The organism is Streptomyces sp. NPDC096040 (assembly GCF_040303265.1).
Classification (GTDB): Bacteria; Actinomycetota; Actinomycetes; order Streptomycetales; family Streptomycetaceae; genus Streptomyces.
On record NZ_JBEOTA010000007.1, the window covers coordinates 113,519 to 171,189 of the forward strand.

Annotated in this window: 48 protein-coding genes, 1 tRNA gene and 1 pseudogene; 18 read left to right on the forward strand and 32 right to left on the reverse strand. The window is 71.6% G+C overall.

The window, feature by feature from the left end; all coding sequences use genetic code 11:
* Positions 1-77: 77 nt before the first annotated feature.
* From ABTY98_RS11100 to ABTY98_RS11145, 10 genes and pseudogenes are all read left to right on the forward strand, one after another.
* A complete protein-coding gene (locus ABTY98_RS11100; protein ID WP_352220588.1) occupies positions 78-1,181 on the forward strand; it encodes a mechanosensitive ion channel family protein in 1,104 nt (367 codons plus the stop codon).
* Positions 1,182-1,549: 368 nt separating this feature from the next.
* The gene (locus tag ABTY98_RS11105) at positions 1,550-2,764 is read left to right on the forward strand and encodes an ROK family transcriptional regulator (protein WP_352220589.1); all 1,215 of its coding nucleotides are present in this window, start codon (positions 1,550-1,552) and stop codon (positions 2,762-2,764) included.
* Between the two features lie 84 nt (positions 2,765-2,848).
* Positions 2,849-4,179, forward strand: a pseudogene (locus ABTY98_RS11110) (ABC transporter substrate-binding protein).
* 6 nt (positions 4,180-4,185) lie between these two features.
* Entirely contained in the window at positions 4,186-5,127 is a 942-nt protein-coding gene (locus tag ABTY98_RS11115; protein ID WP_352220590.1) for a carbohydrate ABC transporter permease, read from the forward strand.
* Positions 5,128-5,129: 2 nt separating this feature from the next.
* Positions 5,130-6,026 (forward strand): carbohydrate ABC transporter permease, encoded by an 897-nt coding sequence (locus ABTY98_RS11120; protein ID WP_352220591.1) that lies wholly within the window; start codon positions 5,130-5,132, stop codon positions 6,024-6,026.
* A gap of 7 nt (positions 6,027-6,033) precedes the next feature.
* Positions 6,034-7,302, forward strand: coding sequence for a 6-phospho-beta-glucosidase (locus tag ABTY98_RS11125; protein ID WP_352220592.1), 1,269 nt, complete (start codon positions 6,034-6,036; stop codon positions 7,300-7,302).
* A complete protein-coding gene (locus tag ABTY98_RS11130) occupies positions 7,293-8,264 on the forward strand; it encodes an N-acetylglucosamine kinase (protein ID WP_352220593.1) in 972 nt (323 codons plus the stop codon). Before ABTY98_RS11125 ends, ABTY98_RS11130 begins: the two co-directional genes overlap by 10 nt.
* A gap of 236 nt (positions 8,265-8,500) precedes the next feature.
* Entirely contained in the window at positions 8,501-9,922 is a 1,422-nt protein-coding gene (locus ABTY98_RS11135) for a GlnX family signal transduction membrane protein (RefSeq protein ID WP_502994195.1), read from the forward strand.
* A gap of 14 nt (positions 9,923-9,936) precedes the next feature.
* Entirely contained in the window at positions 9,937-10,974 is a 1,038-nt protein-coding gene (locus ABTY98_RS11140; RefSeq protein ID WP_352220594.1) for a glutamate ABC transporter substrate-binding protein, read from the forward strand.
* Between the two features lie 46 nt (positions 10,975-11,020).
* Positions 11,021-12,349, forward strand: coding sequence for a hypothetical protein (locus ABTY98_RS11145; protein ID WP_352220595.1), 1,329 nt, complete (start codon positions 11,021-11,023; stop codon positions 12,347-12,349).
* Between the two features lie 7 nt (positions 12,350-12,356).
* Here the strand turns inward: ABTY98_RS11145 and ABTY98_RS42275 are convergent, their stop codons facing one another.
* Positions 12,357-12,716 (reverse strand): hypothetical protein, encoded by a 360-nt coding sequence (locus ABTY98_RS42275; RefSeq protein ID WP_502994196.1) that lies wholly within the window; start codon positions 12,714-12,716, stop codon positions 12,357-12,359.
* 10 nt (positions 12,717-12,726) lie between these two features.
* Here ABTY98_RS42275 and ABTY98_RS11150 point away from each other — a divergent pair, with 10 nt between their 5' ends.
* The 4 genes from ABTY98_RS11150 (at position 12,727) to ABTY98_RS11165 (ending at position 19,519) form a co-directional block, all read left to right on the forward strand.
* Positions 12,727-14,874, forward strand: coding sequence for a serine/threonine-protein kinase (locus ABTY98_RS11150; RefSeq protein ID WP_502994197.1), 2,148 nt, complete (start codon positions 12,727-12,729; stop codon positions 14,872-14,874).
* 3 nt (positions 14,875-14,877) lie between these two features.
* On the forward strand, positions 14,878-16,218 hold the full coding sequence (locus ABTY98_RS11155; protein ID WP_352220597.1) for a PP2C family protein-serine/threonine phosphatase: 1,341 nt from the start codon (positions 14,878-14,880) through the stop codon (positions 16,216-16,218).
* A 135-nt stretch (positions 16,219-16,353) separates the two neighbouring features.
* Positions 16,354-17,694: a vWA domain-containing protein gene (locus ABTY98_RS11160; RefSeq protein WP_352220598.1), complete on the forward strand. Its 1,341-nt coding sequence runs from the start codon at positions 16,354-16,356 to the stop codon at positions 17,692-17,694.
* Between the two features lie 64 nt (positions 17,695-17,758).
* Complete coding sequence (locus ABTY98_RS11165) at positions 17,759-19,519, forward strand: FHA domain-containing protein (RefSeq protein WP_352220599.1); 1,761 nt, start codon at positions 17,759-17,761, stop codon at positions 19,517-19,519.
* 23 nt (positions 19,520-19,542) lie between these two features.
* Here ABTY98_RS11165 and ABTY98_RS11170 read toward each other — a convergent pair whose 3' ends face one another.
* Positions 19,543-20,544, reverse strand: a complete 1,002-nt coding sequence (locus ABTY98_RS11170; RefSeq protein WP_352220600.1) for a methyltransferase domain-containing protein — start codon at positions 20,542-20,544, stop codon at positions 19,543-19,545.
* Positions 20,545-20,623: 79 nt separating this feature from the next.
* On the opposite strand from ABTY98_RS11170, the gene ABTY98_RS11175 reads away from it, so the two are divergent.
* Positions 20,624-21,028, forward strand: coding sequence for a globin (locus ABTY98_RS11175; RefSeq protein WP_352220601.1), 405 nt, complete (start codon positions 20,624-20,626; stop codon positions 21,026-21,028).
* A 15-nt stretch (positions 21,029-21,043) separates the two neighbouring features.
* On the opposite strand, the gene ABTY98_RS11180 is transcribed toward ABTY98_RS11175, so the two are convergent.
* The 4 genes from ABTY98_RS11180 to ABTY98_RS11195 form a co-directional block, all read right to left on the reverse strand.
* Positions 21,044-21,712: a DUF8010 domain-containing protein gene (locus ABTY98_RS11180; protein WP_352220602.1), complete on the reverse strand. Its 669-nt coding sequence runs from the start codon at positions 21,710-21,712 to the stop codon at positions 21,044-21,046.
* Positions 21,709-22,122: an acyl-CoA thioesterase gene (locus ABTY98_RS11185; protein WP_352220603.1), complete on the reverse strand. Its 414-nt coding sequence runs from the start codon at positions 22,120-22,122 to the stop codon at positions 21,709-21,711. The genes ABTY98_RS11180 and ABTY98_RS11185 overlap by 4 nt, the downstream gene beginning before the upstream one ends.
* A gap of 6 nt (positions 22,123-22,128) precedes the next feature.
* Positions 22,129-23,793: an energy-dependent translational throttle protein EttA gene (gene ettA, locus ABTY98_RS11190; RefSeq protein ID WP_352220604.1), complete on the reverse strand. Its 1,665-nt coding sequence runs from the start codon at positions 23,791-23,793 to the stop codon at positions 22,129-22,131.
* A 579-nt stretch (positions 23,794-24,372) separates the two neighbouring features.
* On the reverse strand, positions 24,373-25,065 hold the full coding sequence (locus tag ABTY98_RS11195) for a GntR family transcriptional regulator (RefSeq protein WP_352220605.1): 693 nt from the start codon (positions 25,063-25,065) through the stop codon (positions 24,373-24,375).
* Positions 25,066-25,304: 239 nt separating this feature from the next.
* On the opposite strand from ABTY98_RS11195, the gene ABTY98_RS11200 reads away from it, so the two are divergent.
* Both ABTY98_RS11200 and ABTY98_RS11205 read left to right on the forward strand, forming a co-directional pair.
* Positions 25,305-25,619, forward strand: a complete 315-nt coding sequence (locus ABTY98_RS11200; protein WP_352220606.1) for a hypothetical protein — start codon at positions 25,305-25,307, stop codon at positions 25,617-25,619.
* A 300-nt stretch (positions 25,620-25,919) separates the two neighbouring features.
* On the forward strand, positions 25,920-26,138 hold the full coding sequence (locus ABTY98_RS11205; protein ID WP_352220607.1) for a hypothetical protein: 219 nt from the start codon (positions 25,920-25,922) through the stop codon (positions 26,136-26,138).
* A 212-nt stretch (positions 26,139-26,350) separates the two neighbouring features.
* On the opposite strand, the gene ABTY98_RS11210 is transcribed toward ABTY98_RS11205, so the two are convergent.
* The 4 genes from ABTY98_RS11210 to ABTY98_RS11225 form a co-directional block, all read right to left on the reverse strand.
* Positions 26,351-27,733: a Cys-Gln thioester bond-forming surface protein gene (locus tag ABTY98_RS11210; protein WP_352220608.1), complete on the reverse strand. Its 1,383-nt coding sequence runs from the start codon at positions 27,731-27,733 to the stop codon at positions 26,351-26,353.
* A gap of 371 nt (positions 27,734-28,104) precedes the next feature.
* Positions 28,105-28,575: a single-stranded DNA-binding protein gene (locus ABTY98_RS11215; RefSeq protein ID WP_352220609.1), complete on the reverse strand. Its 471-nt coding sequence runs from the start codon at positions 28,573-28,575 to the stop codon at positions 28,105-28,107.
* Between the two features lie 950 nt (positions 28,576-29,525).
* Complete coding sequence (locus ABTY98_RS11220) at positions 29,526-31,778, reverse strand: GTPase (RefSeq protein ID WP_352220610.1); 2,253 nt, start codon at positions 31,776-31,778, stop codon at positions 29,526-29,528.
* Between the two features lie 3 nt (positions 31,779-31,781).
* A complete protein-coding gene (locus ABTY98_RS11225; protein ID WP_352220611.1) occupies positions 31,782-33,389 on the reverse strand; it encodes a dynamin family protein in 1,608 nt (535 codons plus the stop codon).
* 320 nt (positions 33,390-33,709) lie between these two features.
* Here ABTY98_RS11225 and ABTY98_RS11230 point away from each other — a divergent pair.
* Positions 33,710-33,782: transfer RNA gene (locus ABTY98_RS11230), tRNA-Arg, on the forward strand.
* Between the two features lie 206 nt (positions 33,783-33,988).
* Here the strand turns inward: ABTY98_RS11230 and ABTY98_RS11235 are convergent.
* The 22 genes from ABTY98_RS11235 to ABTY98_RS11340 form a co-directional block, all read right to left on the reverse strand.
* Positions 33,989-34,678: a GAF and ANTAR domain-containing protein gene (locus tag ABTY98_RS11235; protein ID WP_352220612.1), complete on the reverse strand. Its 690-nt coding sequence runs from the start codon at positions 34,676-34,678 to the stop codon at positions 33,989-33,991.
* Positions 34,679-34,852: 174 nt separating this feature from the next.
* On the reverse strand, positions 34,853-35,161 hold the full coding sequence (locus ABTY98_RS11240) for an acyl carrier protein (protein ID WP_352220613.1): 309 nt from the start codon (positions 35,159-35,161) through the stop codon (positions 34,853-34,855).
* A 4-nt stretch (positions 35,162-35,165) separates the two neighbouring features.
* Positions 35,166-35,741 (reverse strand): nuclear transport factor 2 family protein, encoded by a 576-nt coding sequence (locus ABTY98_RS11245; RefSeq protein WP_352220614.1) that lies wholly within the window; start codon positions 35,739-35,741, stop codon positions 35,166-35,168.
* A 35-nt stretch (positions 35,742-35,776) separates the two neighbouring features.
* Entirely contained in the window at positions 35,777-36,022 is a 246-nt protein-coding gene (locus ABTY98_RS11250; protein WP_352220615.1) for an acyl-CoA carboxylase subunit epsilon, read from the reverse strand.
* Positions 36,019-37,530 (reverse strand): acyl-CoA carboxylase subunit beta, encoded by a 1,512-nt coding sequence (locus tag ABTY98_RS11255; RefSeq protein ID WP_352220778.1) that lies wholly within the window; start codon positions 37,528-37,530, stop codon positions 36,019-36,021. Before ABTY98_RS11255 ends, ABTY98_RS11250 begins: the two co-directional genes overlap by 4 nt.
* 103 nt (positions 37,531-37,633) lie before the next feature.
* Complete coding sequence (locus ABTY98_RS11260) at positions 37,634-38,479, reverse strand: 4'-phosphopantetheinyl transferase family protein (protein ID WP_352220616.1); 846 nt, start codon at positions 38,477-38,479, stop codon at positions 37,634-37,636.
* 8 nt (positions 38,480-38,487) lie between these two features.
* Complete coding sequence (locus ABTY98_RS11265) at positions 38,488-38,943, reverse strand: acyl carrier protein (protein ID WP_352220617.1); 456 nt, start codon at positions 38,941-38,943, stop codon at positions 38,488-38,490.
* Positions 38,944-38,945: 2 nt separating this feature from the next.
* The gene (locus ABTY98_RS11270) at positions 38,946-40,502 is read right to left on the reverse strand and encodes an MFS transporter (RefSeq protein WP_352220618.1); all 1,557 of its coding nucleotides are present in this window, start codon (positions 40,500-40,502) and stop codon (positions 38,946-38,948) included.
* A gap of 4 nt (positions 40,503-40,506) precedes the next feature.
* Complete coding sequence (locus ABTY98_RS11275) at positions 40,507-42,786, reverse strand: SDR family oxidoreductase (RefSeq protein WP_352220619.1); 2,280 nt, start codon at positions 42,784-42,786, stop codon at positions 40,507-40,509.
* A 3-nt stretch (positions 42,787-42,789) separates the two neighbouring features.
* The gene (locus ABTY98_RS11280; protein WP_352220620.1) at positions 42,790-43,728 is read right to left on the reverse strand and encodes an aromatase/cyclase; all 939 of its coding nucleotides are present in this window, start codon (positions 43,726-43,728) and stop codon (positions 42,790-42,792) included.
* 33 nt (positions 43,729-43,761) lie between these two features.
* Positions 43,762-44,547: a 3-oxoacyl-ACP reductase FabG gene (gene fabG / locus ABTY98_RS11285; protein WP_352220621.1), complete on the reverse strand. Its 786-nt coding sequence runs from the start codon at positions 44,545-44,547 to the stop codon at positions 43,762-43,764.
* A gap of 108 nt (positions 44,548-44,655) precedes the next feature.
* Positions 44,656-44,931: an acyl carrier protein gene (locus ABTY98_RS11290; RefSeq protein WP_352220622.1), complete on the reverse strand. Its 276-nt coding sequence runs from the start codon at positions 44,929-44,931 to the stop codon at positions 44,656-44,658.
* Between the two features lie 237 nt (positions 44,932-45,168).
* Positions 45,169-46,377 (reverse strand): ketosynthase chain-length factor, encoded by a 1,209-nt coding sequence (locus tag ABTY98_RS11295; protein WP_352220623.1) that lies wholly within the window; start codon positions 46,375-46,377, stop codon positions 45,169-45,171.
* Positions 46,374-47,648 (reverse strand): beta-ketoacyl-[acyl-carrier-protein] synthase family protein, encoded by a 1,275-nt coding sequence (locus tag ABTY98_RS11300; protein WP_352220624.1) that lies wholly within the window; start codon positions 47,646-47,648, stop codon positions 46,374-46,376. Before ABTY98_RS11300 ends, ABTY98_RS11295 begins: the two co-directional genes overlap by 4 nt.
* Positions 47,645-47,974 carry a TcmI family type II polyketide cyclase gene (locus ABTY98_RS11305; protein ID WP_217549284.1) on the reverse strand — a complete coding sequence of 110 codons (330 nt, stop codon included), beginning with the start codon at positions 47,972-47,974 and terminating at the stop codon, positions 47,645-47,647. Before ABTY98_RS11305 ends, ABTY98_RS11300 begins: the two co-directional genes overlap by 4 nt.
* 137 nt (positions 47,975-48,111) lie before the next feature.
* Positions 48,112-49,578, reverse strand: coding sequence for an FAD-dependent monooxygenase (locus ABTY98_RS11310; RefSeq protein ID WP_352220625.1), 1,467 nt, complete (start codon positions 49,576-49,578; stop codon positions 48,112-48,114).
* Between the two features lie 59 nt (positions 49,579-49,637).
* Positions 49,638-50,579, reverse strand: a complete 942-nt coding sequence (locus ABTY98_RS11315) for a hypothetical protein (protein ID WP_352220626.1) — start codon at positions 50,577-50,579, stop codon at positions 49,638-49,640.
* 28 nt (positions 50,580-50,607) lie between these two features.
* Complete coding sequence (locus tag ABTY98_RS11320) at positions 50,608-52,377, reverse strand: acetyl/propionyl/methylcrotonyl-CoA carboxylase subunit alpha (RefSeq protein WP_352220627.1); 1,770 nt, start codon at positions 52,375-52,377, stop codon at positions 50,608-50,610.
* Between the two features lies 1 nt (position 52,378).
* Complete coding sequence (locus ABTY98_RS11325; RefSeq protein WP_352220628.1) at positions 52,379-52,954, reverse strand: flavin reductase family protein; 576 nt, start codon at positions 52,952-52,954, stop codon at positions 52,379-52,381.
* A 45-nt stretch (positions 52,955-52,999) separates the two neighbouring features.
* On the reverse strand, positions 53,000-54,715 hold the full coding sequence (locus ABTY98_RS11330) for an NAD(P)/FAD-dependent oxidoreductase (RefSeq protein ID WP_352220629.1): 1,716 nt from the start codon (positions 54,713-54,715) through the stop codon (positions 53,000-53,002).
* Positions 54,716-54,881: 166 nt separating this feature from the next.
* On the reverse strand, positions 54,882-55,802 hold the full coding sequence (locus ABTY98_RS11335; RefSeq protein ID WP_352220630.1) for a MarR family winged helix-turn-helix transcriptional regulator: 921 nt from the start codon (positions 55,800-55,802) through the stop codon (positions 54,882-54,884).
* Positions 55,803-55,936: 134 nt separating this feature from the next.
* Entirely contained in the window at positions 55,937-57,409 is a 1,473-nt protein-coding gene (locus ABTY98_RS11340; protein ID WP_352220631.1) for an MFS transporter, read from the reverse strand.
* Positions 57,410-57,671: the final 262 nt, after the last annotated feature.

The window sequence follows — 57,671 nt, forward strand, 5'->3', positions numbered from 1 at the left end:
CTGCCCGTCCGGTGACCTTTCCGTGACCTTGAACGCCGTGTCGGAGGGCAGTACCGCACCGCCTGGAGGTACCCGCCGTGTCCTTGCCCGCCGTCCTGCCTGCCGCTGGTTCGTCGCCGTCACCGACCCCCTCCGGATCGTCGACCCCGGCGGTGCCCACGCTCCAGGACGCCCAGCAGAGCGCGACGAACGCGGCCAGCTGGGTCGAGCAGAACTGGTCGACATGGCTGGCGATAGGTCTGAAGGTGCTGCTGATCCTGGTGATCGCGGTCGTCCTCAGAAGGGTCGTGCTGCGGGCGATAACCAAGCTCATCGACCGGATGAACCGGACCGTCGAGTCGGCGGAGGGCACGACCCTCGGCGGGCTGCTGGTCAACGCCGAGCGGCGGCGGCAGCGTTCGCAGGCGATCGGCTCCGTGCTGCGGTCGGTGGCGAGCTTCGTGATCCTGGGCACGGCCGCGCTGACGGTGCTGTCCGCCTTCCAGATCAACCTGGCGCCGCTGCTGGCCTCGGCCGGTGTCGCCGGTGTGGCGATCGGTTTCGGCGCCCGCAACCTGGTCACGGACTTCCTGTCCGGCGTGTTCATGATCCTGGAGGACCAGTACGGCGTCGGTGACACGATCGACGCGGGGGTCGCCTCCGGCGAGGTGATCGAGGTCGGGCTGCGGGTGACCAAGCTGCGCGGGGACAGCGGCGAGATCTGGTACGTGCGCAACGGCGAGGTCAAGCGGATCGGCAACCTCTCGCAGGGCTGGGCCACGGCCGGTGTCGACGTCACCGTCCGGCCCAGCGAGGACCTGGACCGGGTCCGGGCCACCCTCGACGAGGTCGCCGAGAAGATGGCCAAGGAGGAGCCTTGGAACGAGCTGCTGTGGGGCCCGATCCAGATCCTCGGCCTGGACTCCGTCCTCATCGACTCGATGGTGGTCCGCCTCTCCGCCAAGACCATGCCGGGCAAGGCGCTGACCGTGGAGCGCGAGCTGCGCTGGCGGATCAAGCGGGCCTTCGACGAGGCGAACATCCGGATCGTCGGCGGTGTCCCGACCGCGCTCTCGGAGGACGATCTCCCGGACCCGACGGCGACCGTGGCCGCCCCGGCGGTGTTCTCCAACGCGGACTCCCCGCAGGTGGCGGCCACGACCCCGATCGCTCCGCAGCGGCCGGCGGCGGCAGGGAAGTAGCGGGGGCAACCTCGGCACGGCCAAGGTGCAGCGCGCGGCCAGGCTGACCGCCGACGCCTCCCCCGGAGCCGGTGAAAGGTCAAGTAGTACCTGCGGTCGCCTCATCTCAGGGCCCGTCCGGTCTTCCGGGCGGGCCCTTCGGGTGTCCGGGCCCAGATAACGAGTGCGTTGCCGCGCAGGCGGGCTATTGACGCTCTCCTTCCGGCGGCCTACGTTTTCCAGCCAACAGGAAACTTTCCTAACAGTGATCAACGGACGAGCGTTCGGGACAAGCGACCCGGACGAGTGATCCGGGTGACTCACCCGGGTGGACCGATCGCCCAGGTCACTGGGAAACTGAGCGGCTGGAGAGGCAGGTGTCGAACCGCATGGCAGGAACCGCCGGTACGCCGGGCACCCCGCGCGTGCTGCGCGCCATGAACGACCGCGCCGCACTGGACCTGCTGCTGGAGCACGGCCCGCTGTCGCGCACGCGGATCGGCAAGCTCACCGGCCTCTCCAAGCCGACCGCCTCCCAGCTGCTGGCCCGCCTGGAGGCGGCCGGGCTGGTGCTCGCGACCGGGACGAGCGAGGGCAGGCCGGGTCCCAACGCCCAGCTGTACTCGGTGAATCCGGCCGCCGCCCACGCCGCCGGGCTCGACGTCAACCCGGCCCGGATCCGGGCCGCCGTCGCCGACGTCACCGGCCGCACCGTCGGCGAGTACGAACTCCCCACCCCGGGACGGCGGTCGGCCCAGTCCGTCGTACGGCAGGTCACCGACGCCCTCGACGGTGCCGTGAAGGCGGCCGGACTGGCCCGCGACGACGTCCGCCGGCTGGTCATCGGCACACCCGGCGCCTTCGACCCCAACACCGGCCGGCTGCGCTACGCCTCGCACCTGCCCGGCTGGCACTCCCCCGCGCTGCTCGACGACCTCGCCGCCGCGCTGCCGATGCCCGTCGAGTACGAGAACGACGTCAACCTCGTCGCCATCGCCGAACAGCGGCTCGGCGCGGCCCGCGGCCACGGCGACTTCGTCCTGCTGTGGAACGAGGAGGGCCTGGGCGCCGCCCTGGTCCTCGGCGGACGGCTGCACCGCGGCTGGACCGGCGGCGCCGGCGAGGTCGGCTTCCTGCCGGTGCCGGGCACCCCGCTGGTCCGCCAGGTCACCAAGGCCAACAGCGGCGGTTACCAGGAACTCGCCGGTTCGCAGTCGCTGCCCAGGCTCGCCGGCGAGCTGGGCATCGAGGACCTGCCGACCGGGTCGTCGCACGCCGAGGCCGCCGCCGCGCTCGTCGCCCGCGCCGCCGATCACGGCAGCGGGCCGCACCGCGAACTCCTGCAGACCTACGCGACCCGGCTCGCCACCGGTCTCGCCTCCCTCGTCTCCGTTCTCGACCCCGAACTCGTCGTCCTCAGCGGCACCGTCCTGACCTCCGGCGGCGAGGTGCTGCGCGCCCTGGTCCAGGCCGAGCTGGAGGAGCTGGCGGCCGCCCGGCCGCGGCTCGTCGTCGGCGACGTCCAGGAACACCCCGTGCTGCGCGGCGCGCTGGAGAGCGCGCTCGCGACCACCCGCGACGAGATCTTCGACACCTCGCGCTGACCCGCGTAACACCCAGACCCGCACCGGCCCCTCACCCCCCGCACCGGCCCCTTTCCTCACCGCCCGCCCCTGGGAGACCCTGCCATGGCCATACCCTCCGCTGCCCGAAAGACGGCTTTTGCCCTGACCGCCCTCACCAGTTCGCTCGCCCTTCTCACCGCCTGTACCGGCCAGTCCTCCTCCGGCGCCACCGACGACGCCTCCGCGAACACCACCATCAACTTCTGGCACGCCTGGAGCGCACCGAGCGAGGTCAAGGCCGTCAACGCGCTGATCGCCGGCTTCGAGAAGGCGCACCCCAACATCCACGTCAACGTCGTCGGCAACATGACCGACGACAAGATGAACCAGGCGCTGCGCACCGGCGGCGACAAGGCCCCGGACGTCATTTCGTCCTTCACCACCAACAGCGTGGGCAAGTTCTGCGACTCGGGTGCGCTGGTCGACCTCAACCCCTTCTTCAAGAAGTCGGACATCGACCCGGAGACGACGTTCCCGAAGGCGATGAACGAGTACACCCAGTTCGACGGCAACCGCTGCTGGGGGACGCCTACGGGCTCTACTACAACAAGACGGCGTTCAAGAAGGCCGGTATCACCAGCCCGCCGAAGACCTGGACCGAATTCACGGCCGATGCCAGGAAGCTGACGATCGCTCAGGGCGACAGCTTCAAGCAGCTCGGTTTCATGCCGGATTACCACGGCTGGGAGACCACGACCGAGCACTACCTCGGGCAGTTCTCGCCGACGTACTTCGACAGCCAGGGAAAGTCGAACGTCGCCAAGGACCCGGCTTTCGCCGACGCCTTCACGGTCCAGAAGCACCTCGTCGACGAGCTCGGCGGCTACAAGAAGCTGGAGACGTTCCGCGCCACGCTCGGCGACGAATGGGGCCCCAAGCACCCCTTCCAGACGGGCCAGGTGGCCATGCAGCTCGACGGTGAGTGGCGCCTGGGCATGGCCCTGGACGCCAAGCCGAACTTCGACATAGGTGTCGCCCCGATGCCGGTCCCCGACGCCCAGGCCGCCCAGTACGGCAAGGGCTACATCACCGGCACCATCGCCGGTATCGCCGCCACCAGCAAGAAGCAGAACGCGGCCTGGGAGTTCGTGAAGTACATCAGCACCGACACGGACGCGGTGGTGGACTTCTCCAACGCCATCCACAACGTGCCGTCCACCCTGGCCGCCCTGAAGTCGCCGAAACTGAAGTACGACCCGCGGTTCAAGACGTTCCTGGACATCGCCGCGAACCCGGACTCCACGACGGCACCCGCCTCCGTCAACGGCGGTGTCTACCTGACGACGATCCAGCAGCTCGGCTACGACTACGAGAGCGGCAAGGTCACCGACCTGAAGGCGGGCCTGAAGCAGGCCGCCGCGCAGATCGACACGGACATCGCGCAGGCGAAGTAACCGACGATGAGCACCCTCACACTGGCGTCGAAGCGCCGCCGGTCGGCGCTTCGGACTCTCGCCTTCATGTCGCCCTGGCTGATCGGCTTCGCGGTCTTCTTCGCGTATCCGCTGATCTCGACGGTCTATTTCTCGTTCATGCACTACGACGGTTTCAAACCGGCGACGTGGAACGGGACGAAGAACTGGACGTACGTCTTCGAGCACTATCCGTACTTCTGGCCCGCGATGCGCAACACCCTGTGGCTCGTGATCGTGATGGTCTCGCTCCGGGTCGTCTTCGGCCTCGGCATCGGCATGCTCATCACGAAGATCAAGACGGGTACGGGTGTCTTCCGCACCCTCTTCTATCTGCCCTACCTGGCCCCTCCGGTCGCGGCCACCATGGCCTTCGCCTTTCTCCTCAACCCCGGTACGGGCCCGGTCAACTCGATCCTGGAGAAGATCGGCATCCCGGCCCCGGGCTGGTTCAACGACCCCACCTGGTCCAAGCCGGCCCTGACCCTGCTGGCGCTGTGGGGCATCGGCGACCTGATGGTCATCTTCATGGCCGCGCTGCTCGACGTACCGGCGGAGCAGTACGAGGCGGCGGAGCTGGACGGCGCGTCGGCATGGCAGCGCTTCCGGTACGTCACGCTCCCGAACATCTCGCCGATCGTGATGTTCGCGGTCGTCACGGGTGTCATCCAGACGATGCAGTACTACACACAGCCACTCATCGCCGGGAAGGTCGCCTCGGGTGTCATCCAGGGCGCGGGCACTCAGTTCGAGCCCGGTTATCCGGAGAAGTCGACGCTCACCCTGCCCCAGCTCGTCTACAACCTCGGTTTCCAGCGCTTCGACTACGGCTCCGCGTGTGTCGTCGCCCTCGTCCTCTTCGTCCTGTCCATGGTGTTCACCTCGTTTCTGATGCGGCGCCGGGGCGGTCTCATCCAGGCAGGTGACTGAACATGGCCCAGGTACTGGACCGGCCGGTGGACGTGACCGGGCAGCCGATGACGGCGGCCGAACGCACCGCGCGTCGCAAGGCGTTGCTGAACTGGGTGGCCGTCCACTCCCTCGGCGTCGCCGCCGCCCTCTTCTTCACCCTCCCCTTCGTGTTCGTCTTCCTGACTTCGCTGATGAGCGACAGCCAGGCGCTCAGCCGGGACCTGATCCCGCACACCTGGGAGTGGGGCAACTACCGGAAGGTCTTCGACACCCCCGGCTTTCTGACCTGGTGGCGGAACACGCTGTTCTACGCCGGTCTGGGCACCGTCCTGACCGTCGTCTCCTCCCTGCCGGTGGCGTACGCGCTCGCGAAGTTCCGCTTCCGGGGCCGGAATCTCTCACTCATGCTGGTGATCTCGATGATGATGCTGCCACCGCAGGTGATCATCATCCCGATGTACCTGTTCTGGGCGAAGCAGCTCGGTCTTTCCGGCACCCTGTGGCCGCTGATCGTCCCGATGGCGTTCGGCGACGCGTTCTCCATCTTCCTGCTGCGCCAGTTCCTGACGACGATCCCGAATGAGTACCTGGACGCGGCGAAGGTGGACGGCTGCGGCGACCTGCGGACCCTGCTGCGGGTGGTGGTCCCCATGGCGAAACCGGGCATCGCCGCCGTCGCCCTCTTCCAGTTCTTCTACGCCTGGAACGACTACTTCGGCCCCCAGATCTACGCCTCGGAGAACCCGGGCGCCTGGACGCTGTCCTACGGCCTGGAGTCGTTCAAGGGCATGCACCACACCGACTGGAACCTCACCATGGCCGCGACCGTACTGGTCATGGCCCCCGTGATCCTCGTGTTCTTCTTCGCCCAGAAGGCGTTCGTCGAGGGCGTCACGCTCACCGGAGTGAAGGGTTAACCCTGGTATGAAACTCACCGTGGTCGGCGGCGGCTCGACCTACACCCCCGAACTCATCGACGGCTTCGCACGGCTCAGGGACACCCTGCCCATCGAGGAACTGGTCCTGGTGGACCCGGCCGCCGAGCGCCTGGAACTGGTGGGCGGACTGGCCCGCCGTATCTTCGCCAAGCAGGGCCACGACGGCCGTATCGTCACCACCTCCGACCTGGACGCGGGTGTCGAGGGCGCCGACGCGGTGCTGCTCCAGCTGCGCGTCGGCGGCCAGGCGGCCCGGCAGCAGGACGAGACCTGGCCGCTGGAGTGCGGCTGCATCGGCCAGGAGACGACCGGCGCCGGCGGGCTCGCCAAGGCCCTGCGGACCGTCCCCGTCGTCCTGGACATCGCCGAACGCGTCCGGCGGGCCAACCCGAACGCCTGGATCATCGACTTCACCAACCCGGTGGGGATCGTGACCCGCGCCCTGCTCCAGGCCGGGCACCGGGCGGTCGGACTGTGCAACGTGGCGATCGGCTTCCAGCGGAAGTTCGCGAAACTGCTCGGTGTCACGCCGTCCGAGATCCATCTCGACCACCTCGGCCTCAACCACCTCACCTGGGAGACGGCGGTCCGCCTCGGCGGTCCCGAGGGCGACAACGTCCTGCCCAAGCTGCTCGCGGAGCACGGCGACACGATCGCCGCGGACCTGAAGCTGCCGACGGCACTCCTGGACCGCCTGGGCGGCGTGATCCCCTCCTACTACCTGCGCTACTTCTACGCGCACGACGAGGTGGTACGGGAGCTGCGCACCAAGCCGTCCCGTGCCTCCGAAGTGGCCGCGATGGAGAAGCAGTTGCTGGAGATGTACGGCGACCCGGCCCTGGACGAGAAGCCCGAGCTGCTCGCCAAGCGGGGCGGCGCGTACTACTCGGAGGCCGCGGTGGACCTGGCGGCGGCGCTGCTCGGCGGCGCCGGCAACCCCTACCAGGTGGTGAACACGTACAACGGCGGCACGCTCCCCTTCCTCCCCGACGACGCGGTGATCGAGGTACAGGCGGCGGTCGGCGCGGGCGGGCCCGTCCCGCTGCCCGTCCCGGACGTCGACCCGCTCTTCGCCGGCCTGGTCGCGAACGTGACGGCGTACGAGGAACTGGCCCTGGAGGCGGCGCTGCGCGGCGGCCGCGACCGCGTCTTCCGGGCCCTCCTCTCGCACCCCCTCATCGGCCAGTACGAGTACGCCGAAGCCCTCACCGACCAGCTGATCGCGCACAACCGGGAGCACCTCGCGTGGGCCTGACCGCAAGTGTCCTCGCCATCGACGCGGGCAACAGCAAGACCGATGTCGCGGTGGTGGCGGCGGGCGGCGAGGTCCTCGCCACGGCCCGCGGCGGCGGCTTCCGGCCGCCGGTGGTGGGCGTGGAGCAGGCCGTGGACGAGGTGGCGGCGGCGGTCGCCGAGGCGTACGCCGCCGCCGGTGTCACCGCGGTCGCCCATGTCTCCGCCTGCCTCGCCAACGCCGATCTGCCGGTGGAGGAGAAGCAGTTGGCCGCCGCGCTGGCCGCTCGCGACTGGGGCGGTTCGGTGACCGTCCGCAACGACACCTTCGCGATCCTGCGGGCGGGCGTGGCCGAGCCCCGGGGCGTCGCCGTGGTGTGCGGGGCGGGCATCAACTGCGTCGGCATGCGCCCCGACGGCCGCACCGCCCGCTTCCCCGCGATCGGGCGCATCTCCGGTGACTGGGGCGGCGGTTGGGGCCTGGCAGAGGAGGCCCTCTGGTACGCGGCTCGGGCGGAGGACGGCCGCGGCGAGCCGACGGCCCTGGTCCGCACCCTCCCGGCCCATTTCGGGCTGCCGTCCATGTACGCGCTGATCGAGGCGCTGCACCTGGAGCACGTCGAGCACGGCCGCCGGCACGAGCTGACACCGGTCCTGTTCGCCACGGCGGCCGACGGCGACCCCGTCGCCCGGTCGGTGGTGGACCGGCTGGCACAGGAGGTCGCGACGATGGCCACGGTCGCCCTGACCCGCCTCGACCTGCTGGACGAGGAGACGCCGGTGCTGCTCGGGGGCGGCGTGCTGACGGGCGGTCACCCACAACTGGACGACGGCGTACGGGAGCTGCTGGCGGCGCGTGCGCCGAAGGCGGTACCGAGAGTGGTGACGGCGCGACCGGTGCTGGGGGCTGCGCTGCTGGGGCTGGACGCGGTGGGGCTGGGGGCCGAGGTGCAGGGGAGGGTGCGGGCGTACTTCGAAGGGTGACCCGGGGTGGGGGCTGCGGGCGGGTGGGGTCGCTCACCGGCCGACCGGGTGCCGCTGCGCCCACCCGCGCCCCGAACACCACCGATTCACCCCCTCCGGAACCGAACCGATTCCCCCGGCGTATTCATGGGCAGGGGTTCCGCTGCGATCGGATCAAGATCCAGTGAAGGCCGGTGCCCAATGTCAGTCCGGGCGGCGATACTGGGCGGCGACCGGATGACCATGGGGGAGGTCAAGTGACACACCCGCCGACGAAGAGCGCGGCACCGCCAGGCGCAGGCTCCGCCCTGCCGACCCGGCCCGCCGTGCCCGCCCAGTACCGTCCGCCCTCCCCCACCGCGACGCGCCGCACCGCATTCGCGGAAGCCGTCGACCGGTTGCGGGCGGCGACGACGACGGAACCGGGCCGGCTGCGCCTCATCGGCGCCGTCCTGGCCGTCCTGATCGTCGCCTTCGGCGCCGTCACCGCCTGGCAGATGACCGACCGCGCGGCCGCCGCCGACGACGTGCTGCACCGCAGCCAGCCGCTCAGCTCGGGCGCGGCCGACATCTACCGTTCGCTCGCGGACGCCAACACCGCGGCCTCCAGCGGGTTCCTGGCGGGCGGCCAGGAGACGGCCGCCTCCCGGCAGCGGTACGAGACGGACATCCGGACCGCCGCCGCCAAGCTCGTCACCGCCGCCGCCAACTCCGAGCCCGGCTCCCCCTCCGAGGCGGCCGTGACGAAGCTGAACAAGCTGCTCCCGGAGTACAAGGGGCTCGTCGAGCGGGCCAGGGTCTACAACCGGCAGGGCTACCCGGTCGGCGGCGCCTATCTGCGGTACGCGAACGAGAAGATGCAGCAGGAGATGCTCCCGGCGGCGGAGGATCTCTACACGAAGGAGAACGCGCGGCTGTCGTCCGACTACGCGGACGCGACCCCGTACCCGTGGGCGGCCATAGTCCTCGGCCTCCTCGCCCTCGCCGCGCTCGCCTGGGCCCAGCTGCGCCACTACCGCCGTACGAACCGTGTGCTCAACCACGGCCTGGTCGCCGCCTCCGCGGCCACCGTCGTCACGCTGCTGTGGCTGGTCGTCGGCCACACCTTCGCCCGCGCCGGCCTGGACGACTCCTACGACCACGGCGTCCGCTCGCTGAACGTGCTGCACGACGCCCGGATCGCCTCCCTGAAGGCCCGGGGGAACGAGAACCTCAGCCTGGTCGCGCGGGGCGCGGAGACGGTCACGGTCGACGGTGAGACGTACGACGCGTACTACTACGATTTCGACAAGGACATGACCGCCCTCGGCAGGGGCCTCACCCAGGCCGCGGCGCTCGCCGACGACTCGGCGGGCAGCAAGCCCGTGCAGGCGGCCGAGGGGAACATGAAGGTGTGGAAGGAGCGGCACACCGACGCCCGCACCGACGACGAGAACGGCGACTACCAGGCGGCGCTGGACAAGGTGATAGGCGCCAAGGGCGCGACCGCCGAGTGTTTCGACAGCGTCGACACGAACCTGAAGAACGCTCTGGCCCACGAGGAGGCCGAGTTCCAGTCGCGGGCCACCGACGGGCGGGACGCGATGTCCGGGCTGCCGATCGGTGCGGCCATGCTGGGTGTGGCGGCGGCGTCGGGCGCGCTGTTCGGCATCGGGCGCAGGCTTTCGGAGTACCGGTGAGAGGGGGCGTGGCGATGTTCGTGCAGAGGATGACGGCCTCCCTGCGCGGCTGGGGCGGAGTGGGCGCGATGGCGGTCGGCTGCGCTCTGGCGCTGGCGTTCGTCCTGCTGCTGCCCCTCACCCAGTCCGCCGGGCGGAGCGGCCCGGGCGCGGGGCTGGGCGGTCCGGGGCTGGCGACCGGCAGCCCGGCGAAGGCCGACGGCTGTGTCGACTCCCAGGCGCAGAACGAGACCTGGTCGCCGTCGGGCGCGGACGGTACGACGATCGACGCCATCAAGGCCCGTACGGGCGCCAAGCGGAAGCTGATCGTCGGGGTCGACCAGAACAGTTACCGCTGGGGCTACCGCAATCCGAACAACTCGGGTGCGGAGCTGGAGGGTTTCGACATCGACCTGGTGCACCGGATCGCCCAGGACATCCTCGGCGACCCGAACGCGGTGCAGTTCAAGGCGATTCCGACCAGCCAGCGGATACCGGCGATCCAGGACGGCAGGGTCGACATGGTGGTCCGCACGATGACCATCAACTGCGACCGGCTGAAGGACGTGGCGTTCTCCGCGCCGTACTTCAAGACCGGCCAGCAGGTGCTGGCGCCCAAGTCGTCGCCGGTCACCGGGTACAACGCGACGCTGGCGAACAAAAGGGTCTGCACGGCGGCCAGTTCGACGGCCTACGCCAAGGTGGACGCCGACCGGAATTCCGGGAAGCTGCCCTCGTCGCTCGGGATCACCGTCGTCCCCAACCAACTGGACTGTCTGGTAAGGCTCCAGCTCGGTGAGGTCGACGCCGTGGTGACCGACGGCGCGCTGGCGGCGAGCCAGGCCGCCCAGGACCCGACGATCGAACTCAAGGGCGCGGCCTTCACCACCGAGTACTACGGCGTGGCGATGAAGAAGGATGCGACCGATCTGGTACGCCGGGTCAATCAGATCCTGGTGGACTACCGGGCCGACGGCTGGCAGGCGTCGTACGACAAGTGGCTGTCGGCGACACTGGGAGCGGACTCGACGGCGTCGAAACCATCCGCGCCGCAGTACCTGCGCACAAGCTGACCCGCATCCGCAGGGCCGGTCCCGACAAGCAAGCGAGAGGTGATCGATGGGCGTCACGGACCCCGCCGGGCCGGTGATGGACCGGGACGAGGTGGACCGTGCGCTGGCGCGGCTCGGCGCGGAGCACGAGGCGATCGAGACCTCGCTGCTCGCCCTTCAGGACCACGCGGGCCGCCGGCTCCTCGAAGGCGCCGAGCTGACCGGGACCACCCGGGAGCGGTGGACGACCGCCGAGGCGTCGATCACCCTGCTGTGGGCGTACTTCGACGCGTACACGGACATACTGCGCAGCGCCCGGGAGATCAGGGCGCGGCGCCGCTGGTCCAGCCGTGAGGACCTGGTGGAGCTGACCGAGCTGCTGCGCGGCGAGTCGGTGACGGTGGCGGGCAGCGCCACGGCGACGGCGAACGCGCCGACGTCGCTGTCGGCGGCCGGCCGGCTCAGCGAGCGTTTTTCGCTGGTGACCCTGGTCGACCGGATGAACGAGCTGTACGCGACCTCGCTGGACATGGTCGTCACCGCCGACGCGGTGTGGTCGGCGCTGCCCGCGCGGATCGATTTACTCGCCGCCGAGCTGCAGCGCACCCGCAAGCTGGCACACTCCGTCGGGGTGCGCCCGGGCGAGCACCCGGCGGGCGACGACCTGGAGCGGATCACCCGCACCCTGACCAGGCTCCGCGAGGACGTCGTGTCGGACCCGCTGGGCTTCTGGGTTCCGGCGCAGGGCAGTTCGGCGCCGGGCGGCGGCCGGCCGGACACCACGGTGTACGACCGGGAGGCGCGGGCGCTGGAGGAGGTGCGGCGGGAGATCGACGCCGTGCTGACGGTACGGCAGGACGCGGAGGCCCGGCTGATCAAGCTGCGGGACGTGCTGTCCCGCGCGGACCGCACGCTCGCCGAGGCGCGTACCGCGCGCGGCGAGGTGCTGGCGAAGATCGCGGCGACCGAGGTGCCGGTGGTCAGCGGCCCGCCGACCGCGCTCCAGGAGCAGCTGGCGACGGCCGCCGAGTACCGCAGGACGGCGCAGTGGCACCGGCTGTCGCCGCTCCTGGAGTCCCTGGAGCAGAAGGCGGAGGACGAACTGCTGCGCGCCCGTGAGTCGTTGACGGCGGTCACCGCGCCGCTGGCGGTGCGCGCGGAGCTGCGCGGCCGACTGGACGCGTACCGGGCGAAGGTGACCCGGCACGGGCTGGCGGAGGACCCGTTCCTGATCGAGCGGTACGACGCGGCCCGGCGGATGCTGTGGAGCGCGCCCTGCGATCTGCGGGTCGCGGAGCAGGCGGTGCTGCGCTATCAGCAGGCGGCGGCCGAGGCGCTGGGCACGCCGCGGGTGCCGCAGCAGAGCGGTCCCGAGGACCGTAGGGGGGAGCAGTAGCCATGAGTCAGGCGGGACAGTCGTGCCAGCGGCCGGGCTGCGAGGGGGCGTACGAGGACGTCGGCGGCGGAGAGCTGTACTGCGACACCTGCGGTCTGGCCCCGGTCGTCTCGGGGAGCGGGATGGTCGGCTCGCCGCCCACCGGGATCACGGCCGGCGGCCGGGACTCGGCGAGCAGCGGGAGTTCAGGCTCCAGCAGCCGCAGCGCGCGTACCTCGTCGCAGTCGTCGAAGTCACGGCGCTCGGTCTCCGGGCGGCTCTCGCGGTCCCTGTCGGGCAAGTCGACGGGCCGTTCGGTGTCGGTGCGCAGCTCCGGTTCGTCGACGAGCGCATCGGGGCGCAGCAGGCTGGGCGCGGGGCTGGTCACGGTCCCGCAGGTGCCCAAGCCGGACCCGCGCGCGATGGTCCTCGAGAACCCCGAGGTGCCCGAGCGGAAGCGGTTCTGCTCGCGTTCGGACTGCGGGGCGCCGGTCGGCCGGGGCCGCGGTGACCGGCCGGGCCGCACCGAGGGGTTCTGCACCAAGTGCGGCAACCCGTACTCGTTCGTGCCGAAGCTGAAGGCCGCTGACGTCGTGCACGGCCAGTACGAGGTCGTGGGCTGTATCGCACACGGCGGGCTCGGCTGGATCTACCTCGCCGTGGACCGGGCCGTGTCCGACCGCTGGGTGGTGCTCAAGGGCCTGCTCGACACCGGCGACCAGGACGCGATGGCCGCCGCGATCTCCGAGCGGCGGTTCCTCGCGGAGATCGAGCACGCCAACATCGTCCGGATCTACAACTTCGTCGAGCATCTCGACCAGCGCACCGGCTCGCTCGACGGCTACATCGTCATGGAGTACGTCGGCGGCAAGTCCCTGAAGGAGATCGCCAACGACCGGCGTACCCCGGAGGGCCGCCGCGACCCGCTGCCGGTGGAGCAGGCCTGCGCCTACGGCATCGAGGCGCTCGAAGCCCTCGCCCATCTGCACAGCCGCAACCTGCTGTACTGCGACTTCAAGGTCGACAACGCCATCCAGACCGAGGACCAGCTCAAGCTGATCGACATGGGCGCGGTCCGCCGCATGGACGACGACGAGTCGGCGATCTACGGCACGGTCGGCTACCAGGCCCCGGAGGTCGCCGAGGCCGGCCCGTCGGTCGCGTCCGACCTGTACACCGTCGGCCGTACGCTCGCCGTTCTCACCTTCGACTTCCAGGGCTACACGACCGTCTTCGTGGACTCGCTGCCCGACCCCGACAACATCGAGGTGTTCCGGCAGTACGAGTCCTTCTACCGGCTGCTGGTCCGGGCCACCGACCCCGACCCGGCCCGCCGGTTCGCCTCCGCGCAGGAGATGGCCGAGCAGCTGACCGGCGTGCTGCGCGAGGTCGTGTCGGTGCAGACCGGCAAGGCCCGGCCCGCCCTGTCGACGCTGTTCGGGCCCGAGGTCAAGGTCACGGACGCCGAGCTGTTCCCGAAGCTGGACGGCGAAGTGTCCCGGCTGGGAGCACGGGCGGTGGCCTCCAGAACCCTCGCCCTGGAGCCACCGGGAGCGGCCGAAGCCCCGGCCAACGGGGGCGCCCCGGCCTCCCCCGCCCTGGTCAGGCCCGTCCCCACCCCGGCCGCCGCCCTCGCCCTGCCGGTCCCGCTGGTCGACCCGAACGACCCGAACGCCGGTTTCCTGGCAGGCCTCACGACCACGGGAGCGGGCGAGGTCAGCCTGATCGGCGCGCTGGCCGCGGCGCCGACACAGTCGGTCGAGACCCGGCTGCGCCAGATCCGCGCACGGCTGGAGAACGGCGACTTCGAGGCCGCGCTGTCGACCCTCGGCCGGTTGGAGGACGAACAGCCCGACGACTGGCGGGTGGTCTGGTACCGCGGCGTGACAGCCTTGGTCACCGGGGACTTCGAGGGCGCCGCGCTGTCCTTCGACGCGATCTACGACGCCTTCCCGGGCGAGACCGCGCCCAAGCTGGCGCTCGGCCTGTGCGCGGAGGTGCTCGGCCAGCTGGACAACGCGGCCGAGTACTACCGGCTGGTGTGGGCGACCGACCCGAGCTTCGTGAGCTCCGCCTTCGGTCTGGCCCGGGTGCAGCTGGCGGCCGGAGACCGGCGCGCTGCCGTGCGTACCCTGGAATCGGTGCCGGAGGCGTCGATCCACTACACGGCGGCCCGGGTGGCGGCCGTACGGGCGCGGCTGCGGCACCGGACCGCGACGCCCGACGACACTCCGTTCCTGGAGGATCTGACGGCCGCCGCGGGGCAGATCGAGGCGCTGGACGCGTACGGTCTGGATCCGGCACGGCGCGAGCAGTTGTCGGCGGAAGTCCTCGGCTGCGCGCTGGACTGGATACTCTCCGGAGGCCAGGGCGTACAGCCCGCCGTCAGCGGCCGGGTGCTGCTCGGCAGCGGTCTGGACGAGCGGGGCCTCCGCTTCGGCCTGGAGCGCTCGTACCGCACGCTGGCCAGACTGGCGACCGGCGGTGAGGAGAGGATCGACCTGGTGGAACGGGCCAACCGTTACCGCCCCCGGACGTGGGTGTAGTTGATGTCGCAGATGCCCCAGCAGGCCGCACCGGCGAAGTGCCCGAGCTGCGCGGAACCGCTCGAATCGGGTGACCTGTTCTGCGGTGCGTGCGGGTACGACCTGTCGGCCGTGCCCGCCGCGCCGCAGGACCACCCGACCCTCACCATGGGCGCCTCCGGCGTGGACTGGCCACCGCCCGAGCCGGACAACTCGGGCCCGTCCGCGGCCCCGCATCTGCCGACGGACCTGCCCGGCACGGACTCGGGCGGCAAGCCGCTGCCGGGGACGCCGGCGCACGGTTCGCCGGTGCCGCCGGCCCCCGGGGTGCGTTTCGACCGGCCGCCGGAGCCCGACGAGGACTACGCGCTGCAGGCGCCGGACCCGCGGGTGGCCGCCTCCGCCACGGAGACCGCGGAGACCGCGGAGACCGCCGACACCGCCGAGCTGCCGAAGGTGTGCGTGGCCTGCCGGGCGGGCCGGGTCGACGACGACGGCTACTGCGAGAACTGCGGGCACGCCCAGCCGCGCGAACGCGATCACATGGAGCAGGAGTCCGGCCCGGTGGCCGCCGTCAGCGACCGCGGGCTGCGCCACCACCGCAACGAGGACGCGTTCACCGTCGGCCGCACCGCGCTGCCCGACGGCACCCCGGCGGTGCTCGCGGTCGTCTGCGACGGCGTCTCCTCGGCGACCCGTCCCGACGAGGCCTCGCTGGCCGCCTCCCGGGCCGCGACCGAGGCGCTGCTGGCCGCGCTGCCGCAGGGCACGCATCCGCAGGCGGCGATGCACGAGGCGATCGTCGTCGCCTCCCAGGCCGTCAACGCCCTCGCCGAGGAGCCCCCCTCCGCCCGCGAGCACACCCCGCACCAGAACGCCCCGGCGTGCACGATCGTCGGCTCGATCGTCACCGCGGGCCTGCTGGTCGTCGGGTGGGTCGGCGACAGCCGCGCCTACTGGGTGCCGGTGGACCGCGACGCACCGGCGGCCCGGCTCACCGAGGACGACTCCTGGGCGGCGCAGATGGTGGCCGCGGGACTGATGAGCGAGGCCGAGGCGTACGCCGACGAGCGCGCCCACGCGATCACCGGCTGGCTCGGCGCGGACGCCTACGAACTGGAGCCGCACACCGCTTCCTTCAAGCCGGACCGGCCTGGTGTGGTGGTGGTGTGCACGGACGGCCTGTGGAACTACGCGGAGTCGGCCGAGGAGATGTCCGAGGTCGTCCCCGCCGACGCGGCCGTACGGCCGCTGCACGCGGCCCGGGTCCTGGTCGGCCACGCCCTGGACGGCGGGGGCCACGACAACGTAACAGTGGCGCTGCTCCCGTTCCCGGCGCCGCCGCAGGGGGCAGGATCCGCCTGAGGCCGCGCAAAACGGCCGTAAACGGGGAACCAGGAGCGGGGTACGGGGCAGCAGAAGCACCCGCGGACCGGAGGGGACCGGTCCGCACACCGTAAGCACCCACCACGCGTGGGGTGGAGGGGGACCAGAGCAGTCATGGCCAATTTCTCGAAGTCGAACGCGCCGCAGTTCTCGGTGGACGTGTACCAGAACGAGTACCTGCCGGACGGGGGCCGCGAGGTCAACGCGATCGCCACGGTGACGTCGACCGGCGGCGGCACCGTCGGCAGCGCGGTCGGCACGTCGTACGCGCCCGGGCAGGGGCCGGCCGCCGGGGTGGCGGTCATGGTCGACTGCTCGGGCTCGATGGACTACCCGCCGACCAAGATGCGCAACGCGCGGGACGCCACCGCGGCCGCGATCGACACCCTGCGCGACGGCACGCACTTCGCGGTGATCGGCGGCACGCACGTCGCCAAGGAGGTCTACCCGGGCGGCGGCCGGCTCGCGGTGGCCGACCGCACCACCCGGGAGCAGGCCAAGCAGGCACTGCGCAGGCTGAGCGCGGGCGGCGGTACGGCGATCGGGACCTGGCTGCGCCTCGCCGACCGGCTGCTGTCCTCGGCGGACGTCGCGATCCGGCACGGCATCCTGCTCACCGACGGCCGTAACGAGCACGAGTCGCCGGAGGACCTCAAAGCCGCCCTGGACTCCTGCGCCGGACGGTTCACCTGTGACGCCCGCGGTGTGGGCACCGACTGGGAAGTGAAAGAAGTCACAGGGATCGCCTCCGCACTCCTCGGCACCGCCGACATCGTCGCCGACCCCACGGGCCTGGCCGCCGACTTCACACAGATGATGGAGACGGCGATGGGCAAGGAGGTCGCGGACGTAGCGCTGCGACTGTGGACCCCGGTCGGCACGACGATCAAGTTCGTCAAGCAAGTGGCGCCCACAGTCGAGGAGTTGACCGGCCGCCGCACCGAGGCGGGGCCGCGCGCCGGGGACTACCCGACCGGCTCCTGGGGCGACGAGTCCCGCGACTACCACATCTGCGTGGAGGTCCCGACGGCCGGCCTCGGCCAGGAAATGCTCGCCGCCCGGGTGTCGTTGGTCGTCCCGCAGCCCGACGGCAGCGTCCAGAACCTGGGCGCCCAGGGGCTGATCAGGGCGGTGTGGACGGACGACATGGTCGCCTCGACGTCCATCAACCCCCAAGTCGCCCACTACACCGGCCAGGCCGAACTGGCACAAGCCATCCAACAAGGGCTCGACCTTCGCAAAGCGGGCGATATGGATGGAGCAACGGCCAAACTGGGCCGAGCCGTTCAGCTCGCCAGTGCCTCCGGGAACGCGGATACTGCGAAACTGCTTGCGAAGGTGGTGGACGTGGTCGACGCCCAGACAGGTACTGTGCGATTGAAAGCGAGGGTTGCGGAGGCCGACGAGATGACTCTCGAGACAAGGTCCACAAAGACTGTTCGTGTAAAGAAGTGACCTAGCAGCACACGCGACACCCAGACAGGCTCAGGACGAACCTGACAGAGAGGGAACCACCGACATGCCGACCTGCCCGAACGGACACCAGTCGGGTTCCGACGACTGGTGCGAGGTGTGCGGTCACCGCATGGCCGGTGCCGTGCCCCCGCCGCCTCCGCCCCCGCCGACCGCCGGCGGCTACGGTTTCCCGCCGCCCGCGCCCGGCGCCCCGGCCGGCGGCCCCGCCGGTAACCGGCACCTGTCCGCCGTGCCGAACGCGCCCGAGCCGGAGCTGTGCCCGCAGTGCCGCACGCCCCGGGAGGGCGGTGCGCCGTTCTGTGAGGAGTGCCGCTGGAACTTCCTGACCAACACGGCCACCTCGTACACCCCGGCCGCCCCGCGCCCGCCCGCGGGCGGCGGCCCGGCCGCGCCGACCTTCCGGCCGCCCACCCCGCCGTCGTACGGCGGGAACACCGACTCGTACGAGTACCAGGGCTCGCGACCGTCCCAGATGAACCGTCCGGCCGAGCCGATCCCCTCCTTCGGCAGCGAGCCCTCGGGGCCGACCCCGTTCGCGAACGAGCGCGGCGGCGGCCCGTCGGGTCCGCCGGCACCTCCGGCCTTCGGCAACGACCGGGGCCGTTCCGGCCCGCCCGCATTCGGTGGCGACCGCGGCCAGTCCGGACCCCCGGCGTTCGGAGGCGACCGCGATCCCTCCGGTCCGCCCGCTCCTCCGGCGTTCGGCGGCGACCGCGGCGGCCAGTCCGGCCCGCCCGGACCTCCGGCCTTCGGCAACGACCGGAGCTCTTCCGGCCCGCCCGCATTCGGTGGCGACCGCGGCCAGTCCGGACCCCCGGCGTTCGGAGGCGACCGCGGCCAGTCCGGACCCCCGGCGTTCGGCAACGACCGCGACCCGTCCGGACCGCCCGCTCCCTCGGCCTTCGGTGGTGACCGTGGCCAGTCGGGGCCGCCGCCCTTCGGTGGCGAACGTGGTCCTTCGGCTCCGCCTCCGTCGTTCGGTGGTGCTCCGGGCCAGAACGCCGGCGGCCCCTCCGCCTTCGGCAGCGCCCCCGGCGCCGGGCAGGCCTCCGGGCCCTTCGCCCGCGACCCTTCCGGTGGCCCGGCCGCCGGTCCCTTCGGCGGCGGGGATCCGTCCCGGCCGCCGGTCCCGCCGCCCGGCACTCCCGGCGCGGCCACCGGCGGCGCTCCCGGTGCCTTCCAGCAGTCGGCCCCGCCCGCGCCGCCCGGCTTCCCGCAGGAGACCGGCAGGCCTCCGGCCGGCGGCCCGTCCTTCGGCGGCGCCGACGACGACTGGGTGATCTCCCCGCCGTCGCCCGGCGCGTCCGGCGCCCCGGGTGCCCGCCCCGGCGGCGGCTACGGCTACCCGCAGCCCGGCTCCCCGGCCGGTCCCGGCTTCCCGCAGGCCCCTCAGGGCCCGGCGACCTGGACGGCGACGATCGGCCCGGACCGTGAGTACTTCATGGCGATGATGCAGCGCTCGGGCCCGGAGGCGGCCGGCCTCAACCTGCCCGCGTACTCCCCGGAGCAGCAGCGCACGCTCGCCGGCAACCAGGTCACCATCGGCCGCCGCCGGCACTCCACCGGCGACACCCCCGACATCGACCTGTCGGTGCCGCCGGAGGACCCGGGCGTCTCGCACCAGCACGCGGTACTGGTTCAGCAGCCGGACGGCAGCTGGGCGATCGTCGACCAGAACTCGACGAACGGCACGACGGTGAACGGCGGCGAGGAACCGATCCAGCCGTTCGTCCCGGTGCCGTTGCAGGACGGGGACCGGGTCCACGTGGGCGCCTGGACGACGATCACCGTCCGGCGAGGCTGAGCCTGTAGCACCCCGTACGGGGGTCAGACCGGGAGAGGCCAAACGCACGGCCCCTCCCGGTCGTCCAGCCACACCCACTCCCCGTCCTTCTCCACCGTGACCCCGTACCGCTCCCGCCCGGGCATCCCCTCCCGCTCCCACACCTCGTAGGCCTCCCGAGGGCTGAGCACCCCCCGGGTCAGCTCCGCCAGGAACTGGAACAGCTCGTTCTCAAGAGCCCGGAACGGCACCCCGCCGACATCCCCCGCCCCCGCCCTCTCCACCCCGCGCAAGGGCACGAAGAACGCGGCGGACGGCAGAAACCGGCCCTCGGCGCACCCTCCACCGCGCACGGTCAGCGCCAGCAACCCCGTGGCCACCGGCGTGAGAATCCGCGCCCCCGCCACGCACTGCGCGACCCACCCCCGTGGCACGCTCGGCAGCGCACACGTCGCGATGATCCGGTCGAACGGCGCACGCTCGGGCACCCCCCGCGCCCCATCCCCCGTGACAACGGCCGGCCGGCAACCGGCCGCGGCCAGATGCCGCCGCGCCGACTCGGTGATCTCCGGATCCACATCCACCGTGGTCACAAGATCGTCGTCGCCGAGCCGATGGGCCAGCAGCGCCGCGTTGTACCCGGTCCCCGCCCCGATCTCCAGCACCCGGTCACCGTCGGCCACCCGCAGCGCGACGAGCATCCGCGCCATCAGCGAGGGCTGGCTGCTGGAGGACAGCAGCTCACCGTCGCGCAGCCGGGTGGCCAGCGGAACGTCCTCGTAGGCACCCCGCACCCAGCGTTCCCGGGCCTCGGGATCGGGGCTCTGGCCCCACCGGCGCTCATAGCCGCGCGCCCCGGCGACGTAGTAGTACGGCACGAACAGATGCCGGGGCACCGCCTGGAACGCCTCCCGCCACAGCGGCTCGCCCGCCCAGACCCCCTCGGCGTCGATCTCGCGAACCAGCTCGCCCCGCGCCACGGCGGCAAGCCCCTCGATGTCCGGGATCTCCGGGATCTCCGGGATCTCCGGGTCATGGGCGCCCATGCGTCCACCCTAGAGCCCCGCCCCCGCGGCGGGTCCTAAGCCTCGAGTCCTCGGTCACCGCGTCTGAGACCATGTAGGGGTGAGAGAGATTCGGCGCGGCACGCTTCAGGAGAAGACCTTCTACGAGCAGGTCGGTGGGGAGGAGACCTTCCGCCGGCTGGTCCACCGTTTCTACGAGGGCGTCGCCGGGGACCCGCTCCTCAAGCCGATGTACCCGGAGGAGGACCTGGGTCCGGCCGAGGAGCGGCTCACCCTGTTCCTCATCCAGTACTGGGGCGGCCCCACGACGTACAGCGACAACCGCGGCCATCCACGGCTGCGGATGCGGCACGCCCCGTTCACCGTGGACCGGGCGGCGCACGACGCCTGGCTGCGGCACATGCGGGTGGCCGTGGACGAGTTGGGCCTCTCCGAGGAGCACCAGGAGACCCTCTGGAACTACCTCACCTACGCGGCCGCCTCGATGGTGAACACCCCGGAGTGACCGCGGGACGTCGGCTCAGCGGACGCTGACGTCCAGCGCCCCGAGCCCCGCGCGCCGTACGGCGATCGAGCCGAACGGCGTGCGCAGTCGCAGCCATGCTCCCGCGGAGAGCAGCACGGCCTCTTCGGCCGGGCGCAGGAAGCGCAGCGACTGGGCCGCGTGCACGGCGCGTACCGGAAGCCCGGTATCGCCGACCGTCCGGGACCAGATGTCCCGCCCGATCCGGTCGAGTTCGGCCCGGGTACGGCTCTGCGGCGCCAACTCCGCCGTACGGGACCGGAATTCACCCACCGCGGCCGCCACCGTGGCCTGTAGCGCCTGGGGCGCGGGCAGCCCCGGCTCGGGCTGCCAGCCACCGCGCGGCGGCAGCACACCCGCCCACGGCGGCCCTGTGACCGCCCCCGGCACCCCGGCCGTGGCGGCCTGCTCGTCCACCGACTCCAGCAACTCCCCTGCCGAGACGGTCACATCGAGCGTGACGTCGAGACCCCGCTCGTACGGCTTGGCCAGCCGCACCGTGCGGATCGCCAGCACCTCGAAGGACGGGGGCCGACCGAAGACGGCGAGCGCGGTGCCTGCCGCCTGGAGGCGTACGGCGGCTGAGCGGTCGTAGTGGAGCAGCCGGGAGAGGAAGGCCGCGAGGTCCGCAGCCTCCCCGTCGTCTGCCAGGTGGAGCACCGTCATGCGGCGACGGCCTCCTCCTTGGCGTCGTCCCGGTACTCCTCCAGGAAGTCCCGCTCCTCGGCGGTGATCCGGCGCGGCCGGCCCGTCTCGAAGTCGAACGGCACGACCACGGTGGAGGCACGTACGTAGATCAGGTCGTCGTCCTTCACCTCGTAGGTGATGGTGAAGGACGCGGCCCTGATCTCGGTGATCCACAGCTCGATGTCGACCGGGTGGTGCCGGTGGACGAGCTGCCGCTTGTAGTCGATCTCGTGGCGGGCCACCACCGACCCCTGCTTGAAATCCTTTTCCGGGCGGAACAGGAAGTCGATGCGGGCTTCCTCCAGGTAGCGGATGAAGACTGCGTTGTTGACATGGCCGTACGCGTCCATGTCGGACCAGCGCAGGGGGCAGCGGTAGTGGTGACGCAAGTCCGATCAGCCCCGGGTCAGCTTCTTGTAGGTGGCACGGTGCGGACGGCCGGCGTCCGGGCCGAGCCGCTCGATCTTGTTCTTCTCGTACGACTCGAAGTTGCCCTCGAACCAGAACCACTTGGACTCGCCCTCGTAGGCGAGGATGTGGGTGGCGACCCGGTCTAGGAACCAGCGGTCGTGGGAGACGACCACGGCGCAGCCCGGGAACTCGAGGAGCGCGTTCTCCAGGCTGGAGAGGGTCTCCACGTCCAGGTCGTTGGTCGGCTCGTCGAGGAGCAGCAGGTTGCCGCCCTGCTTGAGGGTGAGCGCGAGGTTGAGGCGGTTGCGCTCACCGCCGGAGAGGACGCCGGTCGGCTTCTGCTGGTCCGGGCCCTTGAAGCCGAACGCCGACACGTACGCCCGGCTCGGCATCTCGACCTGGCCGACGTTGATGTAGTCGAGCCCGTCGGACACGACCTCCCACAGCGTCTTCTTCGGGTCGAGGTTGGAGCGGCCCTGGTCGACGTAGGAGATCTTGACGGTCTCGCCGACCTTGATGTCACCGGAGTCCGGCGTCTCCAGCCCCTGGATCATCTTGAAGAGCGTGGTCTTGCCGGCGCCGTTGGGGCCGATGACCCCGACGATCCCGTTGCGCGGCAGCGTGAAGGAGAGCCCGTCGACGAGGACCTTCTCCCCGAATGCCTTGTTGAGCTTGTCGACCTCGACGACGACGCTGCCCAGACGCGGGCCCGGCGGGATCTGGATCTCCTCGAAGTCCAGCTTCCTCATCTTGTCGGCCTCGGCGGCCATCTCCTCGTACCGCGCGAGACGGGCCTTGGACTTGGCCTGCCGTCCCTTGGCGTTGGAGCGGACCCACTCCAGCTCTTCCTTGAGGCGCTTCTGCCGCTTGGCGTCCTTCTGGCCCTCGACCTTGAGGCGGGTGGCCTTGGTCTCCAGGTAGGTGGAGTAGTTGCCCTCGTACGGGTAGGCGCGGCCGCGGTCGAGCTCGAGGATCCACTCGGCGACGTTGTCCAGGAAGTACCGGTCGTGGGTGATGGCCACGACGGTGCCCGCGTACTTGGCGAGGTGCTGCTCCAGCCAGTTCACCGACTCGGCGTCGAGGTGGTTGGTGGGCTCGTCGAGGAGCAGCAGGTCGGGGGCCTCGAGGAGCAGCTTGCAGAGCGCGACGCGGCGCTTCTCACCACCGGAGAGGGTGGTGACGGGCCAGTCGCCGGGCGGGCACCCGAGCGCGTCCATGGCCTGCTCCAGCTGGGCGTCGAGGTCCCAGGCGTTGGCGTGGTCCAGCTCCTCCTGGAGCTTGCCCATCTCGTCGAGCAGGGCGTCCGAGTAGTCGGTCGCCATCAGCTCGGCGATCTCGTTGAACCGGTCGAGCTTGCCCTTGACCTCCGCGACACCCTCCTGGACGTTCTCCAGGACGGTCTTGTCCTCGGTGAGGGTGGGCTCCTGCATGAGGATGCCGACGCTGTAACCGGGCGAGAGGAAGGCGTCACCGTTGGACGGCTGCTCCAGCCCCGCCATGATCTTCAGCACGGTCGACTTACCGGCGCCGTTCGGACCGACGACGCCGATCTTCGCCCCCGGCAGGAAGCTCAGGGTGACGTCGTCGAGGATCACCTTGTCGCCGTGCGCTTTGCGCGCCTTGCGCATGGTGTAAATGAACTCAGCCAAGAGAAACCGTCCGGCAGCTTGAATCTGGCAGTGGGCAGATACACCCCATCTTGCCTGACGTCCAGCCCAGGGTGTTAACCCGTTTGGTCAGGGGGCTGTGAGCTGGGGTTTCGTGGGTGGCGGCGATAGCCGGTCTGTCACTGTCGGTCGCTGTCGAGTGGCCTCGGGGAGCCTCGGACGGCCCAGGGACGGCCCAGGAGTCAGCCGACTCGTGGCCCAAGCGACAGGGCCTGTTCGATATCGTCGGGACTGTGGCGGTCCCTGGCGAGGATGCCTTGCGCCTCTAGCTGGCGTCTCCCTGGGGGAGGCGGACATCGGGCACGGTGTCGTGGATGCGGGGAAGTCGGGGACCGACCACACGAATAGGCTTGAAAACCGTCGTGGCAGTGATGTCACCGTGGGTTCAAATCCCACACCCACCGCATGGCGCTGACGGCCCCTGACCAGGTAAGACGGTCGGGGGCTGTCGCCGTGTGCGCTGCCTGCCGGACACCCCTGTTCCCCCTGGTTTCCCGCTCTATCGGGCACGGAAGGGGCACGGCCTGAGGGCCTCGGATCATGGCCTGAGGGGGCTGTCGCCTATCGGTTGATGGGAATCTCGTAGACGATTTCGCAGTGGGCGGCGGGCACGATGATGTCCGCGGTCTCGACGGGCCGCCCCTGGTCGCTGTAGTAGGTCCGTCGGATGTGGGTGACGAGGGCGGCCTTCTGGATGCCGAGGAGCGAGGCTTCCTCGGCGGTCGCCTGCCGGGGCTCGGGCTGCTCCACGGCGTGGCTGACGGTGATCCCGATGACGGCCATGCGGTTCACGACACCCGTCCCGGCATGCGGGCCTCCCTCTGGGAGGACGACGAGGGTGCCGGCGGTGAGGTCGTAGGGCTCCCAACTCGTGGAGAGCTGGACGGGCCTGCCGTCGGCCAGGAACTCGTACGCGGTCCGCACGCACAGGTCGCCTTCGGCGATGCCCAGCCGCGCAGCGATGTCGGCGGGGGCGGGGACCTTGGCGTCGGTCCGGCTCTCCCAGTCGCCTTGCCTGCCGAGGGCCTTCATGTCCGTGCGGAACGGCGACCCCTGCGGCTGCTCGCGCGCCGAGGACCGGACGACCCGGACGCGTTGCCGGGGCTCGGCGACGTAGGTGCCCGATCCGGCTCGTCCTTCCAGCACACCTTGCGAGATCAGCAGCTCCTGCGCTCGGCGGACGACGTTCTCGCCCACGCCGCACTCCTGGCCGATCTGCGCGCGGGAGGGAAGGCGGTCCCCCGGCTCCCACATCTGGATGCCTCGACCGCTCCCTACCGCTCAACTGCCTGCCGTGTCGGCACGCATCACGAGTGCGCGGAGTCATCTCCGGCTTGGACCCCGGTCGACGTCCCACTGATCTACGAGGCGTGTGACTGTTCGTGCCACTCGGCGACTGGCCCCTCGACTCCCGGGGCGTTGAAGCGGTGAGAGTCCGGGACTCCGGCGGTTCGCCAGCACCCAACATTGATAGTCGAGAGACAGGCGCAGGGATGACGGCACACAGCGGGCTGAGGCTTCTCCCACGGGCGGGACCGGAGGGTAAGCCCTGCTACCGGAACACCGATGACCCGGAAGGCTTCATGTCCCGCCTCGCGGACCATATCGAGTCGATTCAACTCGGCATGGCGTCCGGACTTCTGAAGCAAGCGGCTCGGGTACTCGATGACGAGACCGTAAACGGGGAGGAGTTGAGGCTTCTCGCCGCGCAGTTGGCCGGCGCATTGCGGGACGTGCTCCGCGTGGCTACCAGCCGCGGACGCTGTCACGCGGAGGGCCTGGACACGAATGCAGACTCCAGCCTGTAACACCGCAGCATAGAGGCCCTGTCGCTGGCCAGGCAGACAGAACCGAGGGCTGAACGCGACGACTCGCAAGAGGCCAGGTCGTCGGGCTCAGCACACCTTTTGATCCGTAGCTCCGTAGAGATCGGTCATTGGAGGTCATTCAGACCGCGGGGAGGGTCCTGAGGCCGCTGTTTGGTGCTCTGGCGGTTGCTGGGGTTGCTGTACTTCGCTGCTGTGCCGCGCAACCGGGCTTCGGAAGGGTGATCCCCCGCGGACCGCCCCGATCTTGCGCATCGCCCCTGTCCCGGATACAACCATCTGGTGACAAGCGACTCCGAGCCGAAGGCGCGGTGGACTAAGGACAAGGCTGGAGCCACCCTGGCGGCCACAACCGGCTTCTTCTTCACTCTCGGACCGGCGTTTGAAACGGCGAGCCAACTGACCCGTCAGTATCCGCACACTGCCGCTTCGCTCGTCAGTCTCGCAGTTGCAATCCTTGCGTACTGGGTCGGGTTGCGGGTGATGAAGAAGCTCCCCTGACGGCTTTCCCCAGGTGCGCCACGGTGGCGGTGTTCTCCGACGTCGTCCTCGTCCAGATCTTCAGGCTCATCAGCCTGGGAAGCTGCGAGTATTCAGCGGCCGTTCAGGCGCTGACCTTCGGTAACGGCTGGAGAGCGGGTGCTGTGGGGTGAGTTGGTCATGAGGGCGTCCTGCGCGGCGGAGCTGTCGGTTCGCCGTTGTTTCGGTGGGGATCAGTCGCCCGTCGGGTTTTCCCGTTGGCGGAGGACCACCAGGACCGCGCCGCCGATCACCACCAGGCCGATGGCGACGCCCGTGATCACGCCGGTCGCGGAGTCGCCGCCGGTGGCGGCGAGGTTGACGTCGGAGGCGGTGCCGCCGACCGAGGCCGGGCTGGGCTCGCTGAGGGTCTGGGTGGTGAGGCTGCTCTCACCGGCCTGGGTCTTGCAGTCGAGGACGCCGGTGAAGCGCCGTTCGAGACTGTTGGGACCGGTGATCGTGAAGTCGTAGGCCTGGTCCTCCTGGAGCGGGATGGTCACCGTCCGCGAGGTGTTCGCGGGGATGGTGTGCTCGGCGCCCATCAGCTCGAAGGTGAACGGCTTGTCGCCGGTGTTGGCCGCGGTGATGTCCACGCCACTCTCGGCGCAGTTCTTCCCGGCCGACAGTGCCGGTATCGCACCCTGGTCCGCCCAGGTCGCGTCCGCGGTCGCGGTGACCGTGGACTCGCTGGAGCCGGCCAGGATCTGCGTCTGGCTGCGGCTCTCGGAGGTGAAGGCGCGGCCCACCGGGACGGTCGTCGACGCCTGGACGGTGAGTTCGGCCGACGCGTCCGTGGCCTCGTCCGGGACCTTGAAGTACAGCTCGCTGCCGTCCTGCGCCGCGGTGACCGGCTTGCCGGCCTTGTCGGTGATCCGTACGCCGGTCAGGGCCGCGTCGGCGGGCGGGATCACGGTGACCGTGCCCGCGTTGGTGTGGACGGTGACCGGGCCGAGCAGGTCGCCCGGCCGACCGGAGACCGCGGGCGGTTCCAGGGTCAGCGAGGCCTGCGGCTCCGTCTGGCCGCGGGCGCTCTTCTCCAGGTAGTCGGCGAGCTTCTCGGCCTGCGGGTCGACGGCGTCGACGTCCGCGCCGTCCGAATAGCGCCAGATCGCCACCTGGGTGCCGGCGGCCGCGTCCTGCTCGGTGAGGCTGCCGGCTCCGGCCTTGCGGGCGAGCGCGGCGAGATCGTTGACCTGGGGGTAGGAGTTCTGCAGGATCCAGCGGATCTTGCCGGCGTTCTTGTTGGCGCCCAGCGAGGTGCCGCTCCAGGCCGTCTCGTGGTACTTGGCGTCCCGCTGGGTGGGGTTGTGGAGGTCGACGCAGTACGTCTGAAGCGTGCCGCCGCCGTCCACGGACATCTCGAACAGGCCCGCGGCCACCTGCTCGTCGCCGCTGTCGTCGTGCACGACGGCCTCGCCGTAGGTCTTCAGGCCGCTTATGGTCGCCGTCGCCCCGCTCTGGCTCTGGGCGGTCCCGCCGTCGGCCGCGGCCCGGCCGGCGCCGGTCAGCACGGCGGCGGCCACCAGCCCGGACGCCAGCGTCGCGGCGGCGAGGCGGGCCACGCCTCTCGCGGACACGGCCGTGCCGGAGTGCCTGGCGGACGCGCGGGGCGCCGAGGAACCAGAGAACGCAGCGAACACAGAATTCCCCTTCGAGCAGGACCCCTTGAACGTGGGGGGCGGTCCCACCAGCAGAATCAGCGACCCCAGGGGCCACGCCAGGCATCCTATGGATCAGCCGGACCGCCTATTCCCGGTGAGATGGTCCGATGAGCGATCCGATCCGTAATCGTTATCGCGGAACCGCGGATGAGCAGGGCTTATCGACAAATCAACCCGGCCGTCGTGGCGGGTGGTTCGGGGTGTATTCGCCGATAAGCCGTCAACCGGCGTCCAGTCGGCCGTAGTTCGGTTGGGCCGTGGTGAAGATCCGTCGGCCGGGCCGGACTTCACGTCACCGCCACCGGTTCCGACTGCTGTTCCGCGGTGGTGTCGGGAGACTCCGCCGGCGTCTCCCAGTTCGGCTCCGGCCGGGGCGGCGGTGCCGGTGCCGCCGTCTCCGGCTTCCCGGCCCGCCGGAAGGCCGCCGTACCGCGTGCGAGGTCGTGGCCGATCGCCACCGCGTCGATGTCGGCGGAGGTCCACTGCTGGCCCTCCCGGGTCTCGGTGCGCACCTTCAGCCGCCCCTGTACGACGACCGGGTCGCCGACCGACAGCGAGGCCGCCGCGTTGGTGGCGAGCTGCCGGTTGGCCCACACCGTGAAGAAGTTGGTGTGGCCGTCCGTCCAGGTGCTCTTCTCGCGGTCCCAGTAGCGTGAGGTCACCGCCAGCCGGAACCGCGCCGACGGTCCCGCCGCCAGCTCCCGGTAGACCGGCTGCGTCGCCACGTTTCCCACCGCGCAGACCAACGTCTCGTTCATCACGAACCCCTCCCTCCCCGGCCGCCGGGGCCGGGGCGGATCCGCGTACGGGCCCGTCCCGTACGGCTGTGTCCACCGCGGCGGCCGCCCTCGTGGCGATCGCCGCGGGACCAGACTGCCGCGGCCGGGCCGGGCCCGCCGAGCGCTGTGGACCGCCGGTGACCTGTGGAAAACCCCATCACCCGAACGAGTGACCCATGTCCCCACGGCGGACCTCGCTCTGCCCCGGCTCCTGCCGGCCACACCGTGCCTCCGGCCTCGGGCCGCACCCCATCTCCGCCCCCGCCGTTGGGCTGAGGTGTTGTGGGGGCGGCGGCGGTGGCCGGAGGTGTGGAGGCTCTCGGCCGGGTCGGAAGTGTGGTGCCCGTGCCCATGCCCATGGCCGGGGGGGGCAGAGGTGTGGCGGGGCCCGCTGCGGGGCCCGGGAGGAAACCCGTGACCGGAGTCGGAGGTGCCGTGGGGGCCCGCGGTCGGGACCGGAGGTATGGGGCCCGTGACCAGGGCCGGAGGTGTGGTTGGGGCCCGCGGTCGGGACCGGAGGTATGGGGCCCGTGGCCAGGGCCGGAGGTGCCGTTGGGGCCCGTGGCCAGGGCCGGAGGTGCCGTTGGGGCCCGTGGCCAGGGCCGGAGGTGCCGTTGGGGCCCGCGGTCGGGACCGGAGGTGCCGTTGGGGCCCGCGGTCGGGACCGGAGGTGTGGGGCCCGTGACCAGGGCCGGAGGTGTGGTTGGGGCCCGTGACCGGGGCCGGGGGTGTCGTGAGGCCCCGGCCGCCGGCCTCACCACATCCCCAGCCACCGCCACGGGCCCGCCGCACCCCCCAGCAACCGCCGCGGACCTCAGACCTCACCCCCCAGCAACCGCCGCGGACCTCAGACCTCACCCCCCAGCCACCGCCGACGTCACACCACTCCGGCCCCCGCCGACGTCACCAAGCCCCGGCTCCCGCCGACGTCACCCCACCCCCGCCCCCGCCCGCGTCACCCGGGCGTACTGCTCCCGTACCTCGCGGTACCGCAGCAGTTCGGCTGCCACCGGATCCAGTACCCGGGCCCGCCCGCAGCCGGCCGCCGCCTCGCGCAGTCGGCGTTCCGCCTCCAGGCCGTAGCGCCGGGCCGGTCCCCGTGCCGCCATCCGGCAGCCCCACTCGACCAGCGGGCCGCCGACGATCCCGGCGACCATCAGCAGCACCGGCACGCCCAGGTTGGGCGCCATCACCCCGGTGATCTGGCCCACCAGCCACAGCCCGCCGACCACCTGGAGGAGCGTCATGGCGGCCTGGGCGAGCACCGCCACCGGCCACCAGCCCGGCCGGGGCGGCCGCCCCGGTGGCAGCCCGGCCCGTGCGGCCAGGTCGTCGAGAGCCTCCGACAGGCCCTGTGAGCCGCGTACGGCCGCCTCGCGCACCGCCTGCGCCCAGGGCGCGGGCAGTCCGGCCGAGGCCCTTTCGGAGACCGTGCGCACCGCGTGCTCGACGCGCTGCCGCGCGGTGGCCTCCTCCTCCGGCAGGGCCTGCTGCAGGCGTCCCGTGGGCGGCTCGCCGCGCCCCTGGTACCAGCGCAACAGCCGCAGCCAGGGGGTGCCGCAGGCCCGGTTGGCATTGCGCAGCCAGGCGCGTTCGGCGGCCTCGCCGGCGGCCGTGGCACCCACCGCGTCGGCGAGCCGCGCGGCGAAGTCGTCGCGCGCCTCCTCGCTGAGCCCGGCGCGGCGCCCGGTGCCGTACACGGGCCGCAGCCGGGCCGCCGCGGCGTCCACGTCGGCGGCGACACGGCGGGCCGCCGCGCCCCGCTCGGAGACGAACTGGCCGAGCGCCTCGCGCAGTTCCCCGATGCCGTCCCCGGTGAGCGCGGACAGGGCGAGCACGGTGGCGCCCGGTTCCCCGTACTCGCCGAGCGCGACGCCGTCCTCGTCGAGTACCCGGCGCAGATCGTCGAGGACCAGGTCGGCGGCCTCGCCGGGGAGCCGGTCGGTCTGGTTGAGGACGATGAACATGACCTCCGCATGACCGGCCATGGGCCGCAGATAGCGCTCGTGGAGGACCGCGTCGGCGTACTTCTCGGGGTCGACGACCCAGATGACCGCGTCCACCAGCTTCAGGATCCGGTCGACGTGGTCGCGGTGCTGCACCACCGCCGAGTCGTGGTCCGGCAGGTCGATCAGGACCAGCCCGCGCAGCTGCGCGTCCGCCTCCGGATTGTGCACGGGGCGGCGGCGCAGCCGGCCCGGGATACCGAGCCGGTCGATCAGGGCCGCGCCGCCGTCGCTCCAGCTGCACGCGATGGGCGCGGCGGTGGTGGGCCGCCGTACGCCGGTCTCCGAGATGGCGACTCCGGCGAGCGCGTTGAACAGCTGCGACTTGCCGCTTCCGGTGGCACCGGCGATGGCGATGACGGTGTGCTGGCCGGAGAGCCTGCGCCGGGCGGCCGCCTCGTCCAGGACCCGGCCGGCCTCGGCGAGGGTGCGGCTGTCGAGGCGGGTGCGGGAGAGGCCGACGAGTTCGCGCAGCGCGTCGAGGCGGGAGCGCAGCTTGCCGTCGTACGCCAGCGGGGCGGGGGGCGGGGCGCCCGGGCCCCGGGGCTCCAGGGCGGGGGCGGCCGTTTTGGCGGTCTCGGTGACCCGGCGGGCGATGAGGCCGTCGTCCCAGACGTCGTCGGCGCCGGCCGGGTCGTCGCCGCCCGGGTCACCTGGCTCCCGCTGCTGCCGCTCTTCCCGCTGCTCCCGCTGCTCCCGCACGCGCGCGTGCGGCACGGTCTCGGTCTCGGCAGCGCCCTCGGCCTGGTCGGCGGGCTCCGCCTCGGCCCCGTTCCGGGCCTCGGGCCCGTCCGGTACGGAGTCCTTCGCGAGGCGCTGTGCTGGGTCCTTCGCGGACTCCGGCGCGGAGTCCTTCACCGAGCCCGTGACCGAGCCCGTGACCGAGTCCTTCACCGGCTCCGTCGCGCTGCCCTTCGCAGCGCCGTTCGCAGCGCCCTTCGCGGTGTCCTTCGCAGAGGCCTTCACCGGGTCCGGAACGGAGTCGTGAGAGAGGTCCGGCACCGGATCCCGTCCCGGCCGTCCCTGCTCCCGCCCCGGCTCCCGTACGGCGTCCGGCGCGGAGTCCGCCGCGGTCAGGCCGCCTTCGAAGTCACCGGTGTAGTCACCCGTGTAGTCACCGGTGTGATCCATGCGTTCCATGTGATCCGTGTGGTCGTGGTCAGTGACGGCGGTCACCGGTCACCTCTCCTTCTGGAGGACGGACAGGGCGGCGATGAGTTCGGCCTGGGGTTCGGGGTGGACGTCGAGGGCGTCCAGCGGGGCGAGGCGGCGTTCACGTTCGATGTGCATGACGCGGTCCACGTGCTCGGTGAGCAGCCGTCCCCCGCGGTCGCGCAGCCGCAGCGCGCCATGGGCACCGATGCGCTCGGCGAGCCGCTCCCCCGCCACCCGGGTGCGGCGGCCGCCGAGCAGCGCGGTGGCCACCAGGGCGGCGACGGCCTCGGGATCCGGCGCGACACTGCGGTCGAGCTCGCGCACCTCGTCGTCGGCGTACTCCTCCAGTTCGCGCCGCCAGCGCCGGACGGCGATACCGATACGGTGCTCGGCGCTCTCCAGGGAGGGGTCGCGGTCGGTGAGTCCGGGGGCGGCGGAGGCGGGTTCGCGGCGCCAGGAGTCGTCGACGCGTTCGTCGGCGGCGGTGACGGCGCACAGCAGCAGCGCGGCGAGACTCTCCGCCAGGGCGTCCAGCAGTTCACCGGCGGTGCAGTCCACGGGGAAGGCGCGCCAGCGCTTGAGGGCGTCGCCGGCGAGGACGGCGCCGTTCTGCAGCCGGCCGCGCACGCGCGCGTGCTCGCTGTCGTAGGCCGTCTCGACCGCGGAGGTCAGCCGCAGGGCCGCGGCGTACTGGGCGGCGGCGGCTGCGGCCAGCTCGGGCATCCGGGCCTTGAGGGAGTCGAGGACGCCGTGGGCGGTGCGGGCCATGGTGTGCTGGCGGGCTCCGGGGTCATGGGCCTGCTGCAGGAGCCAGGCGCGCAGCGGGGCGACGGCGGTGGCCGGGAGCAGTCCACCGCCCCACGCGGACTCGGGCAGCTCGGGCACGGTGAACCGGGGTACGTCGCCGAGCCCGGCCTTGGTGAGGAGGGCGCCGTACTGCCGGGAGACCTCGGAGACGACCTGGTGGGGCACCCGGTCGAGGACGGTCACCAGGGTGGCGTCGTACTCCTTGGCCGTGCGCAGCAGATGCCAGGGGACGGCGTCGGCGTAGCGCGCGGCCGTGGTGACCATCACCCAGATGTCGGCGGCGCAGATCAGTTCGGCGGCGAGCACGCGGTTGTCGACGACCAGGGAGTCGATGTCGGGGGCGTCGAGGAGGGCGAGGCCGCGCGGAAGGGTGTCGACGGTCTCGACGCGGAGCGCGCGCGGGGGGTTCTCACCGGGGAGGAGGGGGTCGTCGCCGGGTTCCTGGTGCGGTACCCACACGCGTGTGAGGTCGGGCAGCACGCGCATGCCGCTGAACCAGTGATGGTCCTCCGGATGACAGACCAGGACCGGCGTGCGGGTGGTCGGCCGCAGCACGCCGGCCTCACTGACCCGGCGGCCCACCAGAGAATTGACAAGGGTCGACTTGCCGGCACCGGTCGATCCGCCCACGACGGCCAGCAAGGGCGCTTCGGGCTCTTTGAGCCGGGGCACCAGATAGTCGTCGAGCTGTGCGAGCAGTTCGTCGCGATTGGCACGCGCGCGTGCGGCCCCCGCCAGGGGCAGCGGGAAGCGTGCGGCGGCGACACGGTCGCGCAGAGCGGAGAGTGTGTCGAGCAGCTGGGGCCGTACGTCCAAGGTCACCACATGCGAAGAATGCCCAATTTTAGGGGAATTCTGAAGCATATAGACATGTCTGCGCGCCGACAGAACACAACGGGCGGAAGGGACGACTGGGACGGAGGCACAGTCCAGGCATAACGAGTGCACAACACCCGGTGCGCCAGGCGCCAAAAGCGATGCACGATTCGTACCTGCCTGCGATTATCAGGACCGCTTCACCGAACCTCCACATTGAGCCACGGAGGCGAAGCAACCGGGACGAGGACCGGGGAGTTCTATCCTTGTCCCCGGCAACGTCACGGACCGGCCCGCACCGGGCAGTACGTACGAGGCCAGCACAGCCGGCCCCCGTAGCTCAGTGGATAGAGCAGGCGCCTTCTAAGCGCTTGGCCGCAGGTTCGAGTCCTGCCGGGGGCGCCTACTCCGCAGCCATCCGTTTTCACGGGAAACCGCAGGTCAGGCGCGCTTCCGGCACCGTTGGAGCAGAGCTTCGACGATCACCCGTACAGGCGCCGCGGGCGTCCGCGAAAGGCTGGTTGTCGACGTCGACGCAGCGGCCCCGCCCCCTCCGCCACGACAGCGGCCCTGCCCACCCCGTCACGACAGCGGCCCCGCCCACCCCGTCACGACAGCGGGCCCTCTTCGCAGACCCGGCGGGCGACCTCGCGGAGCTTGATGTTGTTCTCCTGCGAGTAGCGGCGCAGTACGTCGAAGGCCTGCTCCTCGGTGAGGTGGTGGCAGCCCATCAGGATGCCCATGGCCTCGCCGATCAGGTGCCTGGTGGAGACGGCCTGTTCCAGCTGGGCCTGGGTGCGGGCGCTGGAGAAGGCGACCGCCGCATGGGAGGCCAGCAGCCAGCCGGCCAGTTCGCTGGCCTCGGTGAAGGCGCCGGGCCGGTGGGAGTAGACGTTCAGCGCGCCGAGTTCCTCGTCCTCGGTGTACAGCAGGAAGCCCATCATGCTGCCCACGCCGAGCCGGTGGGCCTGAGGGGCGAATTCGGGCCAGCCGGGCTGCTCCCGGGTGAAGTCCCGGATACGGAACACCCGCTCCCCGTTCTCGGTGTGGGCGACGTCGAAGCACGGGCCTTCGCCCAGCCGCTCCTGGAGCCGGTCGCTGTCGACGACCAGTTGGTCCGTGGGGGCGAGCGTGCGCACCTCCTTGCCGTGCAGCACCAGGATGCCGGCCGCGTCGCAGCCCTCCACCAGTTCCGTGGCCGCACCGGTGATCCGGGCCAGGGTGGCGTCGACCGACTCCTGTGCCAGCAGATCCCGCGCCATCGACGCCAGCTCTTGTGCGAACCGAGCCCAGTCCATCGCATGCGCCGCCTCTCGGTCCGTCCCGCTCTCAGCATGTCACGCGGCGGGCGTCGGCCTCGGAGAAAGCGAGGGATGACATCGTTGTCAGGAGGCGCCTCCTGGGCCGATGAGCCGAGATGCCGGGCATCTCGCGCTCAACGGCACAGGAGCCTGGAGGCGGCCGCCGGGGTCTCAGGTCCGGTCGACCAAGTCGCTCAGGGTCGCGGCCAGTTCGCCCACCGACTGCTCGCGCAGGAGGTGGTGGGCGGGCACCGGCATGTTCAGGGCCGACTCCAGGGTGCGCTGGAGGGTCAGGGCCGTGAGGGAGTCGATGCCCTGGGTGTAGAGGGGGCGGTTGCGGGCGATGCGGTGGGCCGGGGGGATGTCCAGGTGCTGGGCCAGACTCCGGCAGAGGAACACTTCGAACGCGCGCCGGCGGTCGTCGCCGGGAGTCTCGCGCAGGGCGCCCAGGTTGAGCGCGGTGGTCGGGGTTCCTGACACGGTCTCATCGTCCTTTCGGGTGGCGTGGGCGTGGCTGGGAACTGCGCAGTTCGCGGGGGTCGGGGCCGGGGCGCGGACCGGCCCCGTCGGACCACGTCAGGTGGAAGCGCCAGCGGCTGAGCCGCCAGCCGTCCGGGGTGCGGACCGCCTCGCCCTCGCTGTGGCCGCCGATGTCGAAGCGGCCGTCCGGGTCGGGACCGTCCTCGTGGTGCACATGGGACGCGACGAGGTGGATGCGGATCCGGGCGGTGTCCCCCTCGACCCGGATGCCGTAGTTGGCGGCCAGGTGGTGGGTGCGGGCGAAGCGGGACTTGCGGTCGTAGTGGAAGGCGGCGGCCTCGTCGCGGCCCTCGACCGTGCCGACCGGGAACTCCAGACGGCAGTCCGGGGTGAAGACCGTGGCCGGCCAGGCGGGGTCGAAGCCGTGTTCGTCCTGGGTGTCGAGCAGGGTGATGTAACGGTCGATGAGTTCGGCGACGGCCGCGCGGTCCGCGAGTACGGCGAACTCGGCGCGCAGGGCGTCGAGTTCGGCACGCAGTTCGGGGACCGTGCCGGCCCGGTCGAGGGACGGGGACGTCATGGGGTCCGTGGCTCCAATTCGGGTGAGGGGGCCGGTCATGCCGCTGGACTGCCCGCGAGACGCCAGCCGCGGGGGTCGCGGTGCGCCGCGAGGCGTTCCGGGCGGCGCCAGCCGGCCACCGGGCGGGACTCGATCGGGCACGGGTCCGCCGCGGCCAGGGCGGCCGCGCGGGCGAGCAGGACGGTGGTCAGCGCGGCCAGCTCGGCGGGGCTCGCCGTGCCCTTCACGACCCTGATGACCAGGGCACCGTCCGTGCCGTTCACGCCCTCCGCCGCGCTCACTGCGGCGGGTTGCCGTGCTTGCGGCACGGCAGGTCGGCCTGCTTGCTGCGCAGCATCGCGAGCGCGCGGATCAGCGCGCGGCGGGTGTCCCGCGGGTCGATGACGTCGTCGATCAGACCGCGTTCGGCCGCGTAGTAGGGGTGCATCAGCTCCGCCTGGTACTCCTTGATCTTCTGGGCACGGGTGGACTCGGGGTCGTCCGCCGCCGCGATCTCCCGGCGGAAGATGACGTTCGCCGCGCCCTCGGCGCCCATCACGGCGATCTCGTTGGACGGCCAGGCCAGCGCCAGGTCGGTGCCGATGGAGCGGGAGTCCATGACGATGTACGCGCCGCCGTACGCCTTGCGCAGCACCAGGGAGATGCGCGGCACGGTGGCGTTGCAGTACGCGTAGAGCAGCTTGGCGCCGCGCCGGATGATGCCGTTGTGCTCCTGGTCCACGCCCGGCAGGAATCCCGGTACGTCGATCAGGGTCACCAGCGGGATGTTGAAGGCGTCGCAGAACTGCACGAACCGCGCGGCCTTCTCGCTGGCGTCGATGTCCAGGACGCCGGCGAAGGACGCGGGCTGGCTGGCGACGATGCCGACGACCTCGCCGTCCAGCCGGGACAGCGCGCACACCACGTTGGTCGCGAAGCAGGGCTGGATCTCGAGGTAGTCGCCGTCGTCGACGATCTCCTCGATGACGGTACGGATGTCGTAGACCCGCCCGGGGTCCTCGGGGACGAGTTCCAGCAGGCGGTCGGTCCGGCGGTCCGCCGGGTCCGCGCCGGGCACTCCGGGCGGCAGGTCGCGGTTGTTGGACGGCAGCAGCGACAGCAGGTGCCGTACGTCCTCCATGCAGCTGCGTACGTCGTCGTAGGCGAAGTGGGCGACGCCGGAGGCGGTGGCGTGGACGTCGGCGCCGCCGAGGTCGTTCTGGCTGATCTCCTCGCCCGTCACCGCCTTGACCACGTCCGGTCCGGTGATGAACATCTGGGCGATGTCCCGGACCATGAAGACGAAGTCGGTCAGTGCCGGCGAGTAGGCGGCACCGCCCGCGCAGGGGCCGAGCATCACGCTGATCTGCGGGATCACTCCGGAGGCGCGGGTGTTGCGCTGGAAGATGCCGCCGTAGCCGGCGAGGGCCGAGACGCCCTCCTGGATCCGGGCGCCGGCACCGTCGTTGAGGGACACCAGCGGGGCCCCCGCCGCCATGGCCATGTCCATGATCTTGTGGATCTTCTGGGCATGGGCCTCGCCGAGGGCGCCGCCGAAGATGCGGAAGTCGTGCGCGTAGACGAAGACGGTACGGCCGTGGACCGTGCCCCAGCCGGTGATCACACCGTCGGTGTACGGCCGCTTCTTCTCCAGGCCGAAGCCGGTGGCCCGGTGCCGGCGGAGCATCTCGACCTCGTTGAACGACCCCTCGTCGAGCAGGAGTTCGATACGTTCGTACGCGGTGAGTTTGCCCTTGGCGTGCTGGCGCTCGGTGGCCAGCGGGTCGCCGTGCCGGGCGGCCTCCTTCATCAGGCCGAGCTCCTCGATACGCTCGGCGGCGGTCCACTGGCCACGATGCTCACGGTCGTGCAGGCTCGGGCGGCCGGTTTTCTGTTCGAGTGACATTGGTGGGTCACGCTCCCCAGTCGGATACTCCGGTGGTCGTGCCGTCGGCGCCCCGGCGCACGGGCACGCCCACGGTGCCGTCGGCGTCCAGGTCGACCGTCTGTCCCGCGTACAGCGCGACCGGCGGCACCCAGCGCACGGTGACCTGGTCCGGCGCCCCGCCGCGCACCGCGACGGCCGCGTTGTGCCGGGGCCCCGACGGCAGGTCGAGCAGCGTCCAGTCGGCCGGCCTGCGGTGCGCGTCGGCACCCAGGTAGTCATGTCCCGGGTCGCGGGACAGCCCGGTGCCCAGCGCCTTGAGATAGGCCTCCTTACGGGTCCACAGCCGACCGAAGGCCGCACGCCGTTCCCCGGCGTCGTCGAGCGCCGCCAGCTCCGCCTGCTCCCCCGGGTGCAGCGCCGGGGTGCACACCTCGACGGTCTCGGCCCGCGGCAGCCGCTCCACGTCGGCGCCGACGACCGTGCGGGAGACGGCGACCACGGCCATGCCGTGGCTGTGGGCCAGCGAGAAGTGCAGCGGCGGGTCGGGGTGGGCGACCGCCGGGCGGCCGTGCGGCTCGGCGCAGCCCGGGCAGGGCTCCCGCACGAACGGCACGTCCCGCGGGGCCAGCCCCAGGTAGGCCCCCAGCAGCCGGCGCAGGGCGACATGCGCGGAGGCGTACGTCACCCCGTCCGTGGGCCGGACGAAGGACGCGGTCCGCCTGCGCTCCGCCTCGCTCAGCTCGGTCAGGTCGAGAAGTTCGGCCGCGGTCTCCAGCGGTGCCCGGCGGACCAGCCAGACGTCCAGCTGCCCGGCCGCCGGCAGCCGGGTCCCGGTCGCGAGGGCGGCCGCGCCGAACTCCAGGACCGGCATCTGCCCGATCACCTCGGGCTCGGCACGTCGTGCGCGACCAGGTGGTACTCGTCCTTCCCGGCGTGCTTGTGCGGGCTGTCCTCCGAGCCGAGCTGCCCGGCCAGGCACTCGACCAGCTCGGCGGCGCTGTTGGCGCGCAGCAGCTGGTTGAGGTTGACGTCGACGCGCAGCGCGGCCTCCATCCGGCGCTGGAGCTCCAGGCCGTTGATGGACCCGATGCCGAGGCTGTTCATCGGGCGGCCCACGGTGTCGATGCTCTCCGGCGACACCCGCAGCACCCGGGCGAGCTCACCGCGCACGTACGCGTCGATGATCCGGGTGCGCTCGGCGAGGCCGACGGAGGCGAGGTGTTCGAGACTGGGCGGGACCACCTCGACGATCTGGTCGTGCTCGAACTCGTAGTCCCAGTCGTCGAGATCGTCGTCCAGGTCGTCGAAGACCCAGGTCTGCGTTGTCTGGTCCATGGTCATTCCCCGTCGTGGAGTGAGGAGGGTGGGGTTCGGATCAGGCCGGTGAGGCCGACGAGCAGGCCCAGGAAGCCGAGCACGGCCACCAGGGTCAGCGCGGGCCGGCAGGCGGCGGCCGCGGCGGCCGGTCCGGCACCGGGCGCGGGCGCCTGGGCGGCGAGCAGGGCGGCGACGAGCGCGACCGTGATGACCGCGGCGAGCTGTACGGCGGTCTGGTACAGGCCACTGCCGGTGAGCCTGTCGGCGGGCGCGAGGCGGGACATCGCCTGCATGTTCAGCGCGGCGAAGGACAGCACGAAACCGGCGCCGACCAGCAGGAGCGTGGGCAGTATCCCGCCCGGGTAGTCCAACGGCCACGGATCGGGCCGCAATTGGAGCAGACAGCCCGCGAAGGCGCAGGCGGCGCCGGCCACGATGAGACGGGGGGCGCCGAACCTGGTGACCAGGCGGCCGGAGGCCAGCGCGGTCAGCGCCGGGGGCGCGGCGGCCGGGACCAGGGCGAGTGCGGCGTGGAGGGGGGACCAGGCGGCGAGGGTCTGGGTCTGGTACGTCAGGACGAACAGGAGGCCCAGGTAGGAGCCGTTGAGACAGGCGGCGCCGGCGGCGGAGCGGAGCAGCGCGGGGTTGCTGCGCAGCGAGGGGCCGACCTTGAGCAGGGGTTCGGCCGATCTGCGCTCGATCCAGCAGAACACCACGAGCAGCACCACGGCCCCGCAGAGCGGCCCGACGGCTCTCGGGTCGCTCCAGCCGTGGCCGGGGAGCTGGGTGATGCCCTGGACGAGGGCGAGGAGGGCGCCCAGGAGAGTGAGGGCGCCGGGGATGTCGTAGCGCTGTACCGTCGTCCGGGTGCGGCGCCGTGGGGGCTGGTCGCGCAGTTCCCCGCGCCCCCCCGGGGCACTCTCCGCGCCCCCTCTCGGCAAGCTCTGGCCGTCGCCCTTCGGGGCGCCTGGCGCCTCCCGTGGGATCAAGCTCAGCCCGAACCCGAGAAGCACCAGCACCACCGGCGCCGGAAAGGCGAACGCCCAGCGCCAGGACGCTTCCGTCAGCCAGCCGGACAGGACCAGCCCGGCTGTGAAGCCGCCCGCGCCGAAGAGGGTGTAGACGGAGACGGCCCGGGATCGCGGGCGGCCCTCCGGGAACGTGCCGGTGATGATCGCCAGGCCGGTGGGGGCTGTGAGGGCCGCGCAGAAGCCCTTGATCAGGCGGGTGGTGAGGAGCAGCCACGGGTCCTGGGCGAGGGCGCTGAGCACGGACGCGGCGGCGAAGGCGAGCAGCGCCGCCAGGTAGACGGGGCGGCGGCCGAGCAGGCTCACCACCCGGGCGCCGAACAGCAGCAGCCCGCCGAAGCCGGCGGCGAAGCCGGTCATCGCCCACTGGGTGACGGTCGGCGCCACCCCCAGGTCCGTGCCGATGGCGGGCAGCGCCACCACCGCCACGGACACCTCCAGAGCGTCGATGAGCATGTTGCCGGCGAGGACGAGCAGCAGGCCCCACAACCGGGGGCCGAACCGCTCGTCCGGGCCGGCGGCGACCGGTGACGGAAGGGTCCTGGTCACCGCGTCACCCGAGGAGCGTGCCGCCGCTCGCGTCGACGAAGGAGCCGGTGACCCAGCGGGCGTCGTCGGAGACGAGGAAGGCGATGACGTCGGCGACGTCCTGCGGTTCGCCGACCCGGTTGAAGGTGGACAGCGCCGACATGGCCTCGACGGCCTCGGGGATGCCGAACACCGGGTTGCCGTTGCGGGTGATCCCCGGGGCGACGCTGTTCACGGTGATCCCGCGCGGGCCGAGCAACTTGGCGTAGTGGAGGGCGAGTTGCTCCACCGCGCCCTTGCTCATGGCGTACGCGATCTCGTCCGGGTTGGCGAACCGGGTCAGCCCCGAGGAGATGTTCACGATCCGGCCGCCGTCGGGCATGTTGGCCAGCGCCCGCTGGATGACGAAGAACGGCGCCCTGGCGTTGACCGCGAAGATCCGGTCGAACTGCTCCGGGGTGGTGTCCTCGGCCTTGACGCCGCCCATCACACCGGCGTTGTTGACCAGGATGTTCAGCTCGGTCTCGCCGGTGCGCTCCTTCAGCCCCGCCTCCAGCGCGAGGAACAGCTCGTGGACGTCACCGGGCGTGCCCAGCTCCGCCCTGACGGCGAACGCCCGGCCGCCGTCCTTCTCGATCCCGGCGACCACCTCGGTGGCGGCCTCCTCGCTGGTGCCGTAGTGCACGGCGACCAGCGCGCCGTCGGCGGCGAGCCGCTCGGCGGTGGCCCGGCCCATGCCCCGGCTGGCGCCGGTGACAAGGGCGGTCTTTCCGGTCAGGTTGCCCATCTTCCTTCTCCTGCCAGTCAGTTGTGGTGATCGGGCGGCGGCACGCGCGGTGGGCGCGAAGAAGCGGCCGAGGGCCTCGCGCAGCCCGTCCGCCGAGCCGCCGGCCCAGGCGACGTAACCGTCGGGTCGTACCAGCACGGCCCCGAAGGAGAGCGGGCCGGTGTCGAGGGGCCGTGCGGTGACCGTGTCGACGGAGGCCGACCAGTCCCCGGCCGCCCCGGCCAGCGACTCGTCCGTCACGAGCAGCAGCCCGCGTGCCGAGTGCAGCAGTTCGGCGGTGGTCGCCCCCGAGTCGAGCCGCAGCTCGGGCAGCCGCGCGCCGACGAGTCCGGGCTGCTCGTCGCCGTACGGCACGCCGCCGTACCGCACGTCGAGTCCGCTGATCATCCCGGCGAGGTGCGCCCGGACCTTCTCGTACGAGGTGAGTTCGCCGACGACCGAGCGCACCGGGTCCACCTCGGGCCCGCCGAGCAGCAGCCGGGCCTGGGCGCGGATGTTGGAGAGGACGCGGCGCCCGACCGCGTGCCGCTCGTCGTGATAGCTGTCCAGCAGGCCCCGAGGGGCCCGGCCGAGCACGGTGGCCGCGAGCTTCCAGCCCAGGTTGACCGCGTCCTGGAGGCCGAGGTTGAGGGCCTGGCCGCCGATCGGCATCTGCTGGTGGGCCGCGTCGCCGGCGAGCAGCACCCGGCCCGCACGGTACCGCTCGGCCTGCCGGGAGGCGTCGCCGAAGGAGTTGACCCACAGCGGGGTGCCGTGGGCGATGTCCTCGCCGGTGACGTCCCGCCAGGCGGTCACGATGTCGGCGAACTCCGCCTCGTCCGAGCCGCGGGGCGGGGTGCCGAACCGGTGGACCATCACCCGGGTGACACCGTCGCCGCGCCGGGCGGCGATGGCGAGCCCGTTCGGCAGCCGCTGGAACCGCCGGTTCGGAATGTCGATGCCGTCGACGTCGGCGCGGATCAGCTCCCGCTCGGCGTCGTTGCCGGGGAAGGAGATGCCCGCGAGCCGTCGTACGACGGAGTGCTCGCCGTCGCAGCCGACGACGTAGCGGGCCGTGAACTCCGTCCGCCGGCCCTGGTGTTCGGCGACCACGGTCACGCGGTCGGCGTCCTCCAGCAGGGTGACGACCTCGTGCCCGCGCAGCACCCGCGCCCCGAGCCGGGCGGCCCAGGCGCCGAGGAGTTCCTCGGTGCGGGTCTGCGGGACCTTCCACTGCCCGGGGTGGCTGCTGGGCAGGGTGAGGTCGAGCGGGAGGCCGCCGAAGTGGCCGCGGGGCTCGTGGGGCGGTGGCTCCGGGTCGCCGAAGCCGCCGGGGCTGTCGAGCAGGCCGCGCTGTCGCAGCAGCTCCATGGTGCGGGCGTGCAGGGTGGATGCCCGTGACTCCGTTGTCGGGGCGTCCAGCCGTTCCAGTACGGTCACGTCGGCGCCGCCGAGCCGCAGTTCCCCGGCGAGCATCAGCCCGGCGGGTCCGGCGCCGACCACCACGACGTGTGTCTCGACAGCGTCGGCACCGGCCATGGGTCAGCGCCTCGCTTCGGCGTACGCCTTGGCGTGGTTCAGGGTGGCGCGGCTGTTGGTGCTGAGCGCGCCCTGGACGTACTCACGGGCCTCGGCGACACCCGCGTCGGGACCGAGGATCTTCTCGATGTTCTCGGGGCGCAGCACGACGGTGTGCTGCGAGGAGGCGAAGGTGCCCTCGTCCGTCTCGCGGAAGGTCCAGTAGCCGGTGTGCAGGTTCATCAGGGCCGGCAGGGTGGTCTGCTTGTAGGCGATCTTCCGGCCGTCCAGGCAGACCCGGTACGACTTGGTGGTGTGCGTGGAGCCGTCCTTGGCGCGGGTGTCCATCTCCAGGGTCTGCAGGCCCGGGGTGTCCTCGGTGAGGCGGACGGTCGCCACGTGCGGCAGCCGCTCCGACCAGCGGTCGGCCTCGTTGACGAAGTCGTACAGGTCCTTGGCCGAGCCGTCGACCTCGACGGTGTCCTCGAAGGAGAAGGTCAGCTCCTCGGAGGCGGTGGCGAGTTCGACGTTCGTCTTCAGCGCGGCCAGTTCGGAGCGGGAGTTGCGGTCGACGGCCTCGTCGATCCAGGCGAGCCCGGCCGGGTCGTCGTCGACGGCGGTGTAGTCGTGCAGCAGCCGGATGCGGGCGGTGGTGTCGTCGAGCGGCTCGATGATCCAGGTACCGCCCATACTCGCGACGGGGGGCGTGGAGACCGTCTGCCGGAAGGTGATCCGCAGACCGTCGGGGTCGAGGACCCGGCGCGAGGTCCAGTTCTTGGCGTCGCCGTTGGCGGTGGCCCAGATCCCGATGAGCTCCTCGTTGCCGGAGCGCTCCAGGTGGTCGACGTAGATGGTCGGCGGGAAGATCCGCGGCCAGTTGGCCACGTCGGCGATCAGCCGGTAGACCTCGGCAGCCGGCGCCGAGACGGTGATCTCGTGCTCGACTTCCTTGGGCTCGGACATGGGTTGACTCCTTGGCGGGTACGGGGGCCGGGATCAGAAGTTGCCGAGGCCGCCGCAGACGTTGAGGGCCTGGGCGGTGATGGAGGCGGCGGTGTCGGAGGCGAGGTAGCCGACGAGTCCGGCGACCTCCTCGGGGGTGGAGTAGCGGCCGAGCGGGATCTTCGCCGTGAACTTGTCGAGGATGACGTCCTCGGAGGTGTCGTAGGCGGCCGCGTAACCGGCGCGGACGCGCTGGGCCATGGGGGTCTCGACATACCCCGGGCAGACGGCGTTGACGGTGATGCCGGTGGGGGCGAGCTCGTTGCCCAGAGCCTTGGTGAAGCCGACGACCCCGTGCTTGGAGGCGGAGTACGGCGCTCCGAGCACGACCCCCTGCTTCCCGGCCGTGGACGCGATGTTGATGATCCGCCCCCGGCTCTTGTCCCGCATGCCGCCGGTGGTGAGGGCGGCGCGGGTGAGGCGGAAGACGCTGTTGAGGTTGGTCTCGACGACGTCGTACCAGAGCTCGTCCTCGATGTCGGCGGTCACCCCGCCGCCGGACCGGCCGGCGTTGTTGACCAGGACATCGACGGTGCCGTAGCGGTCGACGGCCGCCTGGACGAAGTTCGCGATGGACAGCGCGGACCGGACGTCGAGGGTGGTCCCGTCGACCTCCAGTCCTTCTGCGCGCAGTTCCTTGACGGTCCGCTCCACGTTCGCGGCGTCCCGGGAGCCGATGAAGACGCGGTGGCCCTGCTGGGCCAGCAGCCGCGCCGAGGCGAGGCCGATTCCGCTGGTGGCCCCGGAGACCAGGGCGACCTTCTGCTGCTGTTCGGACATGTCTGCCGCTCCCTTTCAGGGCGTTCAGGTCTTTCCGGGCATGGAGAGGCCGCCGGCGCCCGGAACGAACGGGGGCGGGCGCCGGCGGCCGGAGGGGACGGGGAGAGGTCAGGCCGCGGTGGCGGTGACGTCGCCGAGCTGCGTGTTGACGAGGGCGAGCAGCTCTCGGGGGGTCTTCGCCTCGGTGACGACGGTGTCGTCCAGCGTGATGTCGTACTCCCGCTCGATACGCCCGCAGGTCTCCAGGATGGCGAGCGACTCGTAGCTGAGCTCCTCGAAGTCGGTGTCGAGGATGTCCCCGTCGAGATCGACGCTCTCATCGGCACCGGCGGCCTCCAGCAGGATCCGCTTGAGGTCGTCGAGGGTGAAGGACTGGGTGGCCACGGTGATCTTCCTTTCGGTTCTGCGAATGGGAACACCCGCCCTTCCGGCCCGTGCGTGGGAGAGAGTGGTGGGCCGGAAGGGCGGGTGTGACTTGGGGGCTGAGGCCGGTGGGGGCTGGGGGCGGGGGGTTTCGCTTAACGGCGCCGGCAGGGTGCCGCCGCGCCCACCCGTGCCGCCCCAGCGGCACGACTGCCCGCGGCCATGTGGCCGGCGCGAGTTCTGCGCACCGCCGGCGGACTACGCCCGTACGACCATCGCCGAGTTGAACCCGGCATACCCCCGGGCCAGCACCAGCGCCGTGCGCACCTCGGTGGCCCGCGCCTCCCCCACCACCAGGTCCAGGTCGTACGAGGCTTCCGCCTCGACATGCACCGTCGCCGGCACGATCCCGTCCCTGATCGCGAGCAGTGCCGTGGCCACGTCCAGCGGCGCCGCCCCCGAGTACAGCCGCCCGGTCATCGTCTTCGGCGCGGTCACCGGCACCCCGTGCGGTCCGAACACGTCGCTCAACGCGTCCGCCTCCACCCGGTCCAGCTCCGGCACGGCCGCCGCGTCGGCGAACACGACGTCGACGTCGGCCGCGTCGACGCCGGCGTCGGCGAGGGCCAGTTCGATCGCCTTGCGCAGCCCCGGCGGCCGCCCGCTGCCCGGCGCCGGGTCGAACGTCGCGCCGTACCCGGCGATCTCCCCGTACACCCGGGCGTCCCGCCGCACGGCAGTCTCCTCGGCCTCCAGGATCAGGATCGCCCCGCCCTCGCCGGCCACATGCCCGGCCGCGGCCGGGTCGAACGGCAGATACGACCGCTCGGGCTCCTCCGACGTGGACAGCCGGTCGCTGGCCAGCTGCGCCACCCACCCCCACGGGCAGATGGACGCGTCGATCGCCCCGGAGACGATGAGCTGTGTCCCCTTCCGGATCTGCCGGCGCGCGTGGGCCAGCGCCTCCAGCCCACCCGCCTGGTCCGACACGACGACCCCGCTCGGGCCCTTCATCCCGTTCCGGATGGAGATCTGGCCGCTGTTGACGGCGTAGAACCAGGCGAACGACTGGTATGCCGAGACGAACTGACTGCCCTGGCTCCACAGCTTCTGCAGCTCGCCCTGGCCGAACTCGAAGCCGCCGGAGGAGCTGGCGGTGACCACGCCCATGTCGTACGCGGGCAGCTCGGCGGGGCGGACGTCCGCGTCGGCGAGCGCCCAGTCCGTCGCGACGAGCGCGAGCCGGGTCATGTGGTCGGTCTGGGCGAGCAGCCGGCTCGGCAGATGCTCGCCCGCGCTGAACCCGGGCACCTCCCCGGCCAGTTTCGCCGGGTACCCGGACGGGTCGAACCGGGTGATCCGGGCGATGCCGCTCTTCCCGGACCGGGCGGCCGCCCAGTAGTCGTTCGTACCGAGACCGTTGGGCGCGGCGATGCCGAGCCCGGTCACAACCGTGCGCGTGCTCATGCTGCCGCGCTCCTCTCCGGTCGGGCGAGCACCATCGCGCTCTGGAAGCCGCCGAACCCGCTGCCCACGGTGAGCACCGCGTCGGTGCGGTGCTCCCGGGCGGTGAGCGGCACGTAGTCCAGGTCGCACTCGGGGTCGGGGGTGTGCAGGTTCGCCGTCGGGGGCACGACGTTGTGCTCCATGGCGAGGACGGACGCGGCGATCTCGATGGAGCCGATCGCACCGAGCGAGTGCCCGACCATCGACTTGATGGAGGACACCGGGGTCCGGTAGGCGTGGTCGCCGAGGCTCTTCTTGAACGCTGCGGTCTCGTGCCGGTCGTTCTGCTTGGTGCCGGAGCCGTGCGCGTTGATGTAGTCGATGGCGTCGGGGTTGAGGTGCGCCTCGTCCAACGCGACCGTGATGGCCTCGGCCATCTCCGCGCCGTCGGGCCGCAGCCCGGTCATGTGGAAGGCGTTGCAGCGGGAGGCGTACCCGGCGATCTCGGCGTAGATATGGGCCCCCCTCGCCCTCGCCGCCTCCAGCTCCTCCAGGACGAACACCGCGGAGCCCTCGCCGAGGACGAACCCGTTGCGGGTGCCGTCGAAGGGGCGGGAGGCGTGCTCGGGGTCGTCGTTGCGCGGGGTGGTGGCCTTGATGGCGTCGAAGCAGGCGAGGGTGATCGGGGAGATCGGGGCGTCGGTGGCGCCGGCGATCATCGCGCAGGCGGAGCCCTCCCGGATCAGCTCGACGGCGTGCCCGACGGAGTCGAGGCCCGAGGTGCAGCCGGTGGACACGACGGTGGCCGCGCCCTCGGCACCCACCGACCAGGCCACCTCGGCGGCGAAGGAGCTGGGCACCAGGTAGTTGTAGAGGTGCGGTACGGCGTAGGTGTGGTCGACCAGTTCGAGCCGGCCACCGTCGCTGACCACCCGGTACTCCTGGTCGAGGCCCATGGTCGCGCCGACCGCGCTGCCGATGGTGACCCCGACCCGGTGCGGGTCGGCGCCGGACAGGTCGAGCCCGCTGTCGGCGAGGGCCTCGCGGGCGCAGACGACCGCCAGCTGGGCCGCGCGGTCCATCCGCCGTATCTCCTGCGGGCTGAGCCCGTGGTCCTCCGGGTCGAAGTCGACCTCGGCGGCGACCCGGGACCGGAAGGAGGACGGGTCGAAGAAGGTGATGCCGCGGGTCGCGGTGCGGCCCTCGCTGAGCAGGTTCCAGAAGTTCTTGGTGCCGACACCGCCGGGGGCGATGACCCCGACCCCGGTGATGACCACTCGCCTGGCGTTCACGCCCGGCCCTCCCAGTCGTAGAAGCGCGTGGCGACCGCGTCGGCGGGAGACCGCCAGGTGGCGGGGTCGTACGCCTGGATGAACGGCTTGAGGTCCTCGCTGATCCGCACGAACCGCGGATCGGTCTTGGCCGACTCGATCAGCTCACCGCCGTTGTCGGTGTCGAAGTGCTGGAGGTGGAAGTACAGCCCGCGGTAGGCGAACAGCTCGCGCCGCCGGGTGCCCATGAGATGCGGCATCTCGGTCTCGTCGAACTCCTTGAACAGCCGGGCGACTTCCTGACTGTGAGCCGGCTCCATACGAGCGACGATCAGGGTGCTGTGCATGGTTCACTCCTCAAAGAGGCCAAGGAAAAGCGCCCCGAACAGGGGCGCGGGGCGTTATCGGTTCGCGGCTGCCGCCGCGTGGGCGCGACCGGCCACGACGGCGCCGCAGCCGACCGACGACGGATCGCGGCACGGCCTCAGCGGGCGGGCCCGAACCACCGCTCAAGCGCCATCGGCAGATCCGCGTGACTGCCCGGCGCCGCCCAGGCGACATAACCGTCGGGCCGGACCAGCACGGCCGTAGTACCTGTGAGCGGGCTGTCGGCCGGCACCTCCGCCACCGCCGTCACCACGTCCACCCGATCCCGCCAGGCCCAAGCACGGTCCCGCAACCTGGCATTGTCGACGAAGTCGAGCAGCACCCCCCGCCCCGACCGCAGCGCCTCCGTACTCGACGCCACCAGCTTGTGTCCGGCGAGCGGCACGTTCGGCAACCGCCGGCCGAGCAGCGCGTGGGCGCCACCGTCGAGGTCGTAGTGGATCTCCAGCCCGGAGACCATCGCCGCCAGGTGCTTGCTGACCTCGGGATAGCCGATCAGCTCGTTCAGCACATCGCGCAGCGGCTGCACCTCGGGCCCCGACAGGAACAGCAGCCCCTGCGCCCGGGTGTTCATCATCAGCCGCTGCCCGACCGGGTGCCGCTCGTCGTGGTACGTGTCGAGCAGCGCCTCGGGCGCCCGCCCGCGCACCACCGCGCCCAGCTTCCAGCCCAGGTTCACGGCGTCCTGGATGCTCGTGTTCATGCCCTGGCCGCCGGCCGGCAGATGGATGTGTGCGGAGTCGCCGGCGAGGAGGATCCGCCCGCGCCGGTACTCGGTGACCAGCCGCGTGCCGTCACCGAAGGACGACACCCACACCGCCTCGGCGTGCGAGATGTCGTCGCCGGTCAGCCGCTGCCAGGCCGCCGCGGCCTCCTGCCAGGTGGGCGGCTTCTCCCGGCGCTGCGGCGGGGTGCCGCGCTCGCAGATGATCAGCCGGGTGATGCCACCGGGCAGCGGACCGACCATGACCATGCCGCCGGGCAGGGTCTCGCCGATCATCCGGGGCTCCAGCTGGACGCCCTTGACGTCGGCGAGGTACATCTCCAGCGTCGACGGCGTCCCCGGGAAGTCGAACCCGGCGGCCTTGCGGATGGTCGAGCGGCCGCCGTCGCAGCCCACCAGGTACTCGGCGCGCAGCCGGTGCACGCCCTCGGGGCCGCGTACCTCGACCTCGACGCTGTCCTCCTTCTCCTTGACGGAGAGCACCTCGTGCCGGCGGCGGATGTCCGCGCCGAGCCGGCCGGCCCACTCCTCGAGGACGGTCTCGGTGACCGACTGAGGGATCGTTTTGGCGGCCTGGTGGGCGCCGTCGAGGACACCGAAGTCGACCGGCAGGCCGCCGAAGTGGCCCACGTTGCTGACCTCGATGTCCCCGAAGCGGGGCAGCAGTCCGCGCTGGTCGAAGACCTCCATGGTGCGGGCGGTGAAGCCGAGGCCGCGCGACTCTCCGGTGCGCGCGGGCAGCTTCTCCAGAACGATGACGTCGGCGCCCGCGAGCCGTAGCTCGCCCGCGAGCATCATGCCGGCCGGCCCGGCGCCCACGACGATGACTTGTGCGTCCATGACACTCCTCGGGAACGGGTCCGTACGGTCCGGTCTGAGGGACCGTCGAAGATGAGCTGTCAGCGGTACCGGCGCCCGATGGCCCGGTTCGCCACGTGCGCGGCCGCCGCGTGCCGCGGATCGGGCGCCCACGCCTCGTGCCGTACGGCCACTTCGGCGAGCTTGATGGCGTGCTCGTCGCCGATCTGCACGGCCTCGGCGAACAGGTCGGCCACGCCCGGAGCGTCCGGCAGCGGGGCCGAGGGCCGGGGCACGGCGTGGAACCAGTCGAGCATCGTGCGGCTGACGGCCCGCGCGACCTGGTACGACGGCCACCGCTGTGCCTCCGGGAGGTGCTCCACCACCAGTCGTACGGCGGCGGGTCCGGTGACCGAGTGGATCAGTGGAACGGGGTGGTTGTGGGAGAGCGTGGCGTAGACCCCGGAGAACTCGGCGACGAGCTCGTCCAGTGCCCGTACGGCATCGCCGCCGTCCCCGCCCGGGTGCTCCTCGACCGCGACCCCGCCGTCCGAGTACCGGGCCGCCCAGTAACCGAGCCCGTGGGCCAGTTCGGCCAGTTGCATCCGGTTGTCGGGGCCCGCGGTCACCACGGCACGGACCGCGTGCGCGGTGCGGATCACCCCGTGTGTGAGCATCCCGGACATGCCGGGCAGCAGCCGGGGCCACCAGCGGGCCAGTACGTCGGTCCACCGGCCCTCGGCCAGCTCCCGCTCGAACAACGTCGTCCAGTCGGCGACCCGGCCGAACTCACCGAGTGCCTGGCGCCAGTCGGCCTCGTCCGCCGGGTCGATGGTGAACCGTCGCTCGGGCACGTCGTGGAAGGAGTGGCTGCGCAGATGCCCCTCCACCCAGCGGGGCACCTCGTCGGCGTATCCCATGTGTGCCAGGGCCTCGGCGGCCATCGGGGCATGGTTGACGAAGCTGCGCCCGTGCTCGTACCCCACGGAACGCAGCCGCTCAAGGGCCGTGTTCATGGCGTCGGTGTAGGTGAGGTGTGCCAAGTCGACCAGTCCTCGATCCGTTGCCTCTTCAGTCCTTGATGTCGCACACGGCCGCGCCGGCGGCGAGGGCCTGGCCCACCTCCGCGGCGATCCCGGTCACGGTGCCGGACCGGTGCGCGGTGAGCGGCTGCTCCATCTTCATGGCCTCGATGACGACGACCAGGTCGCCCTTCTCGACCGTCTGCCCGTCGGCGACGGCGACCTTGACGACGGTGCCCTGCATCGGTGAGGTGAGCGTGTCCCCGGACGCGGCCGGCGCGGAGCCGCGCGCGGTGCGGCGGCGGGCCCGGGGCGCCGCCGCCCCGACCAGGCTGGGCACACGGTCCGGGACCCGCCCGAGCACGGCCGGCAGCGAGACTTCCAGCCGGTGTCCGCCGACCTCGACGACCACGGTCTCGCGGCCGCACTCCGCCGTCTCGGCTTCGGGGGCCGGTGCGGCGAAGGGCTCGATCCCGTTGACGAACTCGGTCTCGATCCACCGGGTGTGGACGGTGAACGGCCCCTCCTGCGGGGCGAACGCCGGGTCCCTGACCACCGCCCGGTGGAACGGGATCGCGGTGGCCATGCCCTCGACCTGGAACTCGTCCAGGGCGCGGGCGGCCCGCTCCAGGGCCTCCTTGCGGGTCCGGCCGGTGACGATCAGCTTCGCCAGCAGCGAGTCCCAGGCCGGGCCGATCACCGACCCCGACTCCACCCCCGCGTCCAGGCGTACGCCCGGACCCGACGGCGGGTCGAAGCGGGTGACCGTGCCGGGAGCGGGCAGGAAGCCGCGGCCCGGGTCCTCGCCGTTGATCCGGAACTCGAAGGAGTGCCCGCGCAGCTGCGGGTCGTCGTAGCCGAGTTCCTCGCCGTCGGCGATCCGGAACATCTCCCGGACCAGGTCGATACCGGCGACCTCCTCGGTCACCGGGTGCTCGACCTGGAGGCGGGTGTTGACCTCCAGGAAGGAGACCGTGCCGTCCTGGCCGACCAGGAACTCACAGGTCCCCGCGCCGACATAGCCGGCCTCCCGCAGGATCGCCTTCGAGGCCCGGTACAGCTCGGCCGTCTGCTCCGCCGTCAGGTACGGCGCGGGAGCCTCCTCCACCAGCTTCTGGTGCCGACGCTGCAACGAGCAGTCACGCGTCGATACGACGACCACGTTGCCGTACCGGTCCGCGAGGCACTGCGTCTCCACGTGCCGCGGCCGGTCCAGGTAGCGCTCCACGAAGCACTCCCCGCGGCCGAAGGCGGCCACCGCCTCACGCACCGCCGACTCATAGAGCTCCGGCACCTCCTCCAGCGTCCGGGCGACCTTCAGCCCGCGCCCGCCGCCGCCGAACGCGGCCTTGATGGCGATCGGCAGCCCGTGTTCCTCCGCGAAGGCGACGACCTCCTCGGCGCCGCCCACCGGGTCCGGGGTGCCGGCGACCAGGGGGGCGCCGGCCCGCTGGGCGATGTGCCGGGCGGCCACCTTGTCGCCGAGGTCGCGGATGGCCTGCGGCGGCGGCCCGATCCAGGTCAGGCCCGCGTCCAGGACCGCCTGGGCGAACTCGGCGTTCTCGGACAGGAAGCCGTAGCCCGGATGGACGGCGTCCGCGCCGGTCTCCCGGGCGGCGTTCAGGACCTTGTCGATGTCCAGGTAGCTGGTGGCCGGGGTGTCACCGCCGAGGGCGTAGGCCGCGTCGGCGACCCGGACGTGCAGGGCGTCCCGGTCGGGGTCCGCGTAGACGGCCACGCTCGCGATCCCGGCGTCCCGGCAGGCCCGGGCGACACGCACGGCTATCTCGCCACGGTTGGCGATGAGCACCCGGCGCATGTCAGGAGGCCTGTCGGGTGTGCTGGAAGCTGTCCGCGCCCGTCTGCAGCGGTCCCAGTGAGCCGTCGAAGAAGATCAGCGGCTCCTTGCCGTGCTCGGGCACGCCCAGGTCCACCACCTCGCCGATGACGATGTCGTGGTCACCGGCCGTGTGGATGTCGACCGTGGTGCAGGTCAGATAGGCGAGGGCCTCGCTGAGCACGGGCAGCCCGTCCTCGGTGAAGTGGTGCGGGACGCCCTCGAAGGCGGCGCTCCGGCGCCCGGCGAAGTGCCGGGCCAGCGGCTGCTGCCGCCCGGACAGGAAGTTGACGGTGAACCCGCCGCTCTGCTCCAGGAGCGTGTGCAGCCGGGACTGCTGGTGCAGACAGAACAGCACCAGCGGGGGTTCCAGCGAGACCGAGGTGAACGAGTTGACGGTGGTGCCGTCCGCGTCGCCGTCGGGGCCGGTGGTGACGACCGTGACGCCGGTCGTGAACAGGCCGCACACGCGGCGCAGGCTCAGTGGCTCGACGGGCCGGGTCTGCTCGGCGGGCCGGGTCTCTTGGGCGCGGGTCAGCGACCGCGCTGCTGCGGACATGCGCATCCCTTTCTGGGGTGTGTGTCGGGAGGTGTGCCGCGCGGGTCAGAGGAGCTTGCGGACCTTCGCCCCGGCCTTGAGGATGCCGAGCAGGAACTCGCGGCCGACGCTGTTCATCTCGGGCGGGGCCTGCACCGAGGCCCAGTACAGGAAGCGGGCCATCGTCCCCACGGACGGGTAGATGAAGCGCTGTTCCTCGTCCTTCCAGCCGAAGACCGGGTTGACGACCGGGGACTCCTTGAGCAGCCCGAAAACGATGTCGGCGGCCTCGTCGCCGGTGAGGGCGCCGGCCTCGTACTTCTCGCAGGTCTCGGCGGTGGCCTCCAGGATCATCTTGAACGAGTCGCTCTGCGGCCACCACAGACCCGGGTGCGCCACGTTCTCCAGCTCGTCGAAGTGGCGCTCGTCGTGGTCCTTGAAGTGCTTGAGGCGGGCCCGGGTGAGCCGCATGGTGCCGGGGGTGATGAAGGAGCCCCAGACCCGGAAGACCGCGTTCCACAGGCGGAAGTGGGAGAAGGCGATGAAGGAGCTGTTGACCAGGTCGTCGTTGTACTGGAGCAGCCCCTGCTCGACCTTCTCGACGTACGCGAAGCGCTCGGCGGAGAAGTCGCCGTCCTTGAGTGCGGGGATCAGCCGGGAGGTCAGGGCGTCGACGACCTCCATCGTGTTGGACAGGCCGCGGGAGAACAGCGGGTCCAGGAAGCCGGCCGCGTGGGACATCAGGCACCAGCGGTCGCCGATGGTCTGCTTCGAGGAGTACTGCAGCCGGTCGGTGGAGATCCACTCGCGGACCCGGGTGGCGCCGGCGAACTGGCGCTTGACGGCGGGGTACTTGTCGAGGAAGAGCTGGAACTCCTGCTCCGGGGTGAGGTCCTTGGGCTTGGGATAGGTGCGCTCGTCGATGGTCAGGCCGACGCTGCACAGCGGGTTGCGGGATTCGGGGTGGTTGTCGAACGGGATGATCCAGAACCAGCCGCGCTCGATCAGGTGGTGCATGGTGCCGGTGTGCCAGTCGGCCGGCGGGCGCAGGTCGTGCGGGTGGCCGCTGACGTCGTCGAACCGCTTGATGCCGACGTAGTGCGTGAACATCGAGCGGGAGTGGTGCTTGAAGCGGGCGGTGGGCTTGTCGCGCAGGTCGAACTTGTCGGCCAGCGGCGAGCGGAAACCGGAGGCGTCCACCAGGTACTTGGCCCGGTACACCTCGGGCTCGGCGCCGGGGGCGGCGCTCTTTCCGAGGACGGTGACACCGTCGTCGTCGAAGTCGACCTCGTTGGCGCGCCAGTTCTGCCGGGGGGTGCAGCCGTATTTGATCGCCACATGGAACATGAATGCGTCGCTGTCCTGCCGGAACATATGGCTGTTCTGGTGGAATATCTTCGGCAGTGCGAGCTGAGTGGCCTCGCGCGGGTCGGGTTCTTTTCCGACCTCGTGCTTCATGAAGCCGAAGTGCGCCTTGGTGCCGAATGTCGGGCCGATGTCGCGGGTGGAGGCCTGGACACTGGACAGGCTCTTCAGTTCGGGGATGTCGTGGCGCTCGGAGAGGATGTGGATCCATTCCACGAGCTGCGGGGTCATGGACTCGCCGATGGCGAAGCGGGGGTGCGCGGCCGCGTCGACCAGCAGCACCTTGGCGCCGTGCTTGGCCAGGATCGCGCCGGTGACGGAGCCGGCGAGCCCCGAGCCGAGGATGATGACGTCGAAGGTCATGTCCTCGGGTATGCGCGCCGCTTCCGGCGAGCCGTCGGTCTTCTTCGCGACCATGAGCTGTCTCCTTCGTCGAAGGCGTCGAGGGTCGGAATTCCGCGTGAACGTCCGTATGAAATCCGTAGGAAAGTCGGCATGAAAAAAGGCCCCTCGTGGATACGAGGAGCCTGGAAAAGGCGCGAGTCTACCGCCGAATCAAGCGTGACAGCCTTTGGCCAGAGGGTCAACCCCTGGCGGAAACAGATGACTTGGCGTTCTCGGAGAATGCCGGGCCGGAATGCATGGGGGCCAGGAGTTTCAACAGCAGCGCGCGCAGTTCCTCGTCGCCCTCCGGCCCGAGCCGTTCGGAGATGTCCACGGCGAGTTCCGCGACGGCACCCGCGATGAGGGCGAGTTTCTCGCGGCCGACGTCGGTCACTTCGAGGGCGTACCGGCGCCGGTCGTGCGGGTCGCGGCCACGCCGGACCAGGCCCAGCCTGACCAGTTCGTCGACCAGTTGTGAGGCGGCGGGCCCGGTGATGGCAAGCAGTTCCGCGAGCCGCTGCTGGGAGATGGGCCCGAAGACGTCGAGAGCGGACAGCGGGCCGTAGTGGCGCACCCTGAGTCCGGTGCCGGCCAGCTTGTCGTCGCCGTGCTTGCGCAGCCGGTGGTGGGCCTGGGCCACCAGGTACTCGGTGCCCTGCACCAGGGGCTGCGCCGACTCGGGCAGCAGCCGGGCCAGGAGCTCGTCGAGCCGGATGGTCTCCTCGTCGGTCAGTACGGCGGTGAGCCGGGCGTCCCGCGCGGCGACCGCCCGGCGCCTGGCTTCGAGGGCCTCGCGCCCCTGGTCGGTCAGGGACAGCACGTACTGGCGCCGGTTGTCCGGGTTGCGGGTGCGCCGGACCTCGCCACGGGCCTCCAGCCGGTCGATGACCGCGACCATGATGGTGCGGTTGATGCCGAGCCGCTCCGCCAGGTCGAGCTGGGACTCCCAGTCGTGGCCGGTGAGCGCGTCGAGGACCAGGAAGTCGCGGGAGTCGCTGTCGCCGCCGTCCCCGGTGGACGAGAACTGCGCGTACACCCGGCGCAGGAGATAGCTGATGAAGCCCGTGAGTGACTCCGGGAGGACTCCGGGGACCTCCGCGGTCTCCTCGGTCCGGGTCACCGGACCTCGCTCTGCATCGTCTTCACGCCGCAAGACAGCACCTCCTGCCCGAGTATATGCACCGGTCTTCCGGCGGAACGGGACCGGACCGGCGGCCCCGCCCGAGTGGACAGGGCGGGGCCGCCGGGGCCGGGTCACAGGGCGGCGGGGGTGTGCTCGCCGTCCTGCTGGGGGCGGGGGGCGGTGCCCGGGAGAGTGGCCAGGGCCACGATCAGGGCCAGCAGGTACAGGCCGCCGCCGAGCAGGAACCCGTAGGAGTAGCCGGTGGTCAGGGCGTGCGGCACGCTGCCCGGCAGCTCGTGGTTGGTGATGGCGGTGGCGGCCGCCGCCAGTCCGGCGAGGCCGATGGCGCCACCGATCTGCTGGGCGGTGTTGACCAGGCCGGAGGCCGCACCGGTGGCCTGGGGTTCGACGCCGCGGACACTGACGATGGTGACGGCCACGAAGACGGATCCGAGACCCAGACCGGCGACCAGCTGGGCGGGCAGCAGGACCGCCCAGGGGTTCTGGCCGGGCTCGATGAAGCTGAACCAGACCATGCCGAGGATGCCGATCAGCAGGCCGAGGGCGACGACGTTCCGCTCGGACATCCGGGCGAGCAGCTGCGGGCCGATACCGCCGGCCGCGATGCCCATGCCGAGCGCGAAGGGCAGGTAGGCGACGCCGGTGATCATGGGGGCGTAGCCCTTGACGACCTGCATGTAGAGGGTCAGGAAGTAGAAGGTGGCGAGCATGCCCGCGCCGACCAGGAACATGATCAGGTTGGCGCCGACGCGGCCGCGGTCGGCCAGCACACCGCGCGGGATCATCGGCGTGGAGCTGCTGCGCTGGATGAGGACGAAGGCGAGGATCAGGACGAGCGCGACGCCGAGGCCGATCACGGTGACGCTGTCACCGAAGCCCTTGTCGCCGGCGCGGTTGATGGCGTAGACGAGGGAGCCGAAGCCCAGGGTGGCGGTGAGGGCGCCGGGTACGTCGACCTTGCCGCGCTCGCGCTCGCCCTCGACGAGGACGCCGGTGCCGAACAGGACGGCCAGGGCGATCGGGATGTTCACGAACATCACCCAGCGCCAGCTGAGGTACTCCGTGAGCGCACCGCCGAGCAGCAGGCCCACGACCGAGCCGAGGCCGCCCATCGCGCCGTACACACCGAGCGCCTTGTTGCGGGCGGGGCCCGCCGGGAAGGTGGTGGCCAGCAGGGACAGGGCGGTGGGCGCGGCGATCGCGGCGCCCGCGCCCTGGATGACGCGGGCCGCGATCAGCAGTTCCCCGCTCTGCGCCAGCCCGCCGAGCAGCGAGGCGCCGGTGAACAGGATCAGGCCGGTACGGAAGACCCGGCGGCGGCCGAAGAGGTCACCGGCGCGTCCGCCGGCCAGCAGCAGCCCGCCGAAGGCGAGCGCGTAGGCGGTGACGATCCAGCCGAGGCTGGACTCGCTCAGGCCCAGGGCGCTCTGCATGCTCGGCAGGGCGACGGTGACGATCGTGTTGTCGAGGACGAGCATGAGCTGGGCTGCGGCGATGACCAGCAGCGCGAGGCCGAGCCTGCCGTCCTGCTGCGGCGGGGCCGCGGCCTTGGGGACGGCCTGGGTGCGGTCTTGCAGCGACATGAGATGTCTCCGTGTCTGTCTCGGGACTTGGGGGGTCGGACTGGCCGTTCGCCGAGCGGGGGCCGGTCCTCGGGTTCCGCGGCTGGTGGAGCCGGCCTCGGTGCCCCGGATGCCGGGGCCTTGGAGACCTGGCTCGTCACTGCTTCGTTTTCGCACCGCGATCGTATCGTCAAGCTACTTATCTATCAACCGGGCAACCAACAATTTTCCAACCATCAGGGCCTGAACTATGCGCTGGAAGGGGTGCGTTGCCGTCACCCCG

What these genes read in the sequence shown, in the direction of transcription:
- ABTY98_RS11105 (WP_352220589.1), top strand. Translation starts at nt 1,550, where the DNA reads ATGGCAGGAACCGCCGGTACGCCGGGCACCCCGCGCGTGCTGCGCGCC.
- ABTY98_RS11115 (WP_352220590.1), top strand. Translation starts at nt 4,186, where the DNA reads ATGAGCACCCTCACACTGGCGTCGAAGCGCCGCCGGTCGGCGCTTCGG.
- ABTY98_RS11120 (WP_352220591.1), top strand. Translation starts at nt 5,130, where the DNA reads ATGGCCCAGGTACTGGACCGGCCGGTGGACGTGACCGGGCAGCCGATG.
- ABTY98_RS11125 (WP_352220592.1), top strand. Translation starts at nt 6,034, where the DNA reads ATGAAACTCACCGTGGTCGGCGGCGGCTCGACCTACACCCCCGAACTC.
- ABTY98_RS11140 (WP_352220594.1), top strand. Translation starts at nt 9,937, where the DNA reads ATGTTCGTGCAGAGGATGACGGCCTCCCTGCGCGGCTGGGGCGGAGTG.
- ABTY98_RS11145 (WP_352220595.1), top strand. Translation starts at nt 11,021, where the DNA reads ATGGGCGTCACGGACCCCGCCGGGCCGGTGATGGACCGGGACGAGGTG.
- ABTY98_RS11155 (WP_352220597.1), top strand. Translation starts at nt 14,878, where the DNA reads ATGTCGCAGATGCCCCAGCAGGCCGCACCGGCGAAGTGCCCGAGCTGC.
- ABTY98_RS11160 (WP_352220598.1), top strand. Translation starts at nt 16,354, where the DNA reads ATGGCCAATTTCTCGAAGTCGAACGCGCCGCAGTTCTCGGTGGACGTG.
- ABTY98_RS11165 (WP_352220599.1), top strand. Translation starts at nt 17,759, where the DNA reads ATGCCGACCTGCCCGAACGGACACCAGTCGGGTTCCGACGACTGGTGC.
- ABTY98_RS11170 (WP_352220600.1), bottom strand. Translation starts at nt 20,544, where the DNA reads ATGGGCGCCCATGACCCGGAGATCCCGGAGATCCCGGAGATCCCGGAC.
- ABTY98_RS11180 (WP_352220602.1), bottom strand. Translation starts at nt 21,712, where the DNA reads ATGACGGTGCTCCACCTGGCAGACGACGGGGAGGCTGCGGACCTCGCG.
- ABTY98_RS11195 (WP_352220605.1), bottom strand. Translation starts at nt 25,065, where the DNA reads ATGTGGGAGCCGGGGGACCGCCTTCCCTCCCGCGCGCAGATCGGCCAG.
- ABTY98_RS11200 (WP_352220606.1), top strand. Translation starts at nt 25,305, where the DNA reads ATGACGGCACACAGCGGGCTGAGGCTTCTCCCACGGGCGGGACCGGAG.
- ABTY98_RS11215 (WP_352220609.1), bottom strand. Translation starts at nt 28,575, where the DNA reads ATGAACGAGACGTTGGTCTGCGCGGTGGGAAACGTGGCGACGCAGCCG.
- ABTY98_RS11235 (WP_352220612.1), bottom strand. Translation starts at nt 34,678, where the DNA reads ATGGACTGGGCTCGGTTCGCACAAGAGCTGGCGTCGATGGCGCGGGAT.
- ABTY98_RS11245 (WP_352220614.1), bottom strand. Translation starts at nt 35,741, where the DNA reads ATGACGTCCCCGTCCCTCGACCGGGCCGGCACGGTCCCCGAACTGCGT.
- ABTY98_RS11255 (WP_352220778.1), bottom strand. Translation starts at nt 37,530, where the DNA reads ATGAAGGAGGCCGCCCGGCACGGCGACCCGCTGGCCACCGAGCGCCAG.
- ABTY98_RS11260 (WP_352220616.1), bottom strand. Translation starts at nt 38,479, where the DNA reads ATGCCGGTCCTGGAGTTCGGCGCGGCCGCCCTCGCGACCGGGACCCGG.
- ABTY98_RS11265 (WP_352220617.1), bottom strand. Translation starts at nt 38,943, where the DNA reads ATGGACCAGACAACGCAGACCTGGGTCTTCGACGACCTGGACGACGAT.
- ABTY98_RS11275 (WP_352220619.1), bottom strand. Translation starts at nt 42,786, where the DNA reads ATGGCCGGTGCCGACGCTGTCGAGACACACGTCGTGGTGGTCGGCGCC.
- ABTY98_RS11280 (WP_352220620.1), bottom strand. Translation starts at nt 43,728, where the DNA reads ATGTCCGAGCCCAAGGAAGTCGAGCACGAGATCACCGTCTCGGCGCCG.
- fabG (WP_352220621.1), bottom strand. Translation starts at nt 44,547, where the DNA reads ATGTCCGAACAGCAGCAGAAGGTCGCCCTGGTCTCCGGGGCCACCAGC.
- ABTY98_RS11295 (WP_352220623.1), bottom strand. Translation starts at nt 46,377, where the DNA reads ATGAGCACGCGCACGGTTGTGACCGGGCTCGGCATCGCCGCGCCCAAC.
- ABTY98_RS11305 (WP_217549284.1), bottom strand. Translation starts at nt 47,974, where the DNA reads ATGCACAGCACCCTGATCGTCGCTCGTATGGAGCCGGCTCACAGTCAG.
- ABTY98_RS11310 (WP_352220625.1), bottom strand. Translation starts at nt 49,578, where the DNA reads ATGGACGCACAAGTCATCGTCGTGGGCGCCGGGCCGGCCGGCATGATG.
- ABTY98_RS11320 (WP_352220627.1), bottom strand. Translation starts at nt 52,377, where the DNA reads ATGCGCCGGGTGCTCATCGCCAACCGTGGCGAGATAGCCGTGCGTGTC.
- ABTY98_RS11325 (WP_352220628.1), bottom strand. Translation starts at nt 52,954, where the DNA reads ATGTCCGCAGCAGCGCGGTCGCTGACCCGCGCCCAAGAGACCCGGCCC.
- ABTY98_RS11330 (WP_352220629.1), bottom strand. Translation starts at nt 54,715, where the DNA reads ATGGTCGCGAAGAAGACCGACGGCTCGCCGGAAGCGGCGCGCATACCC.
- ABTY98_RS11340 (WP_352220631.1), bottom strand. Translation starts at nt 57,409, where the DNA reads ATGTCGCTGCAAGACCGCACCCAGGCCGTCCCCAAGGCCGCGGCCCCG.